Here is a 57,671-nt window from a genome sequence, read left to right on the forward strand (position 1 = left end):
CCTCCCCTGTAGATTGGATTTAGTATACCATATTTAGCTTTCTTGGGGAACGTACGTTTCGATAAAAACTATTAAATCCTGGCATTCATCCCGCGATTAAAATCGCAGGTTTTCTGCTTGGTTTTTAATAAATTTAATAATAAGTAATCGATTAGTGTTAGTTTCAGTGGCTTAACGTTAGTTTATAAACAATCAATAATTAACGTCGGGTGGGCCAGAATTGGTTCAGTGGTGTCGTTTATCTTAGTCACGGGTTTCGACTTAGATAAAGTCCGGCTTTCGAGACCGCACGATGGCTCGAAAACGCAGCCACCACGTTCCAGCCGATTCTGGACCAACCAGAGTGGCAATTTAAGCTAACTAGCACTAAGCGTAGATTATTAACATGAGGAGTGATTTTTTTGACAACTTTTTACATTGTCCGGCATGGTCAGACAACGGCGAATGCGCAGAATTTGAAGCAAGGTACGATTAATACGGCCATTACACATTTAAATGCAACGGGTGAACAGCAGGCCCAAGCGCTGCACGCGAGCTTTGACATTAGCTTTGCGGATCGATTGATTTGCAGTCCGTTAGTACGAACTAAAGAAACGGCAGCGTTATTGAATCTTGGTCGTGAATTGCCAATCACAACGGATGACCGGTTGTTAGAAATCTCCTATGGTCAGTGGGATGGCCAGCAAAATGACGTGCTAAAGCAAACCTATCCGCAATATTTTGATCCGGCATTAAATGATGTCTTACCAACGTATGTTGAGGAGGCAACGCAAGGCGAAACGTTTGAGCAGGTGGTTGCACGCGTCACGGACTTTTTAACGGCGACCGCGGCTGATTATCCGACCGACCAGATTATCGTTGTCACACATGGGTTTACGGTCAAAGCGATGGCGTTGGCGGTTTTAAAACCGGCTGACCCGATGACGATACCCGAACCAGATAATACGAGTGTGACCAAAATTACGGTTGATGCGGCGACTAACCGCCAGTACTTAAGTTATTACAATCGAAAAAGTGGGTTCTAAGGGGGGCGCCTGATGACAAAATATGAATGGCGAAAACAAGATAAAGCCTTGTATCTACCCAAAGCAGTGCCAACTTTAGTGACCGTGCCGACCTTCAATTATTACACGATCACCGGGCATGGCGATCCGAATGAATCCGAATTCGGTGAACGGACCGCAGCTTTATATGCGGCAGCTTATGGTATTCGCATGATGCCTAAGTCGGGGACCCTGCCGGCGGGGTACTATGAATATACGGTCTTCCCGTTAGAAGGGCTCTGGACGTTAGCGCCTGATGACGTTCGGGCTGACGGCAGTTTTGATAAGGCCGATTTAGACTATCAGATCATGTTGCGGCAACCGGATTTTGTGACACCCGCTTTGGCGGCGGCTAATCTCACCGCTGTTCAGGCTAAAAAGCCCAATTCATATCTGTCGGAAGTGCATTTTGAAGCGCTGACTGATGGCCATTGTCTCCAAATGTTACATGTGGGCTCTTTTGATACGGAACCAGCCAGTTTCCAGCAGTTAGCGGCTTATGCAGACGCTCATCATTTAAAACGGCGGACCTTAGCCCACAAAGAAATTTATTTATCGGATCCACGACGGACAGTCGCTGACAAGCGCAAAACGGTTTTAAGATGGCTGTTAACTGATAGCTGACGGGATTTTGACTTGACCAATTCAGTCAGGCGACTACAATAGAACTATTGCTAATCAAATCGCAGTAAAACTTGGACTTCGCTAGTCACTGCTGCTCTCAGGTCCAAGGTGTGACACAACGTTAGACAGCAACAGCCAGATGGCATAATTCTGGGTCTCCTAAGTAGAGCAATCCTTTTCGTGAGGACTGCTCTTTTCGTTTGTATTATAATGAAAACGGAAACAATAACTTTAGAAGGGTGATTCTAAATGACATTTACAGCAGCAGAAACGCGTTATGACAACTTACCGATTCGGCGGGTTGGCAAGACGGGACTACAGTTACCAGCGATTTCATTGGGATTGTGGCGTAACTTTGGTGATGAAGCACCGTTAGCCAATTCCAGAAAAGTTGTTTTGGATGCATTTGACCATGGTATTTTTAGTTTTGACTTGGCTGATAATTATGGGCCATCGAAAGGCTCGGCGGAACAGACTTTTGCCCAGATTCTAAAAAGTGACCTGATGCCGTATCGGAATGAATTAGTCATTACGACTAAGGCTGGTTATCCAGCTTGGCCAGGTCCTTACGGGGCATTTGGGTCTCGTAAGACGTTAATCGGGGCCTTGGATCGTAGCTTAAAGCGGATGAATCTAGATTATGTTGATATTTTCTATTCTCATCGGCCTGATCCGAATATCGATCTACAAGAAACAGCACAAGCTTTGGACTTGTTGGTTCGTCAAGGTAAAGCGTTGTATGTCGGCATTTCAAATTACGATCAAGCGCAGACGGCTGAAATGGTGAGCTATTTTGAAGACATGCACACGCCATTTACTGTCAATCAGTATTCGTATAATATGTTGAACCGGCAAGCTGAGACTAACGGTTTGTTAGATTACCTTGGGCAGCATCAGGCCGGCTTAGTTGCTTATGGTCCATTGGCAGAAGGCTTATTGACGGATCATTATCTAGGCGGTATTCCAGCGGACTTTCCTATTCATCGGACGAATAAATATTTGTTTGACCAAGGGACTGACGTGGTGGTTAAGCAATTAAACGCCTTAAATGCGATTGCCCAACAACGTGGCCAAAGCCTGGCACAAATGGCATTAGCTTGGTTATTACGTTCCAAGACGGTTGCTAGTGTGATTATTGGCACGACTAGCGTTGAACATTTACATGATGATTTAGCGGCAACTGATCAGTTAGCTTTTAGCGCTGATGAAGTTGCGGCCATTAAACAAATTCTGAATTAAAGCACAGTTGATTTTAAAACTAGCGGCTTGGAAATCTTAATGATTTCTGAGCCGCTAGTTTTTTTATCGAGTATTACGAATTAGCTCAACTGGTCCCTTGTTTTTTAGGCGGACTGGCCCTTGGTTAACTGGGGTATTCTAGTACACTTGGTGCTAGTTAGTTTAAATTGCCACTCTGGTTGGGCCAGAATCGGCTGGAACGTGGTGGCCACGTTTTCGAGCCAAAGTGCGGTCTCGAAAGCCGGGCTTTATCTAGGTCGGAAAATCACCGACTAAGATAAACGACACCACTGAGCCAATTCTGGCCCGCCCGGCGTTAATTAACAGGGAATAATGATTATTTATTATCGACCACAAATTTAGCCGAGCCGTTGGTTCCTAAAATGCTCAGCCGTGTCGTTGGCCTTAGTGTGAGTGGTTTGCTCGGACTTAGGCCAAGGCCAGTTTTGAAGACCGGGCTTTGGCTTCAAAATGGCCCATGGCGTGCCAGCGTTTTAGGAACCAACCGGCAGGCGGCAATTTCAACTAGCACCAAGCGTATTCTAGTAAACTAATCTTTGTCAGTTAGGTTGTTAGCTGCCAGACCGTTGCAAGTTTTTGGATGCCAGCAACGAGTTGGTCATCAGTGACTTGCCGAAAGCTTAAAACGACTTGTTGATGGTGCGGTCGATTATCGTGCCAGCAACGATCCGGATTGACTAACCCGATACCTGCCTGGGCCGCTTGATCAATTAAGTCGGCGATGGACTGATTAGTCTGCAACTGCAATACGACGAAAGTACCAGCTGCGGCGTCGATGAGTTGGACCTGATCACCGAAATAAGTAGCGCAGGTTTGTTGCAAAAGTTGGCGGCGGTTGTGATAAACGATGGTAAGTTGTCGAATGTGGCGTTCCAAAGCATCGTTAGCAATCAGCCGACTTAAGATCAATTGTTGCCATTGTGAATTACGGTTTGGCAGTTGACCATACTGAGCTTGGTAGCGTGGTATCAGTTCGACAGGTAGGACTAAGATGCCCATACACAGGGCTGAACCCAGAGTATCATCGTAATTAGTGTAGTAAAAGCTGCGTTGTCCCCGTAAATAGTGATGGATAGCGGGTGCTGGCTGGCCGTCGTAGGTCAAAGTGCCATCAGTATCTAGTTCAATGAGATAACGTTGGTGAGCGTTGAGTTGAGCCGCCAACTGTTGGCGTTGTTGGCGAGACAGCCCTTGACCATCCGGGAAATTATGGGTAGGGGCTAAAACGTAGCCTAACGCTGATGGTAATGACGTGAAATCCTGAAAGTTAATGGTTGTGACGCCTAAGCGTGACCACACTTCGCGAGCATTTGGCGCAATCGGTTCCGCAATCGCTAATTGACTGGTTGCAAGATCCGGAATTAAGTTCGCGATAATGCCAGCTGCTTCATTGAACCCGCTAGTAACAACAATTTGATTAGCGTTGGCATGAATCCCCTTGAGGCGGGCCAGGTAGTGGGTCAGTTGCTGCCGATATTTGGGATCGCCATTGGCTGGCTGAATATGGGATAAGCCGCTAAACATCACGGCCTGTTCGGCTGTTTGCCAAGCATTTTTGGGAAATAGTTGCAGGTGATCATAATCTTCGGTGAAGTCAAATTCAAAACGTGGCTGACTGATTGGCGTGAGCGGCGTCACTGTGGCAGTTAGACTGGGTAACTGTTGGACAACATGATAACCAGCGCCAGGTTTGCTGATTAAGTAGCCTTCCGCAACCAAGTCTTGGTAGGCGTGGTCGACAGTGTTGCGACTAACAGCTAGTGTTTGGGCTAAAAAGCGGGTACTGGCGACAGCTTGCCCGGGTTGGCGAATTCCGGTCTCGATTTCGGCGCGAATCTGTCGATAAAGCTGATGATAAATCTGTTCCTGACTCTCACGATCAATGATTAACACGTGACCCACCTCTTTACTTAAATTGTATCAGAAAGGACTTTTCAAATATGAAAATTTTACTCATTAATGCTCATCCAGATTATCAAAATACTGACCGAACAATCAATCAACTGGTCCAAGTTAGTTTGCAGACCATAGCTCGCGTGGCTCCCACTGCGGATGTTGAACAGTTGACCTTGTATAATCCTAAAAATACGATTCCACCCATTACCGCAGATGTGATGAACCATCCAGAACGGGTGGCTGACACGCAGCAGGCATTGATTGAACAATGGAAACGGGCCGATGTTATTTTGATTATGATGCCGTTGCATAACTTCAACGTTGTCAGCAAGTTAAAGGATTATATTGATAATATCTTTGTTGCCAAACAAACGTTTAAGTACACTGCGGATGGTTCCGTTGGCTTGCTAGATGGTCATCAAAAAGTGGCGTATATTCAATCAAGTGGTAGTGACTATGAACATGATTTGCGTTATGTGAATGCTGACTTTGCCCCACATTATTTACGGACAATTTTAAACTTCATGGGGATCACTAAGATGACGTTAATTCGAGCGGAAGGCTTGGATTTAATTGAAAATGATAAGTCGGCAATCGTCGCACAAACAAAGCGTGAGTTAACAGCTTATTTAACGACAACGTTAAGCTAAAATAGGCGTTTGGGATAGTCCCCAAACGTTTTTTTAGGTGGCAAAATTTATTTTAAAAATATCGAACACACGTTCTAAAAATGTGCTATGATAGGGGTACTTATTTACGATGAGGTGATCGAAATGGAACAGCTAAAAACAATTGAAGCGTCGTTGTTGCAAGCATATGAACTAAACTGTGTCGTTCGTTTAACATTGGTCAATGGCGCTCCCCCGAGTGGACTAATTGCCGCGGTTGATGGAACCAGTCTGTTGTTGAATCAACAAGCTGGGGTGGTCGAGCGATTGAAGATTAGTGAGATTGTTGAGATTACCTTTTTGAAGGAGAGTTGGTGGCAACGTTAGAGTGTGAGGCAAAGCGGGTTGGGGTCGAGCATTGCCTAGTCAAGTCAATTATCCGGTGGGCTTCCGGATAGTTGACTTGACGTAGCAAGCGGAGTCCCCAGTCGGACTGAACACGTTTCGGCTACATAAAAAATCGCGCCACCAGTCCAAACACTGATGGCGCGATTCCTATCTATTCGGTTAACCCAAATTTCTCAATAACTTCTTGTTTTCGATAATCAGTAATCCGCCGTACTAACTCCAAGGGTAACGGTTGATCCAGCGGCAATTGAATGGCGCCTTTACTCGTCTTATAAGCCGTTAATTCCGCTTGAAAAGCCTTGACCCCACTAGGTGTTGGGTATAACCCAATATGATGCTTAAACCAGGCAAAATGAATCACATTTTCGTGCCAGTAAAAGGTCGGCATTTGATATTTCAATTGTTCTTCAGCATCCGGTAAGACGGCTAAAATAGTTGTGCGGAGGTCAGTTAATTGTGGTTGAATGGCCAGCGGTGCAGTTTGGATATAGCTTTCAATCGGCGTCATTAGTTAGTCCTCAGTTCGTAATTTTTTAACCAGCTCAGCGTCTGGTCGTACCGTAATTGTATCCGCTTTCCCAGTGAATGTCACTAGCCCAGACTTAGCCCCTTTAGGTTTGTGTAATTGGCTGACTTTTAAGACGTCGACGGGCACGCGAGGGTACTTGCGGCCTTTACTGTAATAGGCAGTTAAGACGGCCGCTTCAGTTAAGGTCTGCTCGCTAGGATGGTTACTGTGAATCACCACGTGTGAGCCAGCCAATTCGCTGACGTGCATCCAGTAATAGTCTTTGCGTGCCGTTAACGTTAGGTGGTCATTTTGGTCACTGTTTTTGCCAACTTCGACGAGGACGTGATCGCTCGTGTAGAAGCGGCGTGGATGCGCTGGTTCAGGTAACTTTGACGAGTGCAGGACTTTGGTCTTTAGGGCGCCTTCTGCAATTAATTGGGCTTTGACCGCAGCGACACTGGCAGGGTCTAATGGTTTAAAGGCCGCTTGCCGAGCTTGTTGTTGTGCGAGCGTTTGTTTGGCAGCGGCCAGATTAGCTTCAACGGTTTGCAAGCCGCGTTTATCCTTGCGATAATGGTGGAAATAAGCCTCGGCATTCGCCATGATTGACTTGGTCACGTCGAGTTGAATCGTGAGGGTTTGCCCGGGGTGCCGGTAGTCAGGTAGTTCGACGTAGTGGTGGTGACCTTCGATTTGACTGGCATAGGTTTTCAGTAACGTGCCTTTAACTTGTAGCTCGGTGAAATCATCGACGCGATTGACTGCACGCGTTAAGGCTTCGATTTGTTTGTTTGTCCGAAATAGCTGACGTTCCATGGCTTGACTGACTTCGGTTGCTGCGGATAATTCTGCTTGAGTTGACATGCTAAGCCGTCCTTAATTTAAGAATTTTGATACTTATATTGTAACGCTACGAAAATAATTCAGCATATTTTCTGAAAATTCGGTATTCTAGATAGTGGGAGTGTGATTTTCGATGCAAAAAACATTAATTATTAACGCTGGGAGTTCATCGTTGAAGTGGCAATTATTTGAAATGCCCGCCGAAACGGTGCTTGCCAGTGGGTTAGTTGAACGAATCAGTATGCCGGGCTCAATCTTTACGATTAAGTATGGTGATCATCAAAAATTTGAAACAACGGTCGATAATTTGGACCAAGAACATGCGGCCCAGCTTGTCTTTGACGAGTTGCAACGGTTAGATATTATTCAATCATTGAGCGAAATTACTGCTGTTGCGCACCGGGTTGTTGCCGGTGGGGAGACATTCAAGCATGCGGTTGAAGTAACCCCAACTGTTTTGGAACAAATTAAAGGGTTGAGCAGTTTTGCCCCATTGCATAATCCAATGGAAGCGCAAGGGATTGCGACCATGGCTAAAACGTTGCCTAACGTGACGCAATACGCCGTTTTTGACAGCCAATTCTTCACGGACTTACCTGAAATGAACGCCATTTATAGCTTGCCATATGACTTGACGAAGAAGTACCATATTCGCCGCTATGGTGAACACGGAATTTCTCATGGATATTTGACTGGTCGGGCCGCTGAATTATTGAACAAGCCCAAAGATGACGTGAACTTGGTTACCCTACACTTGGGTAGTGGGGCGTCATTAGCCGCCGTTAAGCATGGGAAAGCCTTTGATACCTCAATGGGCTTTACACCGTTAACCGGAGTGACAATGGGTACACGGGCTGGTGATGTTGATCCAGCGGTCGTCCCATTCTTGATGGACAAGCTCAATATTAGCGATCCTAATGAAATCATGATGATGCTCAATAATAAATCCGGGTTGTTAGGGGTGTCTGGGATTTCGCCAGATATGCGTGAAATCAAAGCGCAAGAACAAACCAATCCGCAAGCTAAATTAGCCGTCGATATTTTCGTTAACCGGATTGCCAAGTATGCCGGGAGCTATTTAACTGAACTCCACGGTGCCGATGCAATTATTTTTGCTGGTGGGATTGGAGAGCATAACGTCCAATTACGGCAACAAATTACCGATGAATTGCGTATCTTTGGTGTGAAGTTGGATGCTGACTTAAACGCGGCTGGTCAAGAAGGTGTCATTAGTAGTGCTGATTCGACGATTAAAGTCATGTTGATTCCGACTAACGAAGAGTTGGCGATGGTGCGTCAGGTCGCGGCACTACAGTAAGTTAAGCTTTTAATAATTTGAAACGGCGCAGTCGATATTTAGTTGGTGACATGCTACACTAACGGTCAAGAACATAACTTGTTCAACCAGCGGTCGTGACGACCGTAAGGAGGGAAGCTCGTTAGTCGAGCGGCAACATGATCGGTTTTTTGATTGCGTTAGTGATTGGCCTGTGGCTCTTAAAGATCTTCTTTAAGATTGGCTTTAAAATTCTGGGCCTAGTTTTTATGGTTATTGCTGGCCTGTTCTTAATTCGGGTCGCTTTGTGGATTGGCTTAGCAGTCATCGTCCTCGGGGGCATGGTGTTATTTGCGAGTCCGTTTGGTAATTAAAACTAAAATAAAGTCCCAACTAGATTTTGATCAAAATCTAGTTGGGACTTTTTATAATGGCTTATTTATTTTTCAAGCTTTAATTGTTGGCGAATCCGTTTTTCTTCCCCAACCGCAATAATCGCGAGCATGATAATACTCAAAATAACAGCGATATAGAAGACGATAAACGTATCGTTCCAACCATGTAAGTTCATGCCTAAGAGTGACAATCCGTTAGCTTTGGGATCGGCAATGGCGGCAAAGCCAACTTGAGCCATCAAGTCCCCAAAGATATAGGCAAAGGTTCCAGTTAAACCATCAGAAACGTTTAACGCGTTCTTAGGTACGAAGCTAATGACAGCGACCCCGATTAAGAGTTGTGGGCCATAGATTAACATGCCTAAGAAGAACAAGGATGTGTTGATCATCATCGGCGTCGTTCCGTAGCGGTAACCTAACACGACAAACGCCGTTAAGGCTAAGCAAATAATTGAAACCACCGCGCGACGACCCTTTAAGACATCTGAGAACCAGCCCCAAACAACACTACCAATAATCCCACCAAGTTGGAAAAGCAACAAGGTATTGGCACCTTGAGCTACTGTAAAGTGGAGTTGTTGAACCGTGTAGAGTGGTGCCCAGTTAACGATCCCAATCCGGACCACGTAGACGAAGACGTTGGCGATACAGAGTAACCAGACCCAAGGACTCTTCATAACGAAAGTCTTGAAGATGGTCCATTTATTCATCTTCGCAGCAGTCTGATCAGCTTGGGAGACTTCTTCACCGAAGATTACTTCACTGGAATCCCAACCAAGTTCTTGCGGATCGTCGGCGCCGAAGAAGAGGCCCCAAAAACCAATGATGAGCCCAATAATAGCAGGAAAAATAAACATCCCGCCGACATTGCCCGCAAATAAATGATTCGCACCCCAGAGTGCAATGACCCCAGCCACGGCGCCACCGAATTCATGAGAGATATTCCAAATCCCGATGTAGCGGCCCCGAGTTGTCGTGGTCGTCCAGCGTGAAATCGTGGAGAGTGATGCTGAACCGCCTGGTGATTGGAAGACCCCGTTCAATGACCAGAGAACTAAGATTAAACCGACTGGCGCGTGGTTCATCAATAAGGCGACCCCGATGATTAAGGTCATCAACGCTGCCAAGATAAGTAAGAATGACATGAAACGCTTGGTATTCTTACCATCGACCACGTAGCCTAAGACGGTCTTCCCAATCCCGTAAGCCAGTGAGAAGCCGTAACCGATCCAGCCTAACTCAGTCGTGGAGATCCCGTCTTTAACTAATAACGGTTGTGCCGCGGAGAGGTTATTGCGGATCAGGTACATACTGAAATAAACAAAGAAGACGACCAAAAACGCTTTCAAAAATTCACGTAACCAACGTTGCCGTTGATCCGTGATTGAAAGGCCAAGTTTTTTAGGTCGTTTCAGGTCAAAATAATGTAACATAAAAACAACCCTTCTTATAATGAAAAATTTGATGACCGTTCTCAGTATATCACAAGTGTAATCGGTTGCTTATTTTAAAGTAAAGTGCCTAGCCAGCCGAAAAGTAAGCCGCCACCTAAGCTGAGTACGAAGTAAGTGAGGGCTGTTTTTATCTGGTGGTGGCGCGCTAAGATGATAATTTCATTGATCATCGTTGAAAAAGTTGTTAAACCGCCCATAATCCCAGTCCCTAAAAAGAGTTGCCAGCTTGAGGGTAACGGACTAGTTAGGTCCCATCCCAGCAGTAACGCCCCAATCAGGTTAAGCCCTAATGTGGCGACTGGCAGTGACCAGCGTTGATTAAGCGGTTTAGAGAGTTGCATCGTCGTATAGCGGATCAAGGCGCCAATTGCTGCACCACCGCCCACGAGACCAATTGGAGTCAACATTTAGGCATTCCCCCGTGGCAGCCAATGGTCGCTGAGTAAGTTGCCAGCGAGGCCCGCTAATAAGCCAAGTCCCAGACTGGCACCAACATAAGCGAGCACGAGGCCAGTCTGACCTTGTTGCCAGAGTTGGATGGTTTCGTAAGTGAAGGTTGAGAAAGTAGTGAAGCTACCAATCAGGCCAACACTCATGCCAGCGATGATGTCTTCGGAGACGGGTAACCGGGCGGGCAATAACGTGGTGACGAAGCTTAACAGCAAGGCCCCGCTAACATTAATGATGACGGTAAGCCAAAAGTGTTGCGGCCAGCTGACTAGTAAGCTGAGCCATTCGCGCAGGCCACCACCGAGAACGGCAAAGCCCGCAATATAACATAATTTTCGCATGAATGAAGTTGCTCTTTTCAGTAAGATGAATTTAGTTTACAGAAAAACAACCTGGCTTGCAAAATAAATTAAAGCATGCTAATCTATTAACTAACTTATGAAAACACGGGGTATTCGGCCAATGCGCAACTAATTAATGCCAGTAATTGAACAGTGATCACCTTTTTGCTAAGGGGTGGACTGTCGTTTTTGGGATTAATTAGTGGCGCTGGCGAATACGTAGCCAGCGGTCTCGCCATGTCGAGGTCGCTTTTTTTGTGCGCTGAATTGATCCCTGATCCTAAGGGGGATTTTTAAATGTCTGAAATAAAATTAACGAAGATCGAAAAAATGGTGAATGGTCGCAGTCTCTTTACGGTCCCTCATTTGTTGGCGAATACGGGCGACCGCATCGGTATCGTGGGTCGCAATGGTGCTGGAAAATCAACGCTAGCCCATCTGTTGACCGGTGATGATCAGGATTATCAAGGTCAATTGATTGTGGCTGGAGATGTCACCTATGTGCCTCAGATTGCGGCAACCCATGATCGTAGTGGGGGTCAAGCAATGATGGATCGGGTTCGGGTCGCGTTGAGTAGTCGTCCAGAAATCTTGATCTTAGATGAACCATCGTCGAATTTAGATGAACCGCATCAAGCTTGGCTCAGCAAGCAATTGCAGCATTATCAGGGGTTGTTACTGCTGATTTCACATGACCGGCAGTTGCTGAATGCTGTCACCACGCAGACGTGGGCGGTACGCCACAGTGAATTTACGGCCTATGCCGGTAATTATGCTGATTATCAAGCCCAATTAGACCAGCAATTAACGAGTCAACAAGCTGCTTATGTTCGGCAGAATCGGCATCAACATGATTTAAAAGTTGCGATGCAAGCCCGTCATGAAAAGGCGCAACAGATTCGTAAAGGCAGTCGGCGGATGACGGCAGGGGAACGGGCGAATTCCAAGTCATTACGTGAAGCGACTGCGGCTAAGATGGATCGTAGTGCGAAAAAGTTAGTAGAACGTGGCGAACGGGAGGCCCAAGTAACTAAGCCGTTTACCACGACGGGATTCAAGTTAGTCGCGACTGATTTTCCACCATTTAAAGGTAAAACAGTGGCTTCAGCGGCTAACTTTACGTTGCGTCGTCATCACCAGACGTTGTTAAAACAAGTCACGTTTCAGATTAAGCCCGGCGAACGAGTTGCGTTGGTTGGGCCGAATGGAAGTGGGAAAACCACGTTATTAACGGCTATTTTAGAGCATCAAGCCGGCTTGTCGGTCTCGCCCGCCGCTAAGATTGGGGTCTTTCAACAAGATATGACCGCGTTAGATGGCAAGAGAACGGTTTGGCAGACGGTGCGCGATGCCAGCCAGTTGCCAGATCAAACGGTGCGCAATGTCATGGGGGCGTTAGGCTTACCCGCGCGCTTTTATGACCAGCTGGTTGGTGAACTAAGCGGTGGTGAATTAGTCAAGCTACAACTAGTGGCTATCTTGGTCGGTAATTATAATGTGTTGATGTTAGATGAACCGACTAATTATCTGGATGTCGATGCGTTGGACGCCTTAGCAGATTATCTACAGCATTATCCGGGGACAGTTATTTTTGTCTCACATGATGCGGTCTTCCGCAAGCAGGTCGTCACGCGCCAGTTGACGTTTGACGATCAGCAATTGATTGATCCACAACGGGTTGCGGTCAAAGCTGCGGCCCCATCGGACTTACCATTATTGCAATTCAAGTATGATCAGATGATGGCTGACCCCAACGCTGACACAGCCGCGATGCAAGCTTTGCGAGCCCAGATAGAGGCGGCACGCAACTAAGGAGTAGTTTCGATGGCACTTGGGCTGATCTGTCGTTAATTATCAGTAATACGTTTGGTGCTAGTTGAAATTACCGCCTGCCGGTTGGTTTCTAAAACGCTGGAACGCCATGGGCCATTTTGAAGCCAAAGCTCGATCTTCAAAACTGTCATTGGCCTAAGTCCGAGCAGACCACTCGCACTAAGGCCAACGACACGGCTGAGCATTTTAGAAATCAATGGCTCGGCTATATGACTGGACTAAGAATAATCAATCGTTAATTATTTAATTCCCGTTAGTTAACGCCGGACGGGCCAGAATTGGCTCAGTGGTGTCGTTTATCTTGGTCGGTGATTTTTCGACTTAGATAAAGCCCGGCTTTCGAGGCCGCACTATGGCTCGAAAACGCGGCCACCACGTTCCAGCCGATTCTGGCCCAACCAGAGTGGCAATTTAAGTCAACTAGTACCAAGCATATTAGTAATGAAAAATCGTTGTCTTAAGCCAGTAAACACTGCGCTTAAGACAACGATTTTTTTAGTTAGGCTAGTGCCAAGGAATCACGAATACGCCAATTTGCATGCCAATGATACCTAAACCTAAAATAATCCAATCCCGTGCATGTAATGCGGAGTGGCGGTAATGGGTTCGGGGTGCATCTTCGACAAAGCCATGTGACGCCATCGCTTGGGCCAGGTTCTGTGACCAATTGATGGAGACTAAGATGGCCTTAAAATAAAGCTGTGGTGACCAAAAGGACAGTTGTTGTCCCCGCATTAACCCCGCAGCACGAATGACTTTAACTTCGTGCTGGATTTTTGGAACTAAGTTGTACGCCGCTAGGACACCATAGGCAAATTTTGATGGCAAATGCCAATTTTGTTCTAAAGCATCGGCCAACTGCAAGATATTCGTCGTGAGCGTAAAGGTGGCACCAGTAAAGACAAAGGCATAGATACGGGTGAATAATACCCAAGCCATCAGCGTTTTATCGCCACTACCGTTAATATATTGAGTACTCCAAAGACCAATTGCGGGCAGTAGCGGCACGACTAGCAGCCAAGCGAGCGTTTTGAGCTTGGTCCCATGTAACCCCAGGTAGATGATGGCTAAAATCACCAACGCTACGTTCAAGCTAATAATCATCGTAAACGAGATTTCTAGGGCAATGACTAATAATAGGAGGAGTTTAATACTAGGATTCATTTAAAACGCCTCCTGATATTGTAACTGGTGCTGGTCAAAGCGTAAGTGGCAGTCGATCAACGGCGTTAGGCCGGTCAACTGGTGACTAATAATAATTAAAGTTTGCTGAGTCGCCGCTAATGTCGTCTTCAGGAGCTGAACTAAAGCGTTGATTGACGCTAAATCCAAGCCTTTTAACGGTTCATCTAAAAGCAGCACTGGTGACTGCATGATTAGCATGAGTAAAATCTGTAGTTTCTTTTTCTGGCCTTCACTCAGGGTATAAATGACTTGGTCTTGATGTCCGGCTAAATTTAATTGCTGTAAGGCCGCATCAATGTGCGCCGGGGTAAAGTAATCACCATACGCGTATTTCTGACATTGCGCTAGTTCCTCGGCTACGGTGATATTTAAAAATTGCGTCTCAGCATCTTGAAATAATAAGGCCACTTGGCGTGCATAAGCTTTTCGTTTTAGTTTTTGAATATCTTTACCTAGATAAGTGAGCTGACCGGAATAAGTTTGCAGTCGGACTAAGGCTTCAAATAAAGTCGATTTACCGCTGCCGTTGGGACCCGTGATTAACGTCGTTTGATGCTGATAAATCGTTAAGTCAGTCGGTTCAAGCAACTGGTGCTGAGCTTGTTGCAAGGTCACTTGCTTGAGTTGAAACAACGGTGTACCGCTAGTGGGTGTCGGCCAAGTGGTATGAGTAGAGACCCGCTGATTAAAGGCTTGAAAAAGGGCCGGCTGTTGGACTTGTGGGACGATGGCAAGGGTGTGCTCTGCAGTGATTCGTACCACGTTGTCGATTAACGGTTCATAATCGGTCAGATCATGGTCGGCCAGAATAATCGTTTTGCCAGCCTCATCACGCAAGCGAACAAGTCGGCGTAATAGACTGGCACGTGCGGTGGGATCGACACTGGCAAACGGTTCATCTAATAAGATCACATCGCTATCCATGGCGACAATAACTGCTAAGGCGACTTTTTGTTTTTCCCCGCCGGATAGGTGGTTGAGGTGACGATGCCGTAAGTGACTAATGCCGACAAAGTCGAGGGCCGCCGTCAGTCGCTGTGGTATCTGTTGCGGTGGTAATTGCCGATTCTCAAGGGCAAAGATCAATTCATTTTCAACTGTATCCATAGCAAATTGTTGATTCGGATTTTGAAACATTAACGCCACTTGAGCTGCCCGGTCAGTCGGGACGATAGCGGTTAAGTCGGTCTGATTGAAGCTGATACTGCCTTGGTTAGCTGGTAAGCTTAGCAGTCCAGTCATTAATTTGAGCAGGGTTGATTTACCGGTTCCAGAAGGGCCCGTCAGCAGGGTGAATTGTCCGCTAGCAAACGTCAAGTTGACTTGGTCGAGAATTGGCGCCACCGCTTCGGGGTAACTGAACGTTAAATTGTGTAAGGTGATGGTCGCCATAAACAAGTCTCCTTAGTTGTTGTGGGTAGATTTCAACACGTGACTGCGATCAAGTAAGTCGGTGATTAGTTTGGTTAAGACACCACCAAAGAAGAACATCGAAATGAAACGGACAATAAAGTAAAGTACGAGTAGCCAGAATTGAAGCTTGAAATAGCCATTTTTAGCTAAATCCCACGCAAACGTGACTAAGGTCGTCGTGATGGCTGAAGCGGTTAAGCCCAGCCAATCATAGTGTTTGTAGCGGGTCGCGATGTAACCTAATTCTGATCCGAACCCTTGCAGGACCCCAGAAATCAATGTTGAGATACCCCATTGACCCCCGAAAAACATTTCAACTGTTGCGGCTAAGAGTTCGCCTAATGTCGCCGATCCCTTTAGACGGAGCAGATAACCGGCCAACATCCCAGGCATACACCACAATCCTAATAACAGTTCATTGGCTAAGCCAGCCAGCCCAACTGGTGCTAAGGCGGCAGTCAGCACATCATAGACGTAGTTTGTCCCCATAAAGATTGCTCCAAAAAAGATCCCGATTAATGCAATCAAGATCACGTCACTTAAATACCATGATTTTGCCCATTTCATTAGCAAAAACCTCCTAAGTTTTTCATCCACGCATCGGTTAGACAAAAAACGCCTGACAGTAGTTAACAGCTACTGCCAGACGGCTAAGTCTTGATTGATGGTTCCCAAAAAAAGCATTGCTCCCTGCGCTGGCATTATCCAGATTCAGGTTCAATGGGTATTCTCTCAGCCGTATGGCACCCCAGTTGCTATGAATGATTATGTTCAGTGTACCGGAATTCAAATGATAGCGCAATCAAATTTCACACAATCTGAGCAAAGGTCACTCAAAAGTCATGCTTTTGTGCTTTAATTTAGTTAGCGAGTTGGGTTAACTTAACGATTGCCGCTACGGTTGCTCCGGACTGATGCTGGAACGTGGTGGCCACGTTTTTGAGCCGAATGGCGGTCTCAAAAGTCGGGCTTTATCTAAGCTGGAAAATCGCCAGCCAAGATGAACGACACCACTGAGCATTATCCAGGCCGTCCTGCACTAGTGGTTACGACTATTGTGGTCAGCATACTTTTTTGTTAATAGTGATATTGCATGTTAGTGATCATTTGGCTGTTATGAGGTCTGAAAAATTTAGAAAAGAACACTGTGTAATTGAGTGGAGGATTTGAAATGACATCAATCTATGAGTTCAAAGAAACGGAAATGAGTGGGGCAGACTTACCACTGGAACAATATCGCGGGCAAGTTTTGTTGATTGTGAATACCGCTAGTAACTGTGGTTTAGCACCACAGTTTAAAGGCTTGGAAGAACTGTATCAGAAGTACCAGCAGGAAGGCTTAGTGGTCTTAGGCTTGCCATCTAATCAATTTCATCAAGAAAAGGCTGATGATGAAGCGACCCATGATTATTGCCAGCGACATTATGGCGTGACTTTTCCGATGACGAAACGGGTGATGGTCAATGGTGATCAGGAAGACCCATTGTTTGGCTATTTAAAGCAAACGGCCGGGCATGGTCGGATTAAGTGGAACTTTACGAAGTTTCTAATTGGCCGTGACGGTCAGGTCTTAGAACGATACGCACCGACGACCCGGCCGGCGACTTTTGAAGCCGCTATCCGGGATGCCTTGGCTGATCGGTAATTAGTGGTAAGCTAAACTTAAATGGACATTTGAGGAGGAACTTTGAATTGGAAACTTATACATTACGCGATGGCTTGACGTTACCGAAAGTCGGCTTTGGCACTTATAAATTGAATGGCGCACATGGTGTCAATGTGATTGATTCAGCGATTGATCGTGGCTATCGGTTATTGGATACGGCCTTTAATTATGAAAATGAAGGCGCTGTCGGTGAAGCGGTCCGACGTTCATCGGTACCGCGCTCGGAATTATTGATTTCATCGAAGCTACCGGGGCGGCATCATCGTTATGATGAAGCGATTGCGACGATTCAAGAATCGCTGTATCGCGCCGGCTTGGATTATTATGATCTATACTTAATCCATTGGCCAAATCCCAAGGAAGATCACTATGTTGAAGCTTGGCAGGCCTTGATTGACGCTCAAAAGTTAGGCTTGGTGCGTTCAATCGGGGTATCGAACTTTTTACCAGAACATTTGGATCGTTTGCAACAAGCGACGGGCGTCTTGCCAGTCATCAACCAGGTGGAATTACACCCTTATTTTAACCAGCAAGCGCAACGCGAGTATGATACGGCTCATGGCATCTTGACCCAGGATTGGAGTCCAATCGGGCGGGCTAGCGAAATGTTACAAAACTCAACTTTAAAGGCAATCGCAGCCCGGTACCATAAGAATGTCGGTCAATTGATTTTACGTTGGGAAGTTCAGTTAGGTACCTTGCCAATTCCTAAGTCATCGACGCCGAGCCGGCAAGCGGGAAACATCGACCTCTTTGATTTTGAAATTAATCCGACTGATATGGCTACGATTAATGGGCTCAGTCATGCGGATGGCCGGTTGAAGAATCAAGATCCGGCTGTTTATCAGGAATTTTAAGCAAACAAAAACCGCTACTAGTTCAGCTAGTAACGGCTTTTTTTTAGCTGCGATGGATCTCAATAATTTTAACTTGGTAACTACCGTTAGGCGCGGCGACCGTGACAATCTCATTGACCGTATGACCATCTAGCGCTTGGCCGATGGGCGAGGTGAATGAGATTTTTTGTTGTTCTAAGTTAGCTTCTTGTTCGCCAACTAATTGATAGGTGACCTGATCGTGGTCGTCCATAAATTCCAAAGTTACCGATTTACCGATATCAAGTTGATCATTATCTGCCGGTTCAACGACTTGTGCGTATTGGAGTTGCTTGTTTAAAAAGCGTAAGCGACTTTCCAAGCGGCCTAAGTCTCGTTTGGCATTCGTGTATTCAGCATTTTCTGAACGGTCGCCTAGCGCAGCCGCCGCGGCTAGGACTTTGATACGATGTGGGCGTTGTTGTTTTAAGGCTTCGATTTCTTGCTCGATGGCATGATAGCCAGCGGGCGTCATTTTATTAAAGGTTGGTTCCATTGATAAAACCTCACATATTTGTTGGATTTTTCTGGGAATAGATTACCACATTGTTGCCGGTTTGGGAATGTTTGATGATGATAATGGTAAATTTTGGTAAAACGTCAGGAACATGTGTTCTAAAACGTGGTTCTATGGTATCCTTAGTTACTTTCAAAAAAAGTAAGGTGAGTGCCGTGTAGCTGATCCTAAATGTGGCAACGTTAATAAGTATAATACTGGTAAACATGGAAGAATACTTGCTTTAGTAGAACTCTAAGTTGAACAGAAGCTATCCCACGTTTAAACATGGTTATATGATATAATCGTGTTTAAACGTGGGGTGATTAGTTTGCAAATTGATAGACTAAGGTTGTTATTAAAACAAAATAATGGACTGGTTACTAGGCAACAAGTCAGCAATGACAAGATTGATTTACATCTGATAGGTGACCTTATTCATAAGGGAAAATTAGAGCGAGTTGATCGTGGTGTTTATATTGATCCCAAAATATTTGAGGATGATATGTTTATTCTTCAGTATCGATTTAATAAAGGTGTGTTTTTTAAAGATACTGCGCTCTTTTTACACGGGATGATTGATCGTACTCCTGGAACTTATCAGATGAATTTTCCAGCAAATTATCATCCGATGGCTATCGGCCGGTATCCTGTAAAAGCATATCGACAAAAGGCAGACTGGCAAACACTGGGAGTTGAACAAGTGATGACTCCAGGGCGCCATCTAGTCCGAGTCTATAATAAAGAACGAACATTATGTGACATCATTAGAACTCGTGATTCATCCGATGCTGAGACCATCAAACAGGCAATGGTTAGCTATGCTCAAATGACAGATAAAAATTTACAACGATTAAGTGAATATGCGGCTATTTTCAAAGTCCAAGATAAAATTAGGTTATACATGGGGGTATTACTATGAAATTGGGGTTCTCTAATGGGCAACAATTTAAAGCCAAGATTCGCAAACTCGCTAAAGGTAAGCAAATTTCACCACAACTATTAATGCAAGAAGTTGTATTAGATGAAGTTATTGATCGAATATCACGTTCATCGTATCGAAATAACTTAATTTTAAAAGGTGGTTTTTTGATTGCATCGATGTTGGGAGTAGACACGCGTTCAACTCGTGATATTGATACTTCAATTAAAGGGTTACCGGTAAATAAACAGGAAGTTCTAAAAGTTTTTACTGCAATTGTCGCTCAGGATAATAGTGATGATATCCAATTGGGCATCACTAAGATTGATGAGATTCGAGTAGCAGCTGATTATGCTGGGTTTCGAGTTCATTTAAAAGCTAAGATATTTGCAAGTGAGGTTGATACTAAAATCGATGTTTCTACTGGGGACACGATTACCCCACGGCAAGTAGCATGGTATCACCATACAATCTTTAATGATCAGAAAATCATAATCATGGCCTATAATATTGAAACAATCCTAGCTGAAAAATTAGAGACAATTGTTGCTAGGCAGGAGTTGAATACTAGGTTAAAAGACTATTATGATCTTTACCTGTTTGATAAATTACAATTGCAAAACATTAATTTTGACGTTCTAAAGTCAGCGATAGTTGCAACTGCGAGATTACGAGGTACTGAAAGTTTGTTATCGGGTTATGCTGAAATAATTGGCAGGCTAGCCTTATCTGATGATTTAAGCTTACTTTGGCAAAAGTATCAAGCAGCTAATAAGTATGCTCGTGGCATTGAGTATAAAAAGACTTGTGAAGCAGCTATTGATCTAGTTGAACGCAGTAAGCTTTAAGCAACTTATTTCAGTAGGATTGGTAGCATTAAAATAAAAACGTAGTTGATTTGATTTCGGCTTACCAGCTAGTACCCTAAACTGCTGTCCTTTAGGATAAAAAAATAGCCAACAGCTTTACAGCCTTGGCTAGTCGTGGAGTTTCTCACGTTCCACGGAGTTACGAACAGCTTAAGTATAGGCAATGGCTAAGAAAAATACAACTATCTGACTTATCTTAAAAGCCGGCTTAAAGTAATAGTGGTAACGGTTACAACAACTTTTTAAACTTTTTTGAGCAAATCCCTTGAATTTCAGTCTAGACCAATATATAATTGGACTATACCAAATAAAGAGGGAGTCAGTTAAATTATGAAAGTTATCGTAGTAAAGGATCAAGCTGCTGGCGGCAAAGAAGGATTTAAAGTATTTAAGAATGCTTTAGACAATGGAGCAAAAGTTTTTGGGTTGGCGACTGGTTCTACACCCGTAACGACGTATCAAGAAATCGTAAATAGTGATTTAGATTTCAGTAACTGCACATCTGTTAATTTGGATGAATATGTTGGGATTGCTCCTGACAACGACCAAAGTTACAAATACTTCATGCAATCACACTTGTTTAACGAAAAGCCATTCAAGCAATCATTCTTGCCAAATGGTTTAGCTGCTAATCCAGCTGAAGAAGTTAAACGTTATGACAAAGTTATCGACGAACATCCAATCGACTTACAAATCTTAGGGATTGGCCGTAATGGTCATATTGGTTTCAACGAACCTGGGACTGACCGGAATGTGACGACCCACGTGGTTGACTTAACACCATCAACGATCGAAGCTAACGCGCGGTTCTTTGCTAGTGAAAATGATGTGCCTAAGCAAGCCTTCTCAATGGGCTTGGCTTCCATCATGAAGAGCAAGCATTTAATCCTTGAAGCCTTTGGTGAAAACAAAGCCGATGCTGTTAAGGGTATGATCGAAGGTCCAGATACCCCTGATTTACCAGCATCAATCTTACAAAACCATCCTGATGTTACGGTTATCATTGATGAAGCCGCAGCAAGCAAGTTAAGCAAAAAATATTAATCTGTACCATTAAAAGCTAAAGGTTCCATTCAAACGTCTTTGACGACGGTTGAATGGAACCTTTTTTAGTTACGCTTGGTGCTAGTTGAAATTGCCGACTGCCGGTTGGTTCCTAAAATGCTGGAACGCCATGGACCATTTTGAAGCCTGGTCCTCAAAACTGACCTTGGCCTAAGTCCTAGAAAGTCACTCGCACTAAGGCCAACGACACGGCTGAGCATTTTAGGAACCAACGGCTCGGCTAAATAACTGAGTTAAAAGTAATTAATCATTAATTTATTAATGTCCATTAACTAACGCCGGGCGGGCCAGCATTGGCTCAGTGGTGTCGTTTATCTTAGTCGGTGTTCTTCCGACTTAGATAAAGCCCGGCTTGGAAGACTGAACTTTGGCTTCCAAACGCGGCCACCACGTTCCAGCCGATTCTGACCCAACCAGAGTGGCAGCTTAATCCAACTATCACCAAGCGTAAATGTATAAGTGTTCTCAAAAAGGATTTGAACGTGAGTAAATACAAAATGACACCTAATCCTAGCTAGAGGAGAAGGTGTCATTTTGTTAATTAAGGTCAAATTGTTAATAGCTAAAGATTTTGTCCCTTTTCCCAAGCTGTCTTCGATAAGTTTAACCCATGTTTAACGATTTCATCGAATAATTGATGGGTCCGCTTTGAAATTTCGCCAGCAGTTTCAGCGTTGGTTTTAGTCAAAGCAGTTGGGACATCAACGCTAGCGACGGTGTCGGTAGTTGCGACCCGGCCGCGAGCATACGATTGACACCCATTACGGAAGGCATTAACGGCTTCGGCGTAGTCGTGCCAGTGGGGTTCGATTAATACCGAAAGCGTCTTATTTAACCAGTACACATTATCGACATTGACCGTGGCACCTGCATTTTGATAATCAGTCGGCGTGTCATTGATATTAGTGAAGAATGGCATGTAAGGAGCGTAGGCAAAAAAGCCCATGGCCACCCATTGAATCGCTGCGCGGTCGGCGGGAACATCATTTCGAATCTGTAAGATTGAGGAGCATTGGTTACGATCCATGGCGATTGGCCGGTATTTCCGTTGGTCGGCTTCAGAACCGGAAGCGTAAGTGCCGAACGGATCATATGGCGTCCCATTATAGTGGGAGGATAAGAACGTTTGCACGTCTTCAATGGCTAATTGCTTGCTAGGCTTACGGACCATTGGCATCGCTTGGTCAGTTGGTTGTTGGTCAATTTCGGGATTGAATAACTTTTGCCCATACCAAGTCCGCGGGGTGTTGTAGTAAGCATCATCTTCACCATGCGTCCCAAAGATTTCACGGAAGTTAAAGGTATCTGGTGTTGGATTCAAATGGTATTTATTAACAAAGGCCACTAAATCGGTCGCACCTAAGAAGTTGTCGCTATCGGTTAAATCCATATTTTGCACGACGGTTTGATTCGGTACAATCGCGTAAGTGTCATCGGGTAAACGCATAGCGCCCCAATGATGCCCGCCAGCAGTTTCTAACAACCAAACATCATTATGGTCATTAAAAGCAATACTGTTACATTCGCCGGTCCCGTACTTTTCAAGTAAAGCGCCTAGCCGTTGGACACCTTCTTTGGCAGTCTTAATGTAAGGTAAGACCAAGGTTAGCATGGCTTCTTCGTTGATGCCGTCATTAACTAATGGGTCATAGCCGAGTACGCGGGCGTTAGTTGCCGTTGTTTCAGTTGCACTCATCCCAACGTTTAATTCGTTGATTCCAGCTTCTTCATATTGACCATCACTTTGGTCGGCTTGTGGTGTCGCTGTATAACGATAAGCGTGTTTGGGTAGTGGCACCGTCACACCGGTTGTGACGGATGTAAAACTGGCTTGCGTTTGGTCATGTGCGGCGTGCACCACGAACTTGATGGGATTAATTGGGCCGTAACCGTCTTCATTACGGGCAACAATCGTGGAACCGTCGATACTGGCGGCCTTTCCTACTAATATTTCGGTACAATCAGAACTTTTCTTCATAATTAGTTCTGCCCCCTTTGTACTATTAGTATAGGAGTCTTGTAAGCATAAAACAAAATTGGTTTTGTTCTGTAGTTGTCTTGTTAAATGTGCCACTCTGGTTGGCCCAGAATCGGCTGGAACGTGGTGGCCGCGTTTTCGAGCCGAAGGGCGGTCTCGAAAGCCGGGCTTTATCTAAGCCGGAAACCCACGACTAAGATAAATAGCACCACTGAGCCAATTCTGGCCCGCCCGGCGTTAAGTAGCGAGGATTAAAAAGTTAACGATTGATTATTTTAAGTTCAGCTATTTAGCATCCAACCGGCAGGCGGCAATTTCAACTAGTACCAAGCGTAAAGCGTGTAGAAATTTACTTTTGATTAACATGATTGCTATTCGGATTAGCATTTTAGGATTGGCATTGTTTTGCGATACAAAATAGACTACCCAATATAAAGAAGGGTTGGCGAAGGCGGTAGTTTCAGCAGTTGTTGTCACACTAATAAACTCTTTATCATGTTAACGAACGTCGGGCGGGCCGGACAATGCTCAGTGGTGTCGTTTACCTAAGTCGGTGTTTTTCCGACTGTAAAGCCCGGCTTGGAAGACCGTACTGTGGCTTCCAAACGTGGCCACCACGTTCCGGCATTGCTCCGGCCCAACCAGAGTGGCAAGCTAAGTCAAGCTAAAAGCATAACAAATTGGTCAATACCACTTGTGAAAACGTAATCATTACAGCGAAGTTACCAGCTTTAGAAAAGGTTGCCATTGTGATTGCACCGGCGTTTGTTATCGATTGTGCCAACTGTGCCAATTGTGAAGCCGTGAGTTTAATTCTGGCACAACTTCCTGTGCCACCGGTCTGTCTAGAATGTCTTGAAACCGTTTTCTAAGCTCGCTATGATGTAAGAGTAAAGAAAAGGAAGGAGCTTTATCTGATGAGTGAAAATAATTCTGCAACCCAATCCGCTCCTGTTGCGAAGAAAAAAGTGGGCATTAAAGCCCGCGTGCAAAAGTTCGGGAGTGCATTGAGTAATATGGTCATGCCGAACATCGGGGCCTTTATTGCTTGGGGGTTAATTACCGCGATCTTTATGGCCGGTGGTTGGTTCCCAAATGCTGATTTAGCCAAGATGATTCAACCAATGGTCCATTATTTATTGCCATTATTGATAGCGTTTACCGGTGGTAACATGATCGCCGGACACCGTGGTGGGGTCGTTGGTGCGATTGCCACTATGGGTGTGATTGTTGGATCAACCATCCCAATGTTTATTGGGGCCATGATTATGGGTCCTTTAGGTGGTTGGTGTATTAAGAAATGGGACAATGCCATTTCTGATAAAGTCCACAGTGGGTTTGAAATGTTGGTTAACAACTTCTCTGCTGGGATTATGGGGATGTTATTAGCCATCCTCGGTTACTTCGGGATTGGCCCGTTGGTTGGCGGTGCTAGTGCGGCAATGGCCGTTGGGGTTGACTGGATCATCAAGGCAAACCTCTTACCATTAGCCAATGTCTTCATTGAACCAGCCAAGATTTTGTTCTTAAACAATGCGATTAACCAAGGTATCTTGACACCGCTTGGGATTCAAGCAGCGGCGAGTGCCGGTAAGTCAATTCTGTTCTTACTTGAACCGGATCCAGGTCCCGGTCTTGGGATTCTGTTAGCCTTTGCCTTATTTGGTAAAGGGACGGCGAAAGCTTCAGCGCCAAGTGCGATGATTATTCATTTCCTTGGTGGGATTCATGAAATTTACTTCCCATACGTCTTAATGAAACCAGCTTTGTTCTTAGCCGTTATCGCTGGTGGGGTTACGGGTACCGCAACCTTCAGTCTCTTAAACGTTGGGTTACGTTCAACACCTTCACCTGGTTCCATCATTATGTTATTCGCGATGGCACCACGGAGCATTGCTAACTACCTTGGTTTGATTGTCGGGGTTGTCTTAGCAACGTTAGCCTCATTCATCGTCGCCGCGATTATCTTGAAGCGCGACAAATCAATGGGTGATGATTCCTTAGCTGCGGCTAAAGGTCAGATGAACGACATGAAAGGCAACAAGGGCGGCGAAAGTGCTGCACCAACTGCCGATGCCGCTGACGTGATTGCTTCTTATAAAGATGTTGACCACATTATCTTCGCTTGTGATGCCGGAATGGGCTCATCCGCAATGGGGGCTTCCTTATTACGGGACAAAGTCAAGAAGGCCGGCATTGATATGTCAGTTACCAACACAGCCATCAGTAATTTGAAGGATGAACCTGGGTTATTAGTCATTACGCAAAACGAATTAGCTGACCGGGCCGCTCAAAAAGCCCCACATGCGTTACGTTTAGCCGTTGATAACTTCTTGAGCAGTCCAAAGTACGATCAAGTGGTTGTTAACTTAAAGGCTCGTGATCAAGTTAGTGATGAACCAGCACCAGCTTCTGAAGCAGCACCGGCTGAAAGTGCCGCTGAAGACGACTTACCAAGTGATTTAGACTTAGATATTGTTAAAGAAGTTGTCTTTGTTCATCATGACAGTCATTTAGGGACCGCCACTATGGCAACCTCCTTAATGAAGGGTCGTTTGAAGAAAGCCAATAAACAAGCAGTTGTTAAGAACTTAGGCATTGATGAATTACAAGATAACAATAGTCTCTTAGTTGTTTCTTCTTCAGAAGCTGCTAAGAACTTGAAGACTCGGTACACGCATGTTCAAGTGCTCGTCACCGATGATCTTCTGAGCTCACCTAAATATGATAAAATGGTAGCAGGATTAAAATAAACCGTTATCATATGAGGTGGCCCCATGGTAAAGTTCACAAAACGTCAAGACGACTTATTACAATTATTGCTAGACAGTGCGACCGGACTCACCATGAGTCAGATTGAAACCGCCATCAATAGCAGCCGTCGGACAATCTATCGTGAATTCAGTAATTTAGAATTAGTTTTAGCCAATGCTCAATTGAAAATCGTCAATCAAGACCATCGCTTCCAGTTAAGTGGAACGACGGCCGCTTTGGCGGATTTTCAAGGCGAGCTCAGCAGCAGTCAAGGCTTAACACCAGCGTTTGATACTCAGACAAGACAGAATGCATTGGCTTGTCGAGTGCTGATGGCTGACGATTCGATGAAATTAAAAGAATTAGCGTTAGACTTCAATGTGAGTATTGCCACGATTTCAAACGACTTAACGACACTAGCCACGCCCTTTGCGGACTATGACTTGTCGATTGAGCGGTTGAAGTCGCGGGGAATTCAAGTGGCCGGGACTGAGGCGAATATTCGTAGTCTCTTTGCCACCATCTTGAATAATGCCATTAATGATTATGAATTTTTCAAAACAATTGCCAAGTTAAAACGTGGTGTGACTGTCACGGCAACTGATGAACAATCTTACTTTTTGAATCAATTAGAACCGCAATTACTGTTGCATTGCTACGAAGCAGTTCGGAATCTAAAGAAAAAGTATTTTTCATCAGTGCCAGATGGTCAGCTACAGCAATTGATGATTACGTTGACGACGGCGGTCATGCGCTTACAACATGGCCAACGGGTCACGTATCTCCAAGGGATTAACCGGGATGACTTCTTGCAGTACCAGCGGATTGCGTTAGCGATTTTGACGCAGCTGCCGGGAGACATTAAGTCGCAAGTCACGGGTGCTGAGATTGATTTCTTAGCGCAACAGATCAAAGGGTTAACGTTTCGGATTGATCAAGATGCGTCGCTATCGAATTATGATTTACAGTTAACGTATCGTGTTAAGAAGTTGATCGATGCCGTGGCGGCTAACTTTAAGTGGTCGTTTGGAACCGATGATCAGCTGATGAATAACCTGACTGCACATATGCAGATTGCCTTGCAACGTAATGGCATTCCTGGTCCAGTGCCACCGAGTGCTGAACTGCAGGAGGTTCGCCGCCAATACCCGAAGTTGCATGCGGCGGTGGTGCGTGGTTTTGAAGCCACATTCCCTGATCAGAACTTTCAGATTGATGAACTGACCTACTTGTTGATTCACTTTGCGAGTACGTATGAGCAACAGCTGAGTCATCAGGCGTTGAAAGTGTTAGTTTTGTGTCCGAACGGGATGACGACCGCGCGCATTTTAAAAACGCGGTTAACGCGGTTGATTCCAGAAATTACGACGATTGAGGTGGCTCGAATTGGTAATCTTGGTCAGATTGACTTACAACAATTTGACATGATTCTATCGACCACCCAATTGCCGGGTTTCAAATTGAACTACCGGGTGGTCAGCCCGTTGCTGTTAGAAAATGAAGTGAGTGCGCTTCGTGAATACATTCATCAATATTTTCCTAACACACAAGCGGCCATTAAGCCGTCGCCCAAGGTGGCAACACCGACTGTGGACTTTGATACCGCCTATCAACGGCTGACAGTTGCCAAGCGGATTCTTGATCGGTTTGCCATTACCCCCATTAGTAACGGCGAGCAGACCATCGCAGAAACGCTGGTAACAATTACCCGACAAATCGCCCCGACGATTGTTCACGACCCCCTAGAAGTCGCGGGCAAGTTGCTCCATCGGTTGAGCTTAGCGCCAGTTGGCATTCCTAATACCAACTTAGCCCTTGTGCATACCTTGAGCGAACAAGTCGCCGCGCCGTATTGTGCCATCTTTGAATTAGCCAAACCAGTCCCATTTAAGAGCATGGGCGATCAAAGCATTCAGTTGCAACGGGTTGTTTTAATGCTGGGACCGGCTGACATCAGTGATTATGAGAATCGCTTGATGGGTAAGTTGAGTGCGTTAGTCATTGAAAGTCATGCCAATACGCAGACCTTTATGACCGGCAGTCGCCAACAACTTTATCAGTTAATTAGCAGTGCATTTTTGAACGAACTAACGAAATAGAGTAGGTGAATAGAATGGAAGCTTTAGATAAAAAGATGATTGCGTTGAACCAGCAAGTGGCCACGCAAGAAGAAGGCATCCGCTTAGCCGGTCAATTATTGGTCGATGGCGGTTGTGTCGAACCGGAATACATCGACGCGATGCAAGCGCGGAACCAAGATGTTTCCGTTTATATGGGTAATTTCATTGCCATCCCCCATGGTACTGAAGATGGCATGAAGTACATTAAAAAGACCGGGATTTCCGTGGTCCAAGTACCAATGGGTGTGAGCTGGGGTGATCCAACGAATGATGATGACGATAAGACCGTTACCGTTATCTTCGGCATTGCTGGGTTGAACGGTGAACACTTGAACCTCTTGTCTCAGATTGCGATATACTGCAGCGACGTGGCTAACGTTGCCAAGTTAGCGGACGCTCAATCTGAAGATGAAATTATTAATCTATTAAAGGAAGTTGATTAGAATGTTAGACGTACACTTTGGTGCAGGTAATATCGGTCGCGGTTTCATTGGCGAAACCTTGGCTGACAACGGCTTTAAGATTACGTTCGTCGATGTTAATGAAACTTTGATCGATGAATTGAACAAACGCAATGGCTATACAATTGAATTGGCTGCAGAAGGCCAAAAGCACATTGAAGTTCATGATGTTAAAGGCATTAACAACGGCAAGGATCCTAAAGCAGTTGCTGAAGAAATTGCTAAGGCTGATATGGTCACTACGGCCATTGGTCCTAAGATTTTGAAGTTCATTGCCCCACTCATTGCCGACGGGATTAAGTTGCGTCAAGCTAACAACGATACGCAGACCTTAGACGTGATTGCTTGTGAAAACATGATCGGTGGGAGCCAATCATTAAAGAAATCCGTTTATGAAGCCTTAAACGACGACGAACAAGCTTGGGCTGACCAATATATTGGCTTCCCTAACGCTGCGGTTGACCGGATCGTGCCATTACAAAAGCATGATGATCCATTGTTCGTTTCTGTTGAACCATTCAAGGAATGGGTCATTGATAAGTCACAAATGAAGAACCCTGAAATCCAATTGAAGGGTGTCGACTATGCGGATGATTTGGAACCATACATCGAACGCAAGTTGTTCTCCGTCAACACTGGTCATGCCACGGTTGCTTATACCGGGAACATGAAGGGTTACAAGACCATCGGTGAAGCCGTTAAAGATGACAGTGTGGTTGAACAAGCCAAGCATGTCTTAGGCGAAACCGGGGACTTGTTGATTCAAAAGTGGGGCTTTGATCCTGAAGTTCACCATGCTTATCAAAAGAAGATTTTGAGTCGGTTCGAAAACCCATATATCTCAGATGATATTGAACGGGTTGGCCGGACCCCAATCCGGAAGCTCGGCTTTGACGAACGCTTTATTCGCCCAATCCGTGAATTGAAGGAACGCGGCCGTGACTACAGTGCCTTAGTTGACACTGCCGGCATGATGTTCTTCTTCAATTATCCGAATGACTCTGAAAGTGTTAAGTTACAACAAATGCTTAAAGACGAACCAATCGACCAAGTGATTCGCGAAACCACTGGCTTGAAGGATGAAGATTTAGTTAATGAAATTAAAGCGGCTTATGAAAAGCATTTAGCTGAAAAATAAGCGTTAAATATCAAAAGATCTGGTTACTAACCGCCATGGTAACCGGATCTTTTTTTGTGGTATCGTTGCCACTCTGGTTGGCCCAGAATCGGCTGGAACGTGGTGGCCGCGTTTGTGAGCCGAGGTGCGGTCTCACAAGCCGGGCTTTGACTAAGTTGAGAAAGTCACTCAACTAAGTCAAACGACACCACTGAGCTAATTCTGGTCCGCCCGCCGTTAATTAACGGCTCATTGTAGCCGAGATTATTTTTTAATTGGTAGTCAGTAATTGTAACTGGGACTAGATGGAGCCTGGTACGTTAAATAAGTTAGTGCAGCTTCGTGATCAAGCCATCTTTTAGGTGTTCGCTGGTTGCCGTGGTATGATTATAATTAAAATTGAGATGATTGGTCGTTGTCCTAGATAGGTGCCAGCGACTTGTGTAATGAGCAAAAGTGAGGGTGTTTAGATTATGTTAGAACCGATTACAGGCGCTGAATTTGAAACCGTTGGAGCTGGGACGGATTTGACTGTCGTGGACTTCTGGGCGGATTGGTGTGGGCCTTGCAAGATGCAGACGCCAGCGTTAGAAGCTTTGGATGAAGATTATGATGGCAAAATCAAGTTTGCTTCCTTAGATGTCGATCAAAACAAGGAATTGGCGGAGAAGTTACAGATTATGAGCATCCCTGCCTTGGTTATTTTTAAGCATGGTAAGCCAGCTGAAAAGGTGGTAGGCTTCCATCCACAGGCTGCTTTAAAGAAGTACTTAGACCAGAAATTAGCCGAAGTAACGGCTGATTAAGCTTGGAAAAGTGATTTAAACCGAGTGGGGGCGATTTTTTAATGTTTGGAAAGTTGAAAATGGCTGGCAATATCCTAATCGGGGCCGTGGTTGTCTTAGTTTGGGGCTGTATCCGATTAGTAAAGGTTTTAAGACAGTTGGATCAAGGGGTGCCTTATGCCAAGTTACAGTTACAGCTTTGGAACTGGGCATGGGTTTTAATTGCCGGCACAGCAGTTATCTTGGTAGCGTTGACCATCGCCATTATTCAGAAACACCGTGCCACTAAAAGGTAAGCTAATTCAAATAGTGTTTCAGAAATGCGTAACTGATTTCTGAAACACTATTTTTTTAAGCCAGCTTATAGTTATCACGTTTGCTATAAATAGTCGTCAATCGTGGCGACTAAGTCATCACTGTTCTTAATGAGTTGGCGATTTAAGGCAATAATGTAAGTTGGACAGTCGGGATGCAGGATATTACTGAACGTATTTTCGATTAGGCAGCCAGTTAGATTGAACTTATGCTTTGGATCATCAAAGATGACGTTAAATGTGTGGCGGTCGCTGGTAAGAATAATCGTGGTGTCAAACAGTTGAGTTAAAAGTAAGCTTAACATGGCAGTCGATTGCGTCAATCCCAAGGCCCCAGTCGTGGTAATGCGCGCTAGGCATTGATCCACTTGGTTGAGCAGTCGAAACATTGACGGTAGCACTGGTGTTGGTACATGCGGTGCGCTGGTTGGTACGGTCCCCATAACTAAATCCATAACGAATCCCCCCCAATTCTGTAACTTAAGCATAGGGGGTTAACGAACTGGCGACCAAAATAGTGACTTTATTTGCAGTAAAAAGTAGCTTTTCGGCAGTTGACTTAATAAGCTTGCCGAAGTATCAGGAAGTCAAACTAGGATCACAAAAACGCCAACGATTGCTTCGTCAGCGTTTGAGTCTTATTAATGGTTATTTTTTGCCAGCTTTAACTAAATCTTTACGTGCCGTGACGGCTAATTCTGGGAACCAAATAGCGATTTCATGATGGGCGTTTTCACGACTGTCCGAGGTATGGATGATATTGCGTAGAATGCCATCGGGATATTCATGGGCAAAGTCTCCCCGAATGGTCCCAGCTTGGGCATCACCAGGACGAGTGTTGCCGGCTAGGTGATGAACTGCTTTAACGACGCCGGTCCCACTGACAATAATGGCAACTAGCGGGCCTTCTGTCATGTACGTTTCAATTTCGTTGAAGTACGGGTTGTCCACTTGATCCCGATAATGGACATGCAATTGATCCTTAGTCGCATTGACCACTTTTAACGCGGAAATTTTGTAATTTTTACGTTCGAACCGGGTAATGATCTCACCGATGTGACCTTCTGCGACGCCATCGGGTTTGACGAGAACTAAAGTTTTTTCTGAATTTGCCATAATGCTGGACCTCCCATAATTTTGGTAAGCGCTACCATTTAGCTGTTACTTAGATGGTAGCCTAACTCAGCAGGCGCGTCAACTGCAATCAACCGTGTGGCGCAATAATTTACGGTGAAAATTGTCACTTAGTTGTTATTTATCGGTATAATGGAGTCAGCTCAATACAAAGGATTGATGTCCATGCCACCACTTGATTTAACACACATTCGTCAGCACCACACCGTCGCTGAACTCGTTGCCCTTGGAAAAGCGCGCCGGTTAGTGACGTCGTTTGACCAATTAGGCACGTTTAAGCCCGTCAAACGGGATGCTGCCGCGTATTTACGGCATGTCCGGGCCATGTTGGTACCGGAATTATTGCCGTTGCGCCGCGAACGAATGAGTACTTCGGCCTTTGCCTTTTTCCGTGGCTCGGTCGAATTAATGGATTATGATTTAGATTATCAAGGTTCCACTGAAATTCCCACCGTCGTTTGCGGGGATGCTCACTTAGGCAACTTTGGGTTTTACGCTTCACCTGAACGCCGGTTGGTCTTTGATTTAAATGACTTTGACGAAGCCGGCGTCCATCCTTGGGAGTGGGATTTACGGCGCCTATTGGTCAGCATTATTCTGGCCGCCCGTAATTCTGATTTTAAACCGAAAAAAGTTGATAAATTAGTCCGTGAAGCCAGTGCCAGTTATCGGGATGGCATTCAACGGATGTTTGACCAGACGACGCTGCAACGCTTCTATCGGGATAATGAAGTCCAGTCAGTCTTGAATTTTGGCGGCGAACCGACTGATACGGCTGATTTTATTGCGGATTTGGTCAAGAAAGCCACCAAACGTAACTCTGAACAAGTTGTCCGGAAGTTTACGTGGACTAACAGTGCCGGTGAACGGCAATTTAAAGAAAATGCACCGCGTTCTGTGCATCCGAATAAGAAAACTTATCGGGGATTGAAACGCGGAATTATACAATATCTACACACCGTCCGGACCGATGTGGCGCTGCTATTATCCCAATATGAAGTCACCGATATTATTCGGCACAGCGTGGGCGTCGGTAGTTTTGGCTCGCTCTGTTACTTGGTCTTGTTGACGAGTACCGATGGCAGTCACATGGTCTTACAGATTAAAGAAGCCTTACCAACGCGGAAAGTCGGTAGCCAAACGCGGCCTGAGTTAACAGCGGCGTTGGAATTAACCGAAGGCCAACGGATTGTTAGCGCGCAGCGAATTCTGCAATCCACTTCAGATGTCTTTTTAGGTTATTTCCAAATGGCGGATAAGAGTTTTTATGTTCGCCAGTTCCGGGATATGAAAGAATCCATCGATATTCCGACTTTATCCTGGGGGCAGTTCAAAGCGTATGCCAATACTTGTGCGATGATTTTAGCGCAAGCACATGCCCAAAGTCCAACCGCTGCCATGATTCGCGGTTACGTTGGCAATTCCAGCAAGTTCGACGATGCGATGGCCAACTGGGCAACTAGTTATGTCGAACAAGTCGATAATGACTATCAGACCTTTTTAGACCTGGATTAGGCTTTCGCCTACCGGTTGATTCCTAAAACACTGGAACGCCATGGGCCATTTTGAAGCCTCAAGTTCTAAGTCAGAGAAAATCACTCGCACTAAGGCCAACGGACACGGCTGAGCATTTTAGGAATCTACCTATCGGCTAGACTAATGGGTTAAAATAGACATTTATAAGTATTGAATAATTAACGTCGGGCGGGTCAGAATTGGCTAAGTGGTGTCGTTTATCTTAGTCGGTGTTTTTCCGACTTAGATAAAGCCCGGCTTGGAAGACCGCACTTTGGCTTCCAAACGCGGCCACCACGTTCCAGCCGATTCTGGCCCAACCAGAGTGGCAATTATAATCAGCAATTGCAACGCGTCCTAAAAACTAGGGCGCGTTTTAGTTTGGGCGCGCATAATTAGGGGAACTGTTATACAATAAGGAATAGCTTGGTGATAGGGGAATTTTGAAGATGAAGAATAAAGCAATCACAATCAAGGACGTGGCCAAACAATCTGGCGTGTCGATTTCGACGGTGTCGCAGATTTTAAATGGTAAAAGTGATAAGTTCAGTCCGGTTACGGTGGCTAAAGTTCAGCAGGCCAAAGCCGACTTACACTATGAACCGGATTACTTTGCTCGCCGGATGATTATGAAGACCAGTAAAACGATTGGCGTCTTGGTACCAGATATTACCAACCCGTTCTTTGGTGAACTCATTCGGGGGATTGAGCAAGTCTTGTATCAGGCCAATTATATCACGATGCTGTGTAATGCTGACTTGGATGAAGCCAAGGAACAGGGGTATCTGGCCGAACTTAGCCATCGGGGCGTGGATGGCTTTATTATTGCGAGTTCGGCGGTCTCAAATCAAGCCATTAATGCCAGCTTACAGACGAAACAACATCCGTTTATTGTGTTAGACCAGAAGAAAGCGGAAGGCTTTAGCGATGCTGTATTGACGGATGACTTTGAAGGCGGTCGGTTGGCGGCCGCCCATTTAAAGCAATTAGGTCACCAGCACGTGGCAATCTTAATGCCGGCGCAAGCTTCGGCCAATGTGCAACAGCGTTTAGCTGGTTTTAAGACGGTCTATGCCGATGCTGATATTGATCGCATTGATGTGTCCTTATCGAAATTAGGGGGGCGGCAAGCAGTGCCGGCCATCCTCAAAACAGCGGCAACAGGGTTATTTGCAGTCAACGATGAAATTGCTTTTGGGTTGTATCTTGGGTTAGCCGAAGCCGGCAAACAGGTACCGCGCGATTATAGCGTGATTGGTTATGATAATGTGGAGATGTGTGAGTACGTCACCCCGCAACTGACGACAATTGCCCAACCGATTTTTGAGCTGGGTCAAGTCACCGCCGAAATTTTATTGGCTCGAATCAAGAATCCAGACCAGCCATGGGATGAACGGCGCTTACCAGTTAAATTAATTGAAAGAAAATCAACGGCGCATTTGAATTAATGATTCAGATGTGCTATATTTTTGTTGTTCTATTGAAACGTTTTCATAAAACGTTTTAACGAAAAGCAATTAAGCTTAAATTAACGATTAATTAACTGGAGGGATTCCTATGAATACAGTCACTGTCATTGGTAGCATCAACTTAGATCGCACGATTCGGGTGAAGCAAATGCCGAAGCCTGGTGAGACCATGCATACGAAAGAAATTTTCTCAGCCGGAGGTGGCAAAGGCGCTAATCAAGCTGTCGCCGCCAAGCGTTCAGCAGCCATCACGCATTTTATTGGGGCGGTCGGCGATGATGATGCTGGTAAAGCCATGCTTGAATTACTGACACAAGAAGAGATTGATTTAACGGGTGTGACCACTTTAACGAATACCTCGACTGGTCAAGCGTATGTTGTCGTTGACGATGCTGGTGAGAATCAGATTATGATTCATGCTGGTGCTAATATGGCGTTTGATCCGGATTATGTTGCCCAGCAGCGTCAGTTAATTGAAAATAGTGACTTTATTATTGCTCAATTTGAAAGCGCTACCGACAGTACGATTGCGGCTTTCAAACTTGCACAAGCGGCGGGAGTCCGGACGATTTTGAATCCGGCGCCGGCGATGGCAAAGGTCCCAACTGAGTTATTAGCGGTGACGGATATGATTATTCCCAACGAAACTGAAACCGAGATCTTAACGGGCGTAAAGATTACGGATGAAGCTAGCATGTTAAAAGCAGCAGCGGATTTACACGCCTTAGGGATTGCTGCCGTGATTATCACGATTGGGAGTAAAGGCGCGTTCTATGATGTTGATGGTCGGCATGGTATCATTCCAGCGTACAAAGTTAATGCTGTCGATACGACGTCGGCTGGTGATACCTTTATTGGTGCGATGAGTAGCGTCTTAAAGTCTGATTTTAGTAATTTAGAAGCAGCCATTCGATATGGTAACGGTGCGTCATCATTAACTGTCCAGCGGTTTGGTGCGCAACCATCGATTCCGTATCGGCATGAATTAATTGAAGCGGGGTTAGCCGAATGAAAAAAAGTAAAGTGATCAATTCAGATTTATCGCGCGTGATTGCGCAAATGGGCCATTTTGACAAATTAAGTATTGGTGATGCCGGGATGCCGGTACCAATGGGAACCGAAAAGATTGATTTAGCTGTCGATAATGGGATTCCAAGCTTTATGCAGGTACTCAATAACGTATTAGAAGAACTTGAAGTGCAACGGATTTACTTAGCCAGCGAGATCAAGACGCAGAATCCGGCGATGTTAACGGCGATTAAAAAGCGGTTGCCAGATACGCCGATAACGTTTATTCCGCATGATGACATGAAGCAGGACTTGCACAACTGCCGGGCCTTTGTCCGGACGGGTGAGATGACCCCGTATGCGAATATTTTATTAGAAAGCGGCGTGACGTTCTAGGCATAGGCACGCATAGGAGGAAAGAGTATGAATGCAACGGCATTGTTAATTGGGCTGGGCCCATTGTTAGGGTGGGGGTTATATCCCACGATTGCGTCTAAGATTGGTGGTCGTCCCGTTAATCAGATCCTCGGGTCCACGATTGGGACGTTATTGTTTGCCATGGTCTTTGTGATGGTTCAAGGAATTGCCTTACCAACCGGCCATGATTTGATCTTTGCCATTATCTCTGGGATTGGCTGGGCCAGTGCACAGATTATTACCTTTAAAGCCTTTACGATGGTTGGCTCGTCACGAGCGATGCCGGTAACCACGGCGTTTCAACTGCTAGGGGCTTCATTATGGGGTGTTATTGCGTTAGGTGATTGGCCAACGACGGCTGCGAAGCTTTTCGGTGGGTTAGCTTTGGTGTTAATTATTGTTGGCGCTAGCTTGACAGTCTGGTCAGAACATAAGGATGCCGGTAACGCTCGATTACTGCGGCGAGCAGTACTCTGGTTGGCAGTCGGTGAGATTGGCTACTGGGCCTATTCCGCCGCTCCGCAAGCAACCAAGCTGAGTGGGATGCAAGCCTTCTTACCCCAAGCAATTGGGATGGTCTTAGTTGGCATCGTATATGCGATTTTCCTCGCGTTGCGGGGTGAAAAATTAGCGTTGACGGAAAGTATTTCGTATCGCCATATTTTTTCAGGCTTATTCTTCGCATTTGCGGCGTTAACTTACTTAATCTCCGCCCAACCAGACATGAATGGTTTAGCAACTGGTTTTATCTTGTCACAAACTTCCGTAGTACTCGCAACCTTGACTGGTATTTGGTTCTTAGGCCAGAAGAAGACCAGTAAAGAGATGCGTATCACGGTCTTGGGGTTAGTTTTAATCTTAGTTGCGGCTACTGTGACCGTTTTAATTTAATAGTTTGAAATACTTGGTGTAAGTTGCCACTCTGGTTGGGCCAGAATTGGCTGGAACGTGGTGGCCGCGTTTGGAAGCCAAAGTTCGGTCTTCCAAGCCGGGCTTTATCTAAGTCGGAAAAACACCGACCAAGATAAACGACACCACTGAGCCAATTCTGGCCCGCCCGCCGTTAGTTAGTCGATATTTATAAAATGTTCAATCAACCAACCGGCAGGCGACAATTTCAACTAGCACCAAGCGTAATTTGACTTATAAATATTGAGATTAAAAAAAGGTTATCTGAAATTCTAAAATTTCAGATAACCTTCTTTTTTAATTTACTTCAGTAAATACTTCGCATCGAAGTCATGATCGTATGATGATAAGATCTTTGGCCCATCATCGGTAACGACTAAGGTGTGTTCGTATTGGCAACTGAGACTGCCGTCTAATGTGCGCACAGTCCAGCCATCGTCAGCGGTTTCGCCAGAGCGCCAGTCGCCAATGTTGACCATTGGTTCGATGGTAATGGTCATCCCAGCCTTTAAGCGAGTCCCATGACCAGCTTCACCGTAATGTGGGACGTCAGGTTTTTCGTGCATCGTCGGTCCAATCCCATGACCGATGTATTCGCGAACCACGCCGTAACCCATTTCGTTTTCGGCGTAATTTTGAATAGCCCAGCCAATGTCACCGATACGGTTGCCGACAACGGCTTGGTCGATCCCTAGATATAAGGCCTTTAACGTAACGTCCATTAATTTTTGGACTTCTGGAGTCGTGGTTCCAGCAACGAAAGCGTGGCAAGAATCACTCAAGTAGCCATGGTAGTTGATGACCGTGTCGACTTTTAATAAGTCGCCGTCTTTAACTAAGATATCTTTGCTTGGGCAGCCGTGACAAATCATGTCATTAACGCTGACACAAGTTGAGTATTTGTAGCCTTCGAAGTTCAATTCGCCAGGCGTGGCATCATGCGCTGTAATGTATTCATAGGCGAAGTGATCCACGTCCCAAGTGGTAATCCCGGGCTTGATATAATCTGATAAAGCATGGAACAAGCCGACCATAATGTCGCCGGCTGCTTGCATGCCCTTAATCTCACGATCTGATTTAAGAGTTATCATGTTTCCTCCAACAAAATTTAAATATTGTAAGTAAAAAAGTTTCCGTATCTAGTATACTCCAGCTGGTTGCTACCGACAAAGGGCATTGTTTTGTCGGGCTGTTATGATTAACAATTTAAATGCTCAAAGCTGATATAAAAAAATAATAAAAAATCGCCAACCGAAAAATACCGGTCTGGCGGTTAAGTAAGCGGATTGATTGTGAACAACTTGTTTAATAATTCAAAATTAGCCCTTTTCATCGCCAAAGATAATGATACAATATATAGTGTTGCTTCGAACGGAGATACCACATATGGTGTTATCTAATGATTAGTTGGCCAACTAAGCACGACGCACGGCATAAATTGATTGACGGAAAGAGGAATTTGATTTTGAGTAATTATTTTAAATTTTTAGCGCACCAACTAAAAGGTTGGCCACAACAGAACTATTATTTATTCTACTTTAGCTTGGGTTGCCAAGTAATGACCTTGGTCAGTGCCCCAATTACACTGTTGTCTATCTTAACATTTATTGGGACCACTTTGGGTGTTTTATGTGTCTTAGCGATCAATGCCGCTAAATCAGTTAATGGCTTGTTAGGCGTTATTTCAGCCTTTTGCTTTATTATCGTTGGCTTTTCAGCTAAAAACTATCTAAGTATTGGGGAACAATTGGCATACGTCGTTACCTTGGATATTCCGGTTTTATTGAGTGCCAGTTGGAACGTCAACATGGTCTCAAAGATTCGGAAGTTCACTGGCAGCACTTGGGTGATTGCGATTGTTGCCACGATTGTTGTGTATGGGATTTCTGGTTACTTAATCGGGACCTTTACTGATGATCCGCGGCCATGGGTTGATGCGATTAGCTTTGCTATCTGCTTAACGGCCGGTGTGATCTGCTTCTTGCGTTATAACAACCAATACTTCTGGTGGATTGCCTCTGGCTTGGCTCAGATGGTCTTATGGTTTATTTCTTTCCGTCAAGGTTCAGCGACATTGGCGATGTTCATCAACAGTTCCGTTTACTTGATCAACGATATCTTGGCTTTCACGGTATCACCTTGGTATAACAAACGTGAACGAGCTCGCTTGATGGCTGAAGAACAGGCCGCAATGGATGCTGAAAAAGATGATCAGCATGCCTTTGGACTGAATCACTAATTTAAAAAATAATCATCGGAATTTTGCTTTCCGGCAGTGGCGTCGCATCGATAATGATGCGGCGTTTTTTGTGCAAAAAAAGAGTTTGGATCATGATCCAAACTCAGTGAACTTTATGACCCAACAGCTTGTAGCCGAGCCTGCTGTCGGATGGCTTCCACATAAACGCGAACAAAACTGGTTCCGTAAGTAGCGGCTAATTGGGCCTCTAAATGTGGGGTTGGTGGTAGAACTTGTAAAAGCGGCCGAATCCATTGATTGGTCGGCAATAGCCGTAATAATTGATGACTCGTGAATTGTGAAAATAATAAGTTGCGACCGAAGTAACGGCCAAGTCGCGCCTGAAATTGGGCTTGTTTTACCGGTACCAACTGTAGACTGCTGTTATTCATATTACCAAGCAATAACTTAGCGCTAGGAAAGTCGGCTTGGAGGTCAAGCTGCTGATTCTTATAGGCCTTGGCGATTACTGGTGAAAGCTGGACGAGCCAGATCAACTGGTGCTGCTCTAAATGCAACAGTAGTCTTAGGGTGATAATATCGGTCATCGTTAGCTGGTAACTGTATGCCTGCAAGGTTTTAGTAGTTAACCGCGCCCGTAGTTGTTGTTGGACTGCGTCAAAATTACCAGCTTGCCAAGTTAGGGTCAATTGATCGTGATTAGCCAGCCAAAGGGTATGATCAGCAATTCGCAACGTTAAGAAACGGGGGATCGCCTGATGGGGCTGATCCAGCATTAACAGCCAGTAGGAGCTGGCACTGGACCGGGCGAAGTTGCGCGCTAAGACATGGACATTAGTCGGCAACGCCGTTTGCACGGCCAATTGCAGTTGCCGGCGATGGTCGGCTGTATTTACAAATTGATTTGGATTATGGGTGGTGCGCCGATTCGCCATCACCATCACTTCCTCTGTATAAACTACCTTGAGTATAAGCCAAAATTAGCGACGCAACACAGATTAAGTTCAATTTGTTAACTAATTCGCTTCGGAACGGATATTAACTGTGGTCTGAGCATAGCGTTACAATAAAAGGTGAAGTTTGTTAACAAATGGGAGGTCACAAGATGGATTTATGGACACTGTCAGCGACGCAGCCGACACGTGAATTGGCATCACGATTAACCGTCAGTAATGGTTTAATTGGGGTTAAAGATTTGACTGAAATTCCGCAACTCCAAGCTGGTCCAGTGACGGATACGGTGGCGTATGTGAATGGCTTTTATGATTATGAACCGATCCAGTACGGTGAGGCTCAATTTGGGTTTCCACAACGCAACCAGACGATGATTCCGTTACCCGCACCGACCCAATTACAACTCTGGTTAGATGATATGGCCGTGGATTTAATTCAAGGCCAAGTTATTGACCAGCATTATGCCTTAGATATGCGGACCGGGCAATTCACCCATACGTTAATTTGGGAAGCCACGGCGACTGGTCAGCAGCTAAAGATTAAGATTGACCGGTTGACCAGCTTACACACGGCCGCACTGATGGGGCAACAGTTGACGGTTGAGGCACTAAATTTTAAGACCGGTAAGTTACGGGTGGTCGCGGGGTTGCATGCGACGGCGACCGCTAAAAGTACGGCCTTTGATCCACGGTTGGCGCATTATGACCCACATGATATTTTAGATCAGCAGGACGTCTCACAACCAACGCCCGATATTCGGGGCTTAACGTTAAATGCCTTGCATAGTGACCAGCAATTAAGTCTCTTTGTCCACTATGATCAGCCAGGCCAATGGGTTGATGATGGTAATTGGACCGGTGAATTTACCTTTGACCAAGGTCAGGTTGAGCTGACGAAGACGGTGTGGTTTGCTTTAGGGACGGCCACGTTACCGGAAGCAGCCACGGCGGGGTTAACGACTAGCTTTGCGACATTGGCTGAAACCCAAACGACAGATTTGCAACAGTTCTGGGCGACGAGTGATATTAAGATTAGTGGGGATGAGGTCTCACAATTAGGGATTCGCTTCTCACAATTTGGCTTACTCCAAGCCCTTGGTGGTCATCAAGGTAGCCACGGCATTGCAGCGAAAGGCTTAACTGGTAGTGGCTACAATGGACATTACTTCTGGGACACTGAAATCTATGAAGCCCCGTTCTTTTACTGGAATCATCCCGATTTAGCGCGACGCTTATTGTTAGTTCGGTATCACCAGTTACCACATGCCAAAACCTATGCGCAGTCGCTAGGACTAGCGGGCGCGCTATTCCCATGGCGGACGATTAACGGGGAAGAGTCTTCGGCTTACTTTCCAGCGAGCACCGCGGCGATTCATATCGATGCCGATGTCGCTTACTTAGTGATTCGGTATTTCCAGATTACCCACGATGCGGCCTTTATGCGGGATTATGGCTTGGAAATCCTGATTGAAACCAGTCGCTTTTATTTAGATTATGGGAATTTCGATGCGCAAAAGGGCTTTGTTTTGAACACAGTTACTGGTCCAGACGAATATACCGCTTTAGTCAATAATAATGCCTATACCAATTATTTAGTGCAATTTGAATTACGCTACTTAACCGATCATTATGATCAACGCACTGTGGGGCATTTTAAGGTCTCTAACCAAGAATGGGCCCGCTTTAAAAAAGCGGCTGACGAGATGTACTTTGAAACGCAAGGTGACCTAATTGCCCAAGATGACAGCTTCCTATCGAAGAAACGGCTAGACTTAAGTCGGATTCCACGGGATCAATTTCCATTATTGACCCACTACCATCCGTTAGTCTTATATCGGCTACAAGTTTTGAAACAGGCGGATTTAATCTTAGCGATGGTCTTGTTACCGGAACAATTCACTGATCAACAAGTCCAGACCAATTATGATTATTACGAACCCATCACCACGCATGACTCGTCATTATCACCGGCCATTTATGCGATTGCGGCGGCACGGTTAGGCAAGTATGCAGGGGCGATTGATTTCTTCAAGCGGACGATTAATACGGACCTTGAAAACTTACAAGGCAATACCGCTGACGGACTGCATTTGGCTGCGATGGGCGGTAGTTGGATCACGTTTGCTTGGGGACTAATGGGGCTAGAGATCGATGATCAGCACGCCACGTTGCATCCTTACTTACCAACTGGCTGGACGCAATGCGCCTTTAAGTTGCAGTATCGCGGGACCGTTTATGCCATCACTGTCACACCTGCCGATTTAACTGTGACTGGCGCAGTCGGCGATGAAGTGACGATTGATCAAGCGAGTCGGACCATTCAGATTCAGGCGACTAAGCAATTTTAGTAAGATTTATTGATTAGCAGGCTCGTGGTGGAGCAGCTCTACAGGTCACTACGATTATTTTTAAGGTCAGCTATTGGTTAATAATACTGTATTGGATTACGTCTGATGCTAGGTGAAATTATGGCCTACCACTTAGTTTCTGAAAGGCTGAAACGCCATGGCTGAGCATTTTAAGAAATGAGTTTAAATTGTTGAGTGAAAATAACCAAGCGTTAATTTAACGGCGGGCGGTCCAGAATTGGCTCAGTGGTGTCGTTTATCTTAGTCGGTGATTTTCCGACTTAGATAAAGCCCGGCTTTCGAGACCGCACTGTGGCTCGAAAACGCGGCCACCGCGTTCCAGCCAATTCTGGGCCAACCAGAGTGACAAGTTGAAGTTGACAAAGTTCTCACTAAAGTTTAATCTAAACAGCAATTAAAAAAGTTCGTCCAAAAACCGATGAGATGGAGATCAAGATGACCGGGCCCGCCCAGAGAGTGACTATTGCTGTGAATGTCGCCGAATGCCAGTCATTAAATGGACCATTGAGGGTTCCCGCGAAATAAGAGTACCGGGAAACGTTAGGCAGACGTTACTGCCAGCAAGGTGTTAGCCTTGTTTAGAGGGAACGGGTTAGTCCGACTAACGCGTTAATTAAGGTGGTACCGCGGAGTGAATCCGTCCTTAAACGTTGCAAAACGTTTTTGGGCGGATTTTTTAGTTTGGAGGAATTGGTGTATGTTAACTTGTCGATGGTCACGCTTGAAAGCTGCTGGTTACTGAAGCCTTTCAAGGAGATTTAAAATGAATCTAAAAACGCTACAACAACTAAGTCAAACTTACCCCATGGTGCCCGTCACCTTACAATATCAGGTCGATCAATTTGATCCAGTAGCCGTGACCGCGGCACTGCAAACGCCTACGCAACCGTGCTTTCTATTGACCGGTCAACCGAAACCTGATGAAGCTGGCTATAGTTTTATCGGTGTGCGCCCGCAACAAACCTTGATGTATCGCAATGGTCAGCTAACGGTGACGACGGCTGACAAAATAACGCGGACTAAAACAGCATTAAAACCAGTTCTGCAGCACTTAATGACCGTTAATCAAACGCCTAAGATTCCTGGTTTACCGCCGTTTACGGGTGGCTTGGCAGGTTACTTTAGTTATGATTATGCGCGTTATGCCAATCCCACCTTACCGCAACAACCGGCTGACCCAGATCAGCTGAATGACGCTGATCTATTAGTGGTGGACCGGGTGATTGGCTATAATCATCAGACGCATCAGGTGACCTTGTCGCAGTTAGTGCCCACGTCGACGCTAACGGCGTGTTATGCCACGGTAATGGCAGATTTGCAGACCCTCAAACAGCGACTTGCCACTTGTCTGGAACCAATGCTGCCGCCGTTGCGGTTACTGACACCGTTGACGCTAGCCTTTGATTTGCCGACGTTTACAGCCAAGGTTGCCCAAACCAAGCAGCATATTCGCCAGGGCGACATTTTCCAGTTGATTTTATCGAACCCGCAACGGGCACAGATGACGGGTTCATTATTCAACTTAACCCGAACCTTATTTCCAACTAGTCCGGCGCCGTATCAGTTTTACTTTCGGCACGGTGATTTCGAGACAGTTGGGGCTTCACCGGAGACGCTGATTAAAAAACAAGGGGATAACCTCGTGACTTATCCGTTAGCCGGCACGCGGCGACGAGGAAAAACAGCGGTTGAAGATGCGGCGTTCGCGCATGAATTAACTACTAGTCCCAAAGAATTAGCTGAACATAATATGCTGATTGACTTGGGTCGCAATGACTTAGGCCGGGTCAGTCAGTTTGGTAGTGTGCAAGTGACCCGGACGCGGCAACTGCTGAAGTTTAGCCAAGTGATGCATTTAGGGTCAACGGTTGAAAGTCGGGTAGCAGCGGGAACGTCTCCGATTGATATCATCGAGTCGCTAATGCCAGCGGGAACGCTATCGGGCGCGCCTAAAGTTCGGGCGATGCAACTGATTAGTGAGCTTGAACAGCGCAAACGCGGCATTTATGGCGGTTGCTTAGGTTACTTGGATTTCAATGGCGATTTGGATTTCTGTATTGGGATTCGGTTGGCGTATCGGCAAGGCGCCCAGTTGGTCGTTCATGCTGGTGCGGGAATTGTTGCGGATAGCTGTGCACAGCAGGAGTTTCAGGAATTTAATAATAAAGCGCGTGCCGTGGTGCAAGCGTTAAAGGCGGTGGCGCAATGATTTACTTGATCGATAATTATGACAGCTTCACGTATAACTTGTACCAACTAGTTGGTACTTTAACGGCCGAACCAATTACGGTAATCAAAAACGATGCGTTAACACCGGCCGAACTGATCGCGCGTCATCCCAGTAAACTCATTTTTTCGCCCGGTCCAGGACGACCAGAACAGGCGGGGGCAATGATGGCTCAGCTACACGCGTTGATTGGCCGGGTCCCCATTCTAGGGGTGTGTCTAGGCCATCAAGCACTAGCGTTAGCGTATGGCGGTCAAGTCGGTCCAGCACTTGAGTTGATGCATGGTCGTCCCAGTTCGATTACAGTTAATCAAGCTGGGCGGTTGTTTGCCGGGTGTCCGTCAACTTTTACCGGGGCGCGTTATCATTCGCTGGCCATTACCCAGTGCCCGGCTGCTTTACAAGTAACGGCGACCGCTGAAGATGGCACAATTATGGCGGTAGCGGATGAAGCTCGGGCCGTTTATGGCGTACAGTTTCATCCGGAATCAATTATGACTGAGCCAACGGTGGGTGCTCAAATTATTCGTAACTTTCTGTCAATTTAGTGAGTAAAGTTAAAATTAAATGAAAATAAAGCTTGACTTTCATCAAAAACAGCCTTATTCTCAATAACAACCAAATAAGTTCGTCCATAAACCGATGAGATGGAGATCAAGATAATTGTGCACGTAAAGAGAGCGGCCGCTGCTGAGAGTGCCGTCGAACGCAGATTATTAAATGGACCATCGAGGGTTCCCGCGAAACTGTAGTACCGGGAAACGTTAGGCATACGTCAGTTGTCGGCAGGGTGTTAGCCCTGTGCTAAGCGTAATTAATTGGGGGACTGTCAGCGCAGTCGTCGATTAATTAAATTAAGGTGGCACCGCGGAATAATCCGTCCTTAAACGTAGTTAACTGCGTTTATGGGCGGATTTTTTGGATTCTAAGGAGGTCATCAAGATGCAACTAAACCCTGGTAAACGATGGTATCACCCAATTTAATGGCTCGTTACTTAGCATTTAAAATTGGAGGAATACCCATGATTGAAACTGCGATTCAAACCTTAACTGAAAACCAAGACTTAACTTATGACCAGAGCCACGCCGTGATTGATGAGATTATGAGCGGCCACACGACTGATATTCAAATTGCCAGCTTTTTAACTGGTCTAGCAGTCAAAACGGCGACCGTACCAGAAATTGCGGGGGCGGCCGCTGCGATGCGGGCTCATGCGTTGGCGTTTCCAACCGATGAAGCCGTCTTAGAGATTGTCGGCACAGGCGGTGATCATTCGAATTCATTTAATATTTCTACCACGACCGCCTTAGTCGTTTCGGCGACTGGGATTCCGGTGGCCAAGCATGGTAATCGCGCGGCTTCATCGAAGAGTGGCGCGGCCGATGTGTTAGAAGCACTGGGCGTCAACATTACCGTTGATCCACAACAGAGTGCCACGATTCTGCGACAGATTGGGTTATGTTTCTTATTCGCGCAAGAATACCATCAAGCGATGAAGTACGTGGCGCCAGTCCGTCAGGCGTTAGGCATTCGGACCTTGTTCAACATTCTTGGGCCGTTAGCTAATCCGGCGCATGCCACGGCGCAAGTCTTGGGAGTCTACGATGATGCCTTAGTCGTCCCGATGGCGAAAGTCTTGCAGCAGTTGGGGCTAAAGCATGCGATGGTCGTGCATGGTCAAGATGGATTTGATGAAGTGTCCTTATCCGCACCAACCACGGTGGCTGAGATTAACGGTGACCGTTTAACTACGACCACGTTAACCCCAGAACAATTTGGACTACAACGTTGTGATAAAGCGGCAATTATTGGGGGTTCACCGGCTGACAATGCGGCGATTACGCGCGCTATTTTGAATGGCCAACCGGGTCCACAACGAGATGTGGTCGTGTTCAACGCGGGTTGTGCCATTCACACTGCCCGGCCCGAATTGAGTATCCAGGCGGGAATCAACTTGGCGCAGGCCGCCATTGATGACGGGGCAGCGTTACAACAATTAACACAGCTCATTGCCTTAACGAAAGCGGGGCAGGCTGCATGATTTTAGACACGCTGGTCCAGCATACCCAACGCCGACTAGCGGCGCAGCCTATTCCTACGGCGACCTTGCGACAGCAAGCCCTGGCAAGACCTAAAGGTAATGTTGATGCCGTCTTGAATCGGTTTCGACAACCCGGCTTACAAGTGATTGGCGAAGTCAAACAAGCGTCGCCATCGAAAGGCCAGATTGTAACCGACTTTCCTTATCTGCAAATTGCACAGGCCTATGCCGCCGCCGGGATTGATGCGATTTCGGTTTTGACCGAACCGGATTATTTTCACGGTGACTTGGCTTACCTGCAGACGATTGCTAATAACGTTGATGTTCCAGTCTTACGAAAAGACTTTACGTTAGCGCCAAGCATGTTGTACCAAGCAAAGTTAGCTGGCGCCGACATGGTCTTACTAATTGTTGCCATCTTAACGGATGCACAATTGCGTGAGTTGCAGGTATTGGCTGATGACTTAGGCTTAGCAGCCATTGTAGAAGTGCATAATCGGGCGGAATTAACCCGCGGTTTGGCAGCTGGCGCGCGGCTGATTGGGATCAATAATCGCGATCTAACGAATTTCAAAGTTGACCTGAATCGCAGTATCAGCTTACGGCCGTTGGTACCAGCGGGGATCCCCGTGATTGCTGAAAGCGGGATTCAGACTGCCGCGGATATGGCGCGCTTACGGGCGGCCAAGCTTGATGGTGTCTTGATTGGCGAGACCTTAATGCGTGCACCGGATAAGGCGGCTAAGTTAGCTGAATTAAAAGGAAGTGCCACTAATGACCAAAATTAAAATCTGCGGGTTAATGACGACCGCTGATATTGCGGCTGTTAATCACGTCAAACCCGATTATGCCGGCTTTGTATTTGCCGCTGGTCGCCATCAACTGACCTTGGTTCAAGCCTTAAACTTGCGGCAACACTTGGATTCAGCGATTCCTAGTGTGGGGGTCTTTGTCGATGCTCCGTTGGCGACGATGTTGACTGCGGTGCAACAAGGGGCGATTAGTATCGTGCAATGTCACGGCCATGAGTCAGCAGCAACCATCCGTGCCTTACAACACGCCGGTGTGCCAGTCATTCAAGCGTTTCGACTACCGGAACAACCGTATCACCCAACGCCAGCGGATTACGTCATGCTGGACAGTCGGGTCGGGAGTGCGCACCCACTAACGCCCGCCCAGCTGGACCAACCGCTTAGGCAGCCGTTATTCCTAGCCGGCGCGCTGACTCCAGAAAATGTCACGGCAGTATTAAAGGCTAGTCGGCCAGCGGTCATTGATGTCTCGCGTGGCGTAGAAACGGCTGGCCACAAAGATCCACAAAAAATTGCTCAGATGGTCGCTAACGTCCATCAATTCAACTGAAATGGAGTACTTAAAATGTCAGAAAAACTAAAAACAGCGTCAACACCTGATGACCGCTATTATGGTCAGTTCGGTGGTCAATTCATTCCAGAAACCTTAATGACGGAGTTACAAGCCGTAGCTCAAGCCTATCATCGGTATCGGCAAGATCCAGATTTCTTGCACGACTTGCACACATTACTACGTGACTATGCTAATCGGCCGTCTTTACTCTACTATGCCGAGCGGATGACCAAAGATTTGGGTGGCGCCAAGATTTATTTGAAGCGCGAAGATTTAAATCATACTGGTGCCCACAAGATTAATAATGTGATTGGCCAAGCCTTGATCGCTAAACGGATGGGGAAGACGCGGCTGATTGCGGAGACCGGAGCCGGCCAGCATGGCGTTGCAACTGCCACCATTGCCGCCTTGTTCGGAATGGACTGTGAAATCTATATGGGCAAGCTAGATACGGATCGGCAGCGGTTGAATGTGTATCGAATGGAACTGCTTGGCGCTAAAGTGCATCCAGTAACGACGGGGTCGATGGTTCTCAAAGACGCGGTTAATGCGGCACTACAAGCTTGGACGCAGCGGGTTGACGATACCTTTTATGTGATGGGCTCAGCGGTAGGTCCCTATCCGTTTCCTCAGATGGTGCATGATTTTCAAAGTGTGATCAGTCGGGAATCTAAAGCGCAGCTGCAAGCTGTCGAACATCGGTTACCAGATATGGTCGTGGCGTGTGTTGGCGGTGGCAGTAACGCTATTGGGAGTTTTGCCCAATATATTGACGATTCTAGTGTGCAGTTGATTGGTTGTGAAGCGGCGGGTAAAGGTGCCAATACCGGGCAAACCGCAGCCACGATTGAAAAGGGAACTCCGGGGATCTTCCACGGCATGAAGTCCTTATTCCTGCAAAATGATGATGGTCAGATTGATCAAGTCTATTCGATCTCGGCCGGCCTGGATTATCCTGGGGTTGGTCCGGAACATGCCCAATTAGCAGCATTGAAACGCGCAACCTATGTCGGTATTACGGACGAAGAAGCCGTGCAAGCTTTTGAATATATTGCGAAGACGGAGGGGATTGTTGCGGCGATTGAAAGTTGTCACGCCTTGGCATATGTGATGAAAGTGGCCCCAACGATGCGGCCAGATCAAACAATCATTTGTACGTTGTCGGGTCGTGGTGATAAAGATGTTGCGGCAATTGCACGTTATCGGGGGAATGATTTACATGACTAATTTAAAACAAGTTTTTGACCAACAAAAAGTTTTCATGCCCTTTATTGTGGCCGATGATCCAGACGTTGAGACTACAGTAAAAAGCATCGTGACGCTCGCTGAAAATGGGGCCGATGTGGTTGAATTGGGATTGCCATTCTCTGATCCCGTCGCGGATGGGCCGGTAATTCAGGCGGCTGACTTGCGGGCGTTTAAAGCCGGGGTGAAGACGGCAACCGTCTTTGAAATCGTCGAGCAGGCTCGCGCACAAACGGCCGTGCCGATTGTCCTATTAACCTATGTCAATTTGGTTTATAAATATGGTTATGATGCCTTTTGCCAGCGTTGTCAGCAACTAGATATTAGTGGATTAGTGATCCCAGATCTACCGTTAGAAGAAAATGCAGCGCTAAAGGCGATTGCGACGAGCTATGATGTTGCATTAGTGCCACTGATTGCGCCGACTTCTGGCCAACGTATTGCTAAGATTGCGGCACAAGCAACTGGGTTTATTTATGTCGTCTCAGCGATGGGAGTCACTGGTCAACGGGAGCAATTCTCGAAGCAGTTGGCCGCGACGGTTGCCCAGATTCGGGCCGTCACCACAGTTCCGGTCGCCATTGGATTTGGTATTCATTCACCACAACAAGCTCATGAACTTGGCCAATTAGCAGATGGTATCATTATTGGCAGTGCCATCGTGAAGCTGATGGCTGCTCAACCGGCTGATTTGCAAGTCCAATTAGCCGACTATGCGCAGTCAATTAAACAAGCTTTAGGTTAAGTGGGGTTAAATACATTAAAACACGTCTCGTTTGAGGCGTGTTTTTGTGTTATTCCATAACGGAATATGAATTAGTCAAAAGTCGAGTTGTTCCTGACTTAACCGGCGTTTAAGATAGAGGTTGCAGTTAAAACTGAAATTAAGATTAAGAGGTCGATTAAATGAAACGGATTGTAGTTGGGATTACGGGGGCGTCCGGGACGATATACGCCGTCGATTTATTAGCTAAGTTAAGCCGGATGCCAGACGTGGAGACCCATCTGGTGATGAGTACTTGGGCTAAGAAAAACTTAGCCCTTGAGACTGATTATTCCTTACAACAGCTAAAAGACTTAGCAGACTATACGTACAATATCAATGATCAGGGCGCTAAGATTGCTAGTGGGTCGTTCTTAAATGATGGGATGGTCATCGTGCCCGCTAGCATGAAGACAGTGGCTGGGATTGCGTATGGCTTTGGGGACAATCTGATTGCGCGGGCCGCTGATGTCACGATTAAGGAACAACGAAAATTAGTCATTGTTCCACGTGAAACACCGTTGAGTGTGATTCATTTGAAGAATCTGACTAAGCTGGCGAAGCTCGGTGCCCAGATTATTCCGCCGATTCCGGCGTTCTATAATCACCCAACAACGATTCAAGATTTGGTCAATCATCAAACGATGAAGCTGTTAGATGCGTTTCAGATTCATAATGATAGTGATCGACGTTGGGAAGGGGACTAGTTAGATGGCAACGTTTAAGACGAGTCAAGCCGGGTATCAAATGATGGCCACAGTCCAGGTGATTGGCTTTGATCTGTTGATTGTGGTGACCGGTGGTAGTCATCCGCATATTGGGGATGTGACCACCCTAACCGCAACGACTGCACCACAAACAGTCAGATTTCCAAGTCATGATGGCCGTTTCCACAAAGATAACTTTATTTCGGAACGTCTAGCCCAACAACTGCAGACTTATTTACCTGGCAGTTGTACGATTACGGCTGGTATTCATGTTAATCAAATTACGAAAGCTCAGATTGCTGCGGCCGCACCAATGACGACTAATCTGGCTAATCAGATTATTGCCTGGTTGCAAGCTAATCCGATTCATGCGCAACAGCCAGAATATTACAGCAATACGCAACAACCCAAGTAAAATTAAAATGCTCGTTACTAACAGTCAGTGACTGCCGGTAACGGGCATTTTTGCTAGGATTTAAGCTGGTTCACATTATGCTTATTTTAAATACATTTTTCGTAATTTGGTAATGTCGCTGTTGGTTAAGCCAATGCCTTTATGCAAGAAGTTGTTCATTGAATCGTAGTCCTTTTTGATCAACTTGTAAGAGGTGTTGATGTAAGCCATCTTCACCGCATCCATGGCTTTTTTGCGCCTATAATCAAGTGACTTTTTCGAAACACCCTTGGCAGTTAGCGCCGCTAAGTGCTGCTTGTTGACGCTAGCACGGAATTTATTGGAAAGCATAAAGTCATGATTAATAGTCTTACGATCAACGCCTAACGCTGATAAGACAAGCACGCTACCCATACCAGCACGGTCTTTACCTGCAGAACAATGCCAGAGGACAGCTTTATTCTTGGGGTTGTGTAAGAGTTGCTCGAACAAGTTGTGATAAGCTTTGCGGGCATCTTTGGTGGTGACGAATTGGCGATAGGTGTGGGTCATAACTTGTTCGCCAGATTCTGTTTTACCAATTTTTGAGAAGTTATGCATAACCGGATCAAAGCGGTATTTAACCCCTTTGATTTTGACATCTGGCGATTTTTTAGCTTCGCCATCAGTTCGGAGATCGATATCAGTTGCGAGGTGATAGGTTTGGACTAATTTCTTAGTATCCGCTTTGGTTAACGTTCCCAGCGCGGCGGACCGCAGTAACTTGTGTTTCTTGATCGTTTTACCGTCTTTCGTTCGGTAACCGCCCAAGTCACGCACGTTAACTGCCCCTTGGAGCTTAATTTGTTTTACTTTTGGTTGCTTGACTGTTTTCGTCGACTTTTTAGTTGCCGCATGGGCTAATAAAGAGTTGGCGACACTGGTGCTAGGTGCTACCGCAGATAAAGCTAACATTGCCACAATAACTGATTTTCTCAATGGATTCCCCTCCAATAAAAGAATATCTTAACTATAGTCTTCGAATGTAAAGCTCATATATGGATTCGGTAAAGATTATGTAAGCAGAGTAAACTAATTAAAGAATCAGTTAATTTACTGAAGGCAACTGATACGTTTGGTGCTGGTTGGTCCAGAATCGGCTGGAACGTGGTGGCCGCGTTTGGAAGCCAAGGGGTCTTCCAATCTAAATCGGAAAATCACCGACCAAGCGTGACCGATTAGTGTATGTGTAATGCTGAAAGCAATAAAATAGTCGGAAATCCTGAAATTATCAAGGATTTCCGACTATTGTTAGTTATGCGGTAAAGCTTCTTTTTTAGCCTGTTCAACTAAAATATTATCGACGATATCTTGCATACTGGTTCGTGCTAACCGAGCTTCAGCCGCGGTCTGAGCGTCTTGATAGTATTGCTGTAAGACAGTCTGAATATTGCCACCGACGATGCATTCCGGGTTAGTTTTTGGATCAACAGCAAAGAGCGGCTTATCCCCTTCGACCGCGTAAAAAATCTGTAGTAGCGAAATTTGGGCTAACGGCTTAGCTAGTGCTGGTTGCGCTGAACCGGGGGTCGTTGTGATGAGACCAGCCTGACGGAGCTTGCCCATTAGCCGGCGGACCACAACCGGACTGGTTTCGATACTGCTGGCAATCAGGTCACTGGTCAAGTGTTGATCAGCATAGATGTTAAGAAACGCTAGTAAATGAATGGAATCACTAAAACGGGTCGACACACGCATAGACTCACTTCCTGTAACTATATGAATTACTGTGATTATACGATAGCCAAATATGTAAAGCAATTATTAATGTCAATTCAAATAATCATGTAACTTTTCAAAGAAATTTGTCGCTTATTATTACAAAATCGGTTATGATGATGGTAATAAATTGAGCAGTTACTTCAAAAAGGAGCTTTAAAATGAGTGAACTTGAAACCATCCAGGCGTATTATGCCGCTTCATTAGGCAAGGATGGCCAAATTACCAAGACCCAGCGCAAGATTCTATCGGCCGCGTTAGCACTGTTTGCCGAAAAGAGTTACGAAGAGGTTGGTACCCGAGAAATCGCTGATCGTGCCGGTGTTGCTGAGGGGACACTTTTTCATAATTTTACTAATAAGAACGGGATTCTAAAGGCGATTATGCAGCCAATTGTGCAGCATATTTTACCGATGATGTTGAATACTTTAGATCAAGCAACCTTGGACGAAGATAGTCAAACGTTAGATGTGTTTATCGTTAGTTTGGTTGCGGATCGCGTTGCTTTTGTAGAGCGTAATCGGGCTTCCTTGAAAGTGATCTTATCCCAATTCTTCAATAACGCGGAAGACCGCGCTGCTGTACTGGGAATGGTATCACCAGAGGTTTTGACGCAAGCTAATCAGGTGATGGACCGCTTAAAAGCGGATGGTGAGCTGGTTGATTGGCCGAATCATATGATTTTACAATTATTGTTTTCAACGTTAGGTGGTTATTTAGTTGAAAAAGTCTTGTATGCGGACTTAGATGTTTATGATAATCAACAAACGGTACGCTATCTCAGTGATTTCTTAGTTAACGGGTTAAGCCCACGTAGAATGCCGTTACAAGTGGATTAGTCGGCCTACTTGTAAACTTAGGTGACCCAAATAAAACAAATGAAAACAGTTGACTATTTTCTCATTGATGATATACTACCAAGTGGAATTAAAGTGACTGCTCAATTGAAGGTGATTGAGCGTTACTGTTGAGGATCACACAGTAGTCCACAACCTGAATTCTAAACCAATAGAAGAGAGGGTTTCATAATGAAACTAGCAAAAACGAAGGACCGTTCAGCGATGGTAGCCACGAAAGGCAGTACGGGGATCCATTCGACTGGGACCGATAGTAAAAGCTTGGACGAAGTGAATGGGAGTGTGCGCGTCCCGAAGAATGCCAATTTCTGGCGGACGTTGGTGGCCTATACTGGGCCAGGCGCACTAGTAGCAGTCGGTTACATGGATCCAGGGAACTGGATCACGTCGATTGCCGGGGGTTCACAATATAAGTACGCGCTGTTATCGGTTATCTTACTTTCAAGTTTGATTGCGATGTTACTGCAAGCGATGGCCGCCCGCTTAGGGATTGTAACGGGTAAAGATTTAGCCCAATTGACCCGGGAGCGGACATCTAAGCGTATGGGAATTTTTCTATGGGTGATTACTGAATTAGCCATTATGGCGACCGATGTGGCCGAGATTATTGGTTCAGGGATTGCGTTAAAGCTGTTGTTTGGGTTCCCACTAATTGTCGGGATCTTGATTACGACCGCGGATGTTTTGATCTTATTACTCTTAATGAAGTTAGGCTTCCGTAAGATTGAAGCCATTGTGGCAACACTGGTGGCGGTAATTCTCTTCGTCTTCTTATATGAAGTGATTATCTCCCAACCAAACGTACCGCAAATGTTAAAAGGCTATGTGCCAACCACTCAAATTGTCAGCAATCAATCCATGCTTTACTTAGCGTTAGGGATTGTTGGGGCAACGGTTATGCCGCATAACTTGTACTTAGGTTCTTCAATTTCACAAACGCGGGCAGTTGATCGCAACGATGAAAAAGAAGTGGCTAAGGCCGTTAAGTTCACGACCATTGATTCTAATATTCAATTATCCGTGGCTTTTGTGGTCAACAGTCTGCTCTTAATCTTAGGGGCCGCGTTGTTCTTCGGAACGAAGGGTGATCTAGGTCGGTTCGTGGACTTATACAATGCGTTAGGTAATAGTAAGATTGTTGGCTCGATTGCCAGTCCGGTCTTGAGTATGTTGTTCGCCGTGGCGTTATTATCTTCCGGTCAAAGTTCCACAATTACGGGGACACTTTCCGGACAGATTATCATGGAAGGCTTCATCCGTTTGAAGATGCCATTATGGGCACAACGGTTGTTAACACGTTTAATCTCAGTCGCACCAGTCTTAGCTTTCGCGATTTACTACCATGGTAATGAAGCCAAGATTGAAAGTCTCTTAACGTTCTCACAAGTCTTCTTAAGTATCGCGTTGCCATTCGCGATGATTCCACTGGTCATGTTTACTAGTGATAAGAAGCTGATGGGGAACTTCAAGAACCGCGAGTGGGTCAAGTGGACCGCTTGGGTCATTACTGCAATTTTGATTGTCTTGAATATCTACTTAATCTTACAAACGGTTGGCTTAGTTTAAATTTAAAATTACTATATAATGGGACACGTTCAAGCGCCTGCTTGAGCGTGTTTTTTTGTGGTCTTGACTGCGTAGAGCAGTTAAGGGAACACCTAATGAAAAATGAAATCGTTTACTTTATCACTGGATTACTTTAAAATTATGCGTAACAAGGTTCAATAAGTAACCGAACTTCGGTTGATTGTTATGGAGGAGTAGCTAATGAAAAGACAACTTATAGCGGGGATTATCGGCATTATTGGCGGTTTGACAGGGTTGTCAGCGCCACTGACTAGTCAAGCAGTAACTAATGCCAGTTCAGAAGTGACCACCCGGACAGCCACGGTGCCGCTAACGCCCAAGCCTTACTATTTGGTGGGAACGGGGCAGGGGTACCAACTGACTGATCAGGACCAGCACGTTCAGTTGACGGCCACTCATGATTTAAAGGCCAGCCAAAAAACGACTTGGATGGTGACTGCGCAAACGGATGTGATGGCTGCGGGGAGCACCACCCGTTATTATCAAGCGACCAATGCTAAAGATGGTGTTCAAACTTGGATTGCTGCGAATCAGTTAACCCCCGGCCGACATTATCAAGCGGATGTGATTAAAGCTAAGCAAGCTAAAAATTATACGAAAGCCAAACAAGGCCGGCTTTTTCAGATGACAGGCACCGCGACGGCAATGCGATTAGTTAAAGGTCGACCATTAAGTGCCAAGCAAACCTATCACGCGACGAAGCAACGTTACTTCTATCGGCATGGGACGAAGTACTTGTACTTTTATGTTACGACTAAAAAAGGCGTTAAAGGTTGGGTCTGGCATCGGTACTTAAAAGCGGGCGCTTATTACGATGTTGTTAAGCAGCAGGCAGCCATTAAGAAGAAGCTACAAACTTATCTCAATGGTGTGACTAAGCATCGAACAACCGCAGTGTCTTTTTATAATTTGACACCAAAAAAGGGTAGTCCAGCCGCTAAAGCGCAACATGCGGCCGTCTACCGAACTGGTAAGTTAGCCGTCAATGCCCATGGCAATCAAGTGACGGTTTCGGCTAGTACGTATAAACTCTATATTGCGGCATATCTAATGCACTTGAAACAGCAACATCAGTTTTCTTGGACGAAAGCCAATACTGCTGGGATCCAGCGGATGATTGTGCAAAGTGCGAATGATTATCCGGTCAGTATATTACGGCGTTATGGGCGTACCAATATTAACCACTGGCTGGCCTCACAAGGCTATTACGGGGGCGTTTTTAGTGCCAATCACGATTCGGTGACGACGGCCAATAGCTTAATGCGAGTGTTACGCGATTTAGCAACTGGTAAACGTGCGTTTAAAAATTCGGCCGATCGAGCGCGAATTTTAAAGCTAATGGGTCGGTAGATTTATCGTCAAGGCATACCAACGGGGGCAGCGCGAGCCGATGCTGGGACGACGGTGCAAGATAAAGTCGGCTTTTTAGCTGATTATGGTCAAAATTACAATGGCGATGCGGGAATCGTGACGCTACCAAACGGCCAACGGTACATCTTAGTTGTGCTGACTTGGCGACGCTATGGTGGTAATAGTGCCAGTTTTGTTGATTTTCCGAAAATCGCTAAAATAACTAAACGGGTCCAACAGATCGTTTATTAATAAGTAAGAGTTGGTGTTAAAACGCCAGCTCTTTTTGTTTACCCCACGCTGGCTAAGGCAAACGGGGTCGGCTGTCGTAAGTTGGCGAGTAGTGGTAAGATACCATGTTCTAAATCATAAATATCGGTAATCAACGCGTTAGTTGGCAAGGTTCGCAGGGCGTCTAAGAGCGCGGCTTGTGACCAGAT

General features: G+C 45.7%; 57 protein-coding genes, 1 riboswitch and 1 other annotated feature (1 of these 59 running past the window's edge). Of the genes, 39 read left to right on the forward strand and 18 right to left on the reverse strand.

The genetic code is table 11. From position 1 onward, the window contains the following. Positions 1-401: 401 nt before the first annotated feature. The 3 genes from FFM80_RS00005 to FFM80_RS00015 all read left to right on the forward strand — a co-directional run bounded on the left by FFM80_RS00005 (position 402) and on the right by FFM80_RS00015 (position 2,906). The gene (locus FFM80_RS00005) at positions 402-1,025 is read left to right on the forward strand and encodes a histidine phosphatase family protein (RefSeq protein ID WP_137638926.1); all 624 of its coding nucleotides are present in this window, start codon (positions 402-404) and stop codon (positions 1,023-1,025) included. 12 nt (positions 1,026-1,037) lie between these two features. Beyond that, on the forward strand, positions 1,038-1,667 hold the full coding sequence (locus tag FFM80_RS00010; RefSeq protein ID WP_137638927.1) for a GyrI-like domain-containing protein: 630 nt from the start codon (positions 1,038-1,040) through the stop codon (positions 1,665-1,667). A 249-nt stretch (positions 1,668-1,916) separates the two neighbouring features. Further along, complete coding sequence (locus FFM80_RS00015; protein ID WP_137638928.1) at positions 1,917-2,906, forward strand: aldo/keto reductase; 990 nt, start codon at positions 1,917-1,919, stop codon at positions 2,904-2,906. A 564-nt stretch (positions 2,907-3,470) separates the two neighbouring features. On the opposite strand, the gene FFM80_RS00020 is transcribed toward FFM80_RS00015, so the two are convergent. After that, positions 3,471-4,820, reverse strand: a complete 1,350-nt coding sequence (locus FFM80_RS00020) for an aminotransferase-like domain-containing protein (protein ID WP_171000995.1) — start codon at positions 4,818-4,820, stop codon at positions 3,471-3,473. A 47-nt stretch (positions 4,821-4,867) separates the two neighbouring features. Between FFM80_RS00020 and FFM80_RS00025 the strand changes: the two genes are divergently transcribed. Together FFM80_RS00025 and FFM80_RS00030 are read left to right on the forward strand one after the other, a co-directional pair. Continuing rightward, complete coding sequence (locus FFM80_RS00025; protein WP_137638930.1) at positions 4,868-5,473, forward strand: FMN-dependent NADH-azoreductase; 606 nt, start codon at positions 4,868-4,870, stop codon at positions 5,471-5,473. A gap of 123 nt (positions 5,474-5,596) precedes the next feature. After that, the gene (locus FFM80_RS00030) at positions 5,597-5,818 is read left to right on the forward strand and encodes a hypothetical protein (protein ID WP_137638931.1); all 222 of its coding nucleotides are present in this window, start codon (positions 5,597-5,599) and stop codon (positions 5,816-5,818) included. 172 nt (positions 5,819-5,990) lie between these two features. On the opposite strand, the gene FFM80_RS00035 is transcribed toward FFM80_RS00030, so the two are convergent. Together FFM80_RS00035 and FFM80_RS00040 are read right to left on the reverse strand one after the other, a co-directional pair. Then, complete coding sequence (locus FFM80_RS00035; RefSeq protein ID WP_137638932.1) at positions 5,991-6,347, reverse strand: iron chaperone; 357 nt, start codon at positions 6,345-6,347, stop codon at positions 5,991-5,993. Between the two features lie 3 nt (positions 6,348-6,350). Further along, positions 6,351-7,214, reverse strand: coding sequence for an NFACT RNA binding domain-containing protein (locus FFM80_RS00040; RefSeq protein WP_137638933.1), 864 nt, complete (start codon positions 7,212-7,214; stop codon positions 6,351-6,353). Between the two features lie 112 nt (positions 7,215-7,326). Between FFM80_RS00040 and FFM80_RS00045 the strand changes: the two genes are divergently transcribed. Together FFM80_RS00045 and FFM80_RS00050 are read left to right on the forward strand one after the other, a co-directional pair. Beyond that, entirely contained in the window at positions 7,327-8,511 is a 1,185-nt protein-coding gene (locus FFM80_RS00045) for an acetate/propionate family kinase (RefSeq protein ID WP_137638934.1), read from the forward strand. Between the two features lie 137 nt (positions 8,512-8,648). Continuing rightward, entirely contained in the window at positions 8,649-8,843 is a 195-nt protein-coding gene (locus tag FFM80_RS00050; protein ID WP_137638935.1) for a small multidrug resistance protein, read from the forward strand. A gap of 65 nt (positions 8,844-8,908) precedes the next feature. On the opposite strand, the gene uhpT is transcribed toward FFM80_RS00050, so the two are convergent. The 3 genes from uhpT to FFM80_RS00065 all read right to left on the reverse strand — a co-directional run bounded on the left by uhpT (position 8,909) and on the right by FFM80_RS00065 (position 11,109). Next, positions 8,909-10,297 carry a hexose-6-phosphate:phosphate antiporter gene (uhpT, locus tag FFM80_RS00055; RefSeq protein WP_137638936.1) on the reverse strand — a complete coding sequence of 463 codons (1,389 nt, stop codon included), beginning with the start codon at positions 10,295-10,297 and terminating at the stop codon, positions 8,909-8,911. Positions 10,298-10,371: 74 nt separating this feature from the next. Next, a complete protein-coding gene (locus tag FFM80_RS00060; RefSeq protein WP_137638937.1) occupies positions 10,372-10,725 on the reverse strand; it encodes a fluoride efflux transporter FluC in 354 nt (117 codons plus the stop codon). After that, complete coding sequence (locus FFM80_RS00065) at positions 10,726-11,109, reverse strand: fluoride efflux transporter FluC (protein ID WP_137638938.1); 384 nt, start codon at positions 11,107-11,109, stop codon at positions 10,726-10,728. A 297-nt stretch (positions 11,110-11,406) separates the two neighbouring features. Here FFM80_RS00065 and FFM80_RS00070 point away from each other — a divergent pair, with 297 nt between their 5' ends. Continuing rightward, positions 11,407-12,921, forward strand: a complete 1,515-nt coding sequence (locus FFM80_RS00070; RefSeq protein ID WP_137638939.1) for an ABC-F family ATP-binding cassette domain-containing protein — start codon at positions 11,407-11,409, stop codon at positions 12,919-12,921. Positions 12,922-13,446: 525 nt separating this feature from the next. On the opposite strand, the gene FFM80_RS00075 is transcribed toward FFM80_RS00070, so the two are convergent. The 3 genes from FFM80_RS00075 to FFM80_RS00085 are packed head-to-tail and all read right to left on the reverse strand — an operon-like array spanning position 13,447 to position 16,107. Next, a complete protein-coding gene (locus tag FFM80_RS00075) occupies positions 13,447-14,106 on the reverse strand; it encodes an energy-coupling factor transporter transmembrane component T family protein (RefSeq protein WP_137638940.1) in 660 nt (219 codons plus the stop codon). Then, a complete protein-coding gene (locus FFM80_RS00080) occupies positions 14,107-15,519 on the reverse strand; it encodes an ABC transporter ATP-binding protein (protein WP_137638941.1) in 1,413 nt (470 codons plus the stop codon). Between the two features lie 12 nt (positions 15,520-15,531). After that, positions 15,532-16,107, reverse strand: coding sequence for an ECF transporter S component (locus tag FFM80_RS00085; RefSeq protein ID WP_137635288.1), 576 nt, complete (start codon positions 16,105-16,107; stop codon positions 15,532-15,534). Positions 16,108-16,208: 101 nt separating this feature from the next. Next, positions 16,209-16,301, reverse strand: a riboswitch (TPP riboswitch). A 410-nt stretch (positions 16,302-16,711) separates the two neighbouring features. Between FFM80_RS00085 and FFM80_RS00090 the strand changes: the two genes are divergently transcribed. Both FFM80_RS00090 and FFM80_RS00095 read left to right on the forward strand, forming a co-directional pair. Continuing rightward, positions 16,712-17,185, forward strand: a complete 474-nt coding sequence (locus FFM80_RS00090) for a glutathione peroxidase (RefSeq protein WP_137638942.1) — start codon at positions 16,712-16,714, stop codon at positions 17,183-17,185. Between the two features lie 47 nt (positions 17,186-17,232). Further along, positions 17,233-18,063 (forward strand): aldo/keto reductase, encoded by an 831-nt coding sequence (locus FFM80_RS00095; RefSeq protein WP_137638943.1) that lies wholly within the window; start codon positions 17,233-17,235, stop codon positions 18,061-18,063. Positions 18,064-18,106: 43 nt separating this feature from the next. On the opposite strand, the gene greA is transcribed toward FFM80_RS00095, so the two are convergent. After that, on the reverse strand, positions 18,107-18,577 hold the full coding sequence (greA, locus tag FFM80_RS00100; protein ID WP_137638944.1) for a transcription elongation factor GreA: 471 nt from the start codon (positions 18,575-18,577) through the stop codon (positions 18,107-18,109). A 331-nt stretch (positions 18,578-18,908) separates the two neighbouring features. On the opposite strand from greA, the gene FFM80_RS00105 reads away from it, so the two are divergent. The 3 genes from FFM80_RS00105 (at position 18,909) to FFM80_RS00115 (ending at position 21,412) form a co-directional block, all read left to right on the forward strand. Continuing rightward, complete coding sequence (locus tag FFM80_RS00105) at positions 18,909-19,499, forward strand: type IV toxin-antitoxin system AbiEi family antitoxin domain-containing protein (RefSeq protein ID WP_137638945.1); 591 nt, start codon at positions 18,909-18,911, stop codon at positions 19,497-19,499. After that, positions 19,496-20,347 (forward strand): nucleotidyl transferase AbiEii/AbiGii toxin family protein, encoded by an 852-nt coding sequence (locus FFM80_RS00110; protein ID WP_137638946.1) that lies wholly within the window; start codon positions 19,496-19,498, stop codon positions 20,345-20,347. The genes FFM80_RS00105 and FFM80_RS00110 overlap by 4 nt, the downstream gene beginning before the upstream one ends. A 351-nt stretch (positions 20,348-20,698) precedes the next feature. After that, on the forward strand, positions 20,699-21,412 hold the full coding sequence (locus FFM80_RS00115; RefSeq protein ID WP_137638947.1) for a glucosamine-6-phosphate deaminase: 714 nt from the start codon (positions 20,699-20,701) through the stop codon (positions 21,410-21,412). Between the two features lie 583 nt (positions 21,413-21,995). Here FFM80_RS00115 and FFM80_RS00120 read toward each other — a convergent pair. Then, positions 21,996-23,411, reverse strand: a complete 1,416-nt coding sequence (locus FFM80_RS00120; protein ID WP_137638948.1) for a C69 family dipeptidase — start codon at positions 23,409-23,411, stop codon at positions 21,996-21,998. A 917-nt stretch (positions 23,412-24,328) separates the two neighbouring features. Here FFM80_RS00120 and FFM80_RS00125 point away from each other — a divergent pair. From FFM80_RS00125 to FFM80_RS00150, 6 genes are all read left to right on the forward strand, one after another. Continuing rightward, positions 24,329-26,164 carry a PTS mannitol transporter subunit IIBC gene (locus FFM80_RS00125; RefSeq protein WP_137638949.1) on the forward strand — a complete coding sequence of 612 codons (1,836 nt, stop codon included), beginning with the start codon at positions 24,329-24,331 and terminating at the stop codon, positions 26,162-26,164. Positions 26,165-26,188: 24 nt separating this feature from the next. Next, the gene (locus FFM80_RS00130; RefSeq protein ID WP_137638950.1) at positions 26,189-28,264 is read left to right on the forward strand and encodes a BglG family transcription antiterminator; all 2,076 of its coding nucleotides are present in this window, start codon (positions 26,189-26,191) and stop codon (positions 28,262-28,264) included. Positions 28,265-28,278: 14 nt separating this feature from the next. After that, on the forward strand, positions 28,279-28,728 hold the full coding sequence (locus FFM80_RS00135; RefSeq protein WP_137635296.1) for a PTS mannitol transporter subunit IIA: 450 nt from the start codon (positions 28,279-28,281) through the stop codon (positions 28,726-28,728). Between the two features lies 1 nt (position 28,729). Beyond that, positions 28,730-29,884, forward strand: a complete 1,155-nt coding sequence (locus FFM80_RS00140; protein WP_137638951.1) for a mannitol-1-phosphate 5-dehydrogenase — start codon at positions 28,730-28,732, stop codon at positions 29,882-29,884. 452 nt (positions 29,885-30,336) lie between these two features. Further along, complete coding sequence (trxA, locus tag FFM80_RS00145) at positions 30,337-30,669, forward strand: thioredoxin (protein WP_137638952.1); 333 nt, start codon at positions 30,337-30,339, stop codon at positions 30,667-30,669. Positions 30,670-30,710: 41 nt separating this feature from the next. Continuing rightward, the gene (locus FFM80_RS00150; protein ID WP_137638953.1) at positions 30,711-30,944 is read left to right on the forward strand and encodes a hypothetical protein; all 234 of its coding nucleotides are present in this window, start codon (positions 30,711-30,713) and stop codon (positions 30,942-30,944) included. Between the two features lie 83 nt (positions 30,945-31,027). Here FFM80_RS00150 and FFM80_RS00155 read toward each other — a convergent pair whose 3' ends face one another. Further along, a complete protein-coding gene (locus FFM80_RS00155) occupies positions 31,028-31,417 on the reverse strand; it encodes a hypothetical protein (protein WP_137638954.1) in 390 nt (129 codons plus the stop codon). A gap of 193 nt (positions 31,418-31,610) precedes the next feature. Beyond that, positions 31,611-32,078 carry a nucleoside-diphosphate kinase gene (gene ndk, locus FFM80_RS00160; RefSeq protein WP_137638955.1) on the reverse strand — a complete coding sequence of 156 codons (468 nt, stop codon included), beginning with the start codon at positions 32,076-32,078 and terminating at the stop codon, positions 31,611-31,613. Positions 32,079-32,261: 183 nt separating this feature from the next. Here ndk and FFM80_RS00165 point away from each other — a divergent pair, with 183 nt between their 5' ends. From FFM80_RS00165 to rbsU, 5 genes are all read left to right on the forward strand, one after another. Then, complete coding sequence (locus tag FFM80_RS00165; protein ID WP_137638956.1) at positions 32,262-33,611, forward strand: DUF2252 domain-containing protein; 1,350 nt, start codon at positions 32,262-32,264, stop codon at positions 33,609-33,611. A gap of 449 nt (positions 33,612-34,060) precedes the next feature. After that, positions 34,061-35,059 (forward strand): ribose utilization transcriptional repressor RbsR, encoded by a 999-nt coding sequence (gene rbsR / locus FFM80_RS00170; RefSeq protein WP_137638957.1) that lies wholly within the window; start codon positions 34,061-34,063, stop codon positions 35,057-35,059. 109 nt (positions 35,060-35,168) lie between these two features. Beyond that, positions 35,169-36,092 carry a ribokinase gene (gene rbsK, locus FFM80_RS00175; RefSeq protein ID WP_137638958.1) on the forward strand — a complete coding sequence of 308 codons (924 nt, stop codon included), beginning with the start codon at positions 35,169-35,171 and terminating at the stop codon, positions 36,090-36,092. Next, positions 36,089-36,484 (forward strand): D-ribose pyranase, encoded by a 396-nt coding sequence (rbsD, locus tag FFM80_RS00180; RefSeq protein WP_137638959.1) that lies wholly within the window; start codon positions 36,089-36,091, stop codon positions 36,482-36,484. The genes rbsK and rbsD overlap by 4 nt, the downstream gene beginning before the upstream one ends. A 27-nt stretch (positions 36,485-36,511) precedes the next feature. Further along, on the forward strand, positions 36,512-37,396 hold the full coding sequence (gene rbsU, locus FFM80_RS00185) for a ribose/proton symporter RbsU (RefSeq protein ID WP_137638960.1): 885 nt from the start codon (positions 36,512-36,514) through the stop codon (positions 37,394-37,396). Positions 37,397-37,716: 320 nt separating this feature from the next. Here rbsU and map read toward each other — a convergent pair whose 3' ends face one another. Continuing rightward, positions 37,717-38,505, reverse strand: coding sequence for a type I methionyl aminopeptidase (gene map / locus FFM80_RS00190; protein WP_137638961.1), 789 nt, complete (start codon positions 38,503-38,505; stop codon positions 37,717-37,719). A 368-nt stretch (positions 38,506-38,873) separates the two neighbouring features. Here map and pnuC point away from each other — a divergent pair, with 368 nt between their 5' ends. After that, entirely contained in the window at positions 38,874-39,653 is a 780-nt protein-coding gene (gene pnuC, locus FFM80_RS00195) for a nicotinamide riboside transporter PnuC (RefSeq protein WP_137639031.1), read from the forward strand. Positions 39,654-39,766: 113 nt separating this feature from the next. On the opposite strand, the gene FFM80_RS00200 is transcribed toward pnuC, so the two are convergent. Continuing rightward, positions 39,767-40,549 carry a hypothetical protein gene (locus tag FFM80_RS00200; RefSeq protein WP_137638962.1) on the reverse strand — a complete coding sequence of 261 codons (783 nt, stop codon included), beginning with the start codon at positions 40,547-40,549 and terminating at the stop codon, positions 39,767-39,769. Positions 40,550-40,719: 170 nt separating this feature from the next. Here FFM80_RS00200 and FFM80_RS00205 point away from each other — a divergent pair, with 170 nt between their 5' ends. The 10 genes from FFM80_RS00205 to lpdD all read left to right on the forward strand — a co-directional run bounded on the left by FFM80_RS00205 (position 40,720) and on the right by lpdD (position 51,700). Further along, a complete protein-coding gene (locus FFM80_RS00205) occupies positions 40,720-42,915 on the forward strand; it encodes a glycoside hydrolase family 65 protein (RefSeq protein WP_171000996.1) in 2,196 nt (731 codons plus the stop codon). Positions 42,916-43,699: 784 nt separating this feature from the next. Beyond that, the gene (locus tag FFM80_RS00210; protein ID WP_137638964.1) at positions 43,700-45,145 is read left to right on the forward strand and encodes an anthranilate synthase component I family protein; all 1,446 of its coding nucleotides are present in this window, start codon (positions 43,700-43,702) and stop codon (positions 45,143-45,145) included. Beyond that, positions 45,142-45,711 carry an anthranilate synthase component II gene (locus FFM80_RS00215; RefSeq protein ID WP_137638965.1) on the forward strand — a complete coding sequence of 190 codons (570 nt, stop codon included), beginning with the start codon at positions 45,142-45,144 and terminating at the stop codon, positions 45,709-45,711. The genes FFM80_RS00210 and FFM80_RS00215 overlap by 4 nt, the downstream gene beginning before the upstream one ends. An 85-nt stretch (positions 45,712-45,796) precedes the next feature. Continuing rightward, positions 45,797-46,051, forward strand: a binding site (T-box leader). A 134-nt stretch (positions 46,052-46,185) separates the two neighbouring features. Next, positions 46,186-47,205, forward strand: coding sequence for an anthranilate phosphoribosyltransferase (gene trpD, locus FFM80_RS00220; protein ID WP_137638966.1), 1,020 nt, complete (start codon positions 46,186-46,188; stop codon positions 47,203-47,205). After that, entirely contained in the window at positions 47,202-47,993 is a 792-nt protein-coding gene (gene trpC, locus FFM80_RS00225) for an indole-3-glycerol phosphate synthase TrpC (RefSeq protein ID WP_137638967.1), read from the forward strand. Before trpD ends, trpC begins: the two co-directional genes overlap by 4 nt. Next, positions 47,980-48,567 (forward strand): phosphoribosylanthranilate isomerase, encoded by a 588-nt coding sequence (locus FFM80_RS00230; protein ID WP_137638968.1) that lies wholly within the window; start codon positions 47,980-47,982, stop codon positions 48,565-48,567. Before trpC ends, FFM80_RS00230 begins: the two co-directional genes overlap by 14 nt. Before the next feature lie 15 nt (positions 48,568-48,582). Continuing rightward, the gene (gene trpB / locus FFM80_RS00235; RefSeq protein WP_137638969.1) at positions 48,583-49,797 is read left to right on the forward strand and encodes a tryptophan synthase subunit beta; all 1,215 of its coding nucleotides are present in this window, start codon (positions 48,583-48,585) and stop codon (positions 49,795-49,797) included. Continuing rightward, positions 49,790-50,560, forward strand: coding sequence for a tryptophan synthase subunit alpha (gene trpA, locus FFM80_RS00240; RefSeq protein ID WP_137638970.1), 771 nt, complete (start codon positions 49,790-49,792; stop codon positions 50,558-50,560). Before trpB ends, trpA begins: the two co-directional genes overlap by 8 nt. A 161-nt stretch (positions 50,561-50,721) precedes the next feature. Continuing rightward, a complete protein-coding gene (locus FFM80_RS00245) occupies positions 50,722-51,285 on the forward strand; it encodes a UbiX family flavin prenyltransferase (RefSeq protein WP_137638971.1) in 564 nt (187 codons plus the stop codon). Between the two features lie 4 nt (positions 51,286-51,289). Next, positions 51,290-51,700 (forward strand): prenylated flavin chaperone LpdD, encoded by a 411-nt coding sequence (gene lpdD, locus FFM80_RS00250; RefSeq protein ID WP_137638972.1) that lies wholly within the window; start codon positions 51,290-51,292, stop codon positions 51,698-51,700. 81 nt (positions 51,701-51,781) lie between these two features. Here lpdD and FFM80_RS00255 read toward each other — a convergent pair whose 3' ends face one another. Both FFM80_RS00255 and FFM80_RS00260 read right to left on the reverse strand, forming a co-directional pair. Beyond that, on the reverse strand, positions 51,782-52,657 hold the full coding sequence (locus FFM80_RS00255) for a tyrosine-protein phosphatase (RefSeq protein ID WP_223877266.1): 876 nt from the start codon (positions 52,655-52,657) through the stop codon (positions 51,782-51,784). Between the two features lie 312 nt (positions 52,658-52,969). Continuing rightward, positions 52,970-53,416, reverse strand: a complete 447-nt coding sequence (locus FFM80_RS00260) for an Rrf2 family transcriptional regulator (protein WP_137638973.1) — start codon at positions 53,414-53,416, stop codon at positions 52,970-52,972. A 182-nt stretch (positions 53,417-53,598) separates the two neighbouring features. On the opposite strand from FFM80_RS00260, the gene FFM80_RS00265 reads away from it, so the two are divergent. The 4 genes from FFM80_RS00265 to FFM80_RS00280 all read left to right on the forward strand — a co-directional run bounded on the left by FFM80_RS00265 (position 53,599) and on the right by FFM80_RS00280 (position 57,483). After that, the gene (locus FFM80_RS00265; protein ID WP_137638974.1) at positions 53,599-54,276 is read left to right on the forward strand and encodes a TetR/AcrR family transcriptional regulator; all 678 of its coding nucleotides are present in this window, start codon (positions 53,599-53,601) and stop codon (positions 54,274-54,276) included. Positions 54,277-54,465: 189 nt separating this feature from the next. After that, entirely contained in the window at positions 54,466-55,860 is a 1,395-nt protein-coding gene (locus tag FFM80_RS00270; protein ID WP_137635323.1) for an Nramp family divalent metal transporter, read from the forward strand. 201 nt (positions 55,861-56,061) lie between these two features. Then, positions 56,062-57,231 carry a serine hydrolase gene (locus FFM80_RS00275; RefSeq protein WP_137638975.1) on the forward strand — a complete coding sequence of 390 codons (1,170 nt, stop codon included), beginning with the start codon at positions 56,062-56,064 and terminating at the stop codon, positions 57,229-57,231. Positions 57,232-57,285: 54 nt separating this feature from the next. Then, complete coding sequence (locus FFM80_RS00280) at positions 57,286-57,483, forward strand: hypothetical protein (protein WP_137638976.1); 198 nt, start codon at positions 57,286-57,288, stop codon at positions 57,481-57,483. A 38-nt stretch (positions 57,484-57,521) separates the two neighbouring features. On the opposite strand, the gene FFM80_RS00285 is transcribed toward FFM80_RS00280, so the two are convergent. Continuing rightward, positions 57,522-57,671, reverse strand: the final stretch of a protein-coding gene (locus FFM80_RS00285) for a hypothetical protein (protein WP_137638977.1). It continues 477 nt past the right edge of the window; the window shows 150 of its 627 coding nt (coding positions 478-627); the start codon falls outside the window, past its right edge — the gene reads right to left on this strand; the stop codon is at positions 57,522-57,524.

The sequence above is a fragment of the Lactiplantibacillus dongliensis genome (assembly GCF_005405105.1).
Lineage (GTDB): Bacteria > Bacillota > Bacilli > Lactobacillales > Lactobacillaceae > Lactiplantibacillus > Lactiplantibacillus dongliensis.

Excerpts from the sequence above, each read along its gene's own strand:
- FFM80_RS00010 (WP_137638927.1), top strand. The coding sequence starts at position 1,038 with ATGACAAAATATGAATGGCGAAAACAAGATAAAGCCTTGTATCTACCC.
- FFM80_RS00015 (WP_137638928.1), top strand. The coding sequence starts at position 1,917 with ATGACATTTACAGCAGCAGAAACGCGTTATGACAACTTACCGATTCGG.
- FFM80_RS00025 (WP_137638930.1), top strand. The coding sequence starts at position 4,868 with ATGAAAATTTTACTCATTAATGCTCATCCAGATTATCAAAATACTGAC.
- FFM80_RS00030 (WP_137638931.1), top strand. The coding sequence starts at position 5,597 with ATGGAACAGCTAAAAACAATTGAAGCGTCGTTGTTGCAAGCATATGAA.
- FFM80_RS00035 (WP_137638932.1), bottom strand. The coding sequence starts at position 6,347 with ATGACGCCGATTGAAAGCTATATCCAAACTGCACCGCTGGCCATTCAA.
- FFM80_RS00040 (WP_137638933.1), bottom strand. The coding sequence starts at position 7,214 with ATGTCAACTCAAGCAGAATTATCCGCAGCAACCGAAGTCAGTCAAGCC.
- FFM80_RS00045 (WP_137638934.1), top strand. The coding sequence starts at position 7,327 with ATGCAAAAAACATTAATTATTAACGCTGGGAGTTCATCGTTGAAGTGG.
- FFM80_RS00050 (WP_137638935.1), top strand. The coding sequence starts at position 8,649 with ATGATCGGTTTTTTGATTGCGTTAGTGATTGGCCTGTGGCTCTTAAAG.
- uhpT (WP_137638936.1), bottom strand. The coding sequence starts at position 10,297 with ATGTTACATTATTTTGACCTGAAACGACCTAAAAAACTTGGCCTTTCA.
- FFM80_RS00060 (WP_137638937.1), bottom strand. The coding sequence starts at position 10,725 with ATGTTGACTCCAATTGGTCTCGTGGGCGGTGGTGCAGCAATTGGCGCC.
- FFM80_RS00065 (WP_137638938.1), bottom strand. The coding sequence starts at position 11,109 with ATGCGAAAATTATGTTATATTGCGGGCTTTGCCGTTCTCGGTGGTGGC.
- FFM80_RS00070 (WP_137638939.1), top strand. The coding sequence starts at position 11,407 with ATGTCTGAAATAAAATTAACGAAGATCGAAAAAATGGTGAATGGTCGC.
- FFM80_RS00075 (WP_137638940.1), bottom strand. The coding sequence starts at position 14,106 with ATGAATCCTAGTATTAAACTCCTCCTATTATTAGTCATTGCCCTAGAA.
- FFM80_RS00080 (WP_137638941.1), bottom strand. The coding sequence starts at position 15,519 with ATGGCGACCATCACCTTACACAATTTAACGTTCAGTTACCCCGAAGCG.
- FFM80_RS00085 (WP_137635288.1), bottom strand. The coding sequence starts at position 16,107 with ATGAAATGGGCAAAATCATGGTATTTAAGTGACGTGATCTTGATTGCA.
- FFM80_RS00090 (WP_137638942.1), top strand. The coding sequence starts at position 16,712 with ATGACATCAATCTATGAGTTCAAAGAAACGGAAATGAGTGGGGCAGAC.
- greA (WP_137638944.1), bottom strand. The coding sequence starts at position 18,577 with ATGGAACCAACCTTTAATAAAATGACGCCCGCTGGCTATCATGCCATC.
- FFM80_RS00110 (WP_137638946.1), top strand. The coding sequence starts at position 19,496 with ATGAAATTGGGGTTCTCTAATGGGCAACAATTTAAAGCCAAGATTCGC.
- FFM80_RS00115 (WP_137638947.1), top strand. The coding sequence starts at position 20,699 with ATGAAAGTTATCGTAGTAAAGGATCAAGCTGCTGGCGGCAAAGAAGGA.
- FFM80_RS00120 (WP_137638948.1), bottom strand. The coding sequence starts at position 23,411 with ATGAAGAAAAGTTCTGATTGTACCGAAATATTAGTAGGAAAGGCCGCC.
- FFM80_RS00125 (WP_137638949.1), top strand. The coding sequence starts at position 24,329 with ATGAGTGAAAATAATTCTGCAACCCAATCCGCTCCTGTTGCGAAGAAA.
- FFM80_RS00130 (WP_137638950.1), top strand. The coding sequence starts at position 26,189 with ATGGTAAAGTTCACAAAACGTCAAGACGACTTATTACAATTATTGCTA.
- FFM80_RS00135 (WP_137635296.1), top strand. The coding sequence starts at position 28,279 with ATGGAAGCTTTAGATAAAAAGATGATTGCGTTGAACCAGCAAGTGGCC.
- FFM80_RS00140 (WP_137638951.1), top strand. The coding sequence starts at position 28,730 with ATGTTAGACGTACACTTTGGTGCAGGTAATATCGGTCGCGGTTTCATT.
- trxA (WP_137638952.1), top strand. The coding sequence starts at position 30,337 with ATGTTAGAACCGATTACAGGCGCTGAATTTGAAACCGTTGGAGCTGGG.
- FFM80_RS00150 (WP_137638953.1), top strand. The coding sequence starts at position 30,711 with ATGTTTGGAAAGTTGAAAATGGCTGGCAATATCCTAATCGGGGCCGTG.
- FFM80_RS00155 (WP_137638954.1), bottom strand. The coding sequence starts at position 31,417 with ATGGATTTAGTTATGGGGACCGTACCAACCAGCGCACCGCATGTACCA.
- ndk (WP_137638955.1), bottom strand. The coding sequence starts at position 32,078 with ATGGCAAATTCAGAAAAAACTTTAGTTCTCGTCAAACCCGATGGCGTC.
- FFM80_RS00165 (WP_137638956.1), top strand. The coding sequence starts at position 32,262 with ATGCCACCACTTGATTTAACACACATTCGTCAGCACCACACCGTCGCT.
- rbsR (WP_137638957.1), top strand. The coding sequence starts at position 34,061 with ATGAAGAATAAAGCAATCACAATCAAGGACGTGGCCAAACAATCTGGC.
- rbsK (WP_137638958.1), top strand. The coding sequence starts at position 35,169 with ATGAATACAGTCACTGTCATTGGTAGCATCAACTTAGATCGCACGATT.
- rbsD (WP_137638959.1), top strand. The coding sequence starts at position 36,089 with ATGAAAAAAAGTAAAGTGATCAATTCAGATTTATCGCGCGTGATTGCG.
- rbsU (WP_137638960.1), top strand. The coding sequence starts at position 36,512 with ATGAATGCAACGGCATTGTTAATTGGGCTGGGCCCATTGTTAGGGTGG.
- map (WP_137638961.1), bottom strand. The coding sequence starts at position 38,505 with ATGATAACTCTTAAATCAGATCGTGAGATTAAGGGCATGCAAGCAGCC.
- FFM80_RS00200 (WP_137638962.1), bottom strand. The coding sequence starts at position 40,549 with ATGGCGAATCGGCGCACCACCCATAATCCAAATCAATTTGTAAATACA.
- FFM80_RS00205 (WP_171000996.1), top strand. The coding sequence starts at position 40,720 with ATGGATTTATGGACACTGTCAGCGACGCAGCCGACACGTGAATTGGCA.
- FFM80_RS00210 (WP_137638964.1), top strand. The coding sequence starts at position 43,700 with ATGAATCTAAAAACGCTACAACAACTAAGTCAAACTTACCCCATGGTG.
- FFM80_RS00215 (WP_137638965.1), top strand. The coding sequence starts at position 45,142 with ATGATTTACTTGATCGATAATTATGACAGCTTCACGTATAACTTGTAC.
- trpD (WP_137638966.1), top strand. The coding sequence starts at position 46,186 with ATGATTGAAACTGCGATTCAAACCTTAACTGAAAACCAAGACTTAACT.
- trpC (WP_137638967.1), top strand. The coding sequence starts at position 47,202 with ATGATTTTAGACACGCTGGTCCAGCATACCCAACGCCGACTAGCGGCG.
- FFM80_RS00230 (WP_137638968.1), top strand. The coding sequence starts at position 47,980 with ATGACCAAAATTAAAATCTGCGGGTTAATGACGACCGCTGATATTGCG.
- trpB (WP_137638969.1), top strand. The coding sequence starts at position 48,583 with ATGTCAGAAAAACTAAAAACAGCGTCAACACCTGATGACCGCTATTAT.
- trpA (WP_137638970.1), top strand. The coding sequence starts at position 49,790 with ATGACTAATTTAAAACAAGTTTTTGACCAACAAAAAGTTTTCATGCCC.
- FFM80_RS00245 (WP_137638971.1), top strand. The coding sequence starts at position 50,722 with ATGAAACGGATTGTAGTTGGGATTACGGGGGCGTCCGGGACGATATAC.
- lpdD (WP_137638972.1), top strand. The coding sequence starts at position 51,290 with ATGGCAACGTTTAAGACGAGTCAAGCCGGGTATCAAATGATGGCCACA.
- FFM80_RS00260 (WP_137638973.1), bottom strand. The coding sequence starts at position 53,416 with ATGCGTGTGTCGACCCGTTTTAGTGATTCCATTCATTTACTAGCGTTT.
- FFM80_RS00265 (WP_137638974.1), top strand. The coding sequence starts at position 53,599 with ATGAGTGAACTTGAAACCATCCAGGCGTATTATGCCGCTTCATTAGGC.
- FFM80_RS00270 (WP_137635323.1), top strand. The coding sequence starts at position 54,466 with ATGAAACTAGCAAAAACGAAGGACCGTTCAGCGATGGTAGCCACGAAA.
- FFM80_RS00275 (WP_137638975.1), top strand. The coding sequence starts at position 56,062 with ATGAAAAGACAACTTATAGCGGGGATTATCGGCATTATTGGCGGTTTG.